Origin of the sequence: Cellulomonas dongxiuzhuiae, assembly GCF_018623035.1 — a bacterium.
Lineage (GTDB): Bacteria > Actinomycetota > Actinomycetes > Actinomycetales > Cellulomonadaceae > Cellulomonas > Cellulomonas dongxiuzhuiae.
Genome location: NZ_CP076023.1, coordinates 2,805,070 through 2,862,740 on the forward strand (window position 1 = coordinate 2,805,070; position 57,671 = coordinate 2,862,740).

Sequence of the window (57,671 nt, forward strand, 5' to 3'; positions counted from 1 at the left end):
GCCCGGTACATGCAGATCCTGTCGGACGACCTGTGCCGCAGGCTGCAGGGCCAGGTCATCAACATCCACCACTCGTTCCTGCCGTCCTTCAAGGGCGCACGTCCGTACGCGCAGGCGCACCAGCGCGGCGTCAAGCTCATCGGTGCGACGGCGCACTACGTGACGGGCGACCTCGACGAGGGCCCGATCATCGAGCAGGACGTCGAGCGCGTGGACCACACGCACGCGGTGGAGGACCTCGTCGCGCTGGGGCAGGACGTCGAGCGGCGGGCGCTGGCACGTGCCGTGCGCTGGCACGCCGAGCACCGGGTGCTGCTCGACGGGAACCGCACCATCGTCTTCCGCTGACCGGCGCGGTGCGGCGGCGTCCTCCCGCCGCACCGGCGCGGGTGGTCGTCGCCGTGCGAAGCGTTTCGCGCCGTGCGGTCCCGGACGGCGCGCGCCATGCTCGCGTGACGGCCCGGCAAACGTTCCCGCCGCGTCGAGGAGTGCCGGCGCACCGCCGCGTCCGGCAGGGCGAGGAGGACACGCGATGAGACTGTTCCGTTCCGGCGCACGCCGGCGCACGGCCGTGCGGGCCGGGCTGCTGGGCACCGCGCTGGCCCTCGCGCTGGCGGGTGCCGCGCAGCTCGCCTCGGCTCCCCCCGCGCAGGCGGCGTCGCTCGTCGAGGTGACGGGCTTCGGCACGAACCCCGGCGGCCTGCGGATGTACCAGTTCGTGCCCGACCGCCTCGCGGCCAGCCCCGGCATCGTGGTGGTCGTGCACTACTGCACCGGCAGCGCGCAGGCGATGTTCAGCGGGCAGCAGTTCGACGAGCTCGCCTCGCAGCTGGGGTACATCGTCATCTACCCGAGCACCAACCGCCCCGGCAGCTGCTTCGACGTCTCCTCGACGGCCGCGATGACGCGCGACGGCGGCTCCGACCCGCAGAGCATCGTGCAGATGGTCCGGCACGTGCAGCAGCGGTACACCACCGACACGTCCCGCGTCTTCATCACCGGCACGTCGTCGGGCGCCATGACGACCCAGCTCGTGCTGGCCGAGTACCCGGACGTCTTCGCCGCCGGCAGCGCGTTCGCCGGCGTGCCCGCCACGTGCTTCTCGACCGGCGGTGCCAAGCCGGGCACGTCGGCGCAGGCCGGCTGGAACAGTGACTGCGCGCAGGGTCGACGGATCCTCACCGCCCAGCAGTGGGGTGACCTGGCCCGCGCCACCTACCCGGGCTACACCGGGAAGCGGCCGCGCGTGCAGCTGTGGCACGGCAGCAACGACGAGACGCTGAGCTCGCAGAACCACACCGAGGCCGTCAAGCAGTGGACGAACGTGATGGGCATCAGCTCGACGCCCGCCTCGACCGAGACCATCGGCAACCGCACGCGCGCCCGCTACGGCGGCACGGGCACGCAGGCGCCGCTGGAGGCCAACCTGCTGCAGGGCGTGACGCACAACCTGCCGGTCGACGCGGCGGCGGCGATCGCCTTCTTCGGCCTGGACCAGGCGAACCCGACGCCCACCCCCACGCCGACGCCGACGCCGACGCCCACGCCCAGCGTGACGCCCACCCCCACACCGAGCGTGACGCCGACGCCGAGCGTGACGCCCACACCGAGCGTGACTCCCACGCCGACGCCGACCCCCAGCCCGACACCCACGTCCGGCACGACGGGCGCCTGCTCGGTCGCGTACTCCGTCAACCAGTGGAACACCGGGTTCACGGCCAACCTGACGATCACCAACACGTCGTCGCGGGCGGTCTCCGGGTGGACGTTGACCTGGGCGTTCCCGTCGGGTCAGCAGGTGACCCAGGCCTGGAGCAGCACGGTCGCGCAGTCCGGCAGCCAGGTGACCGCGACCAACGCGGCCTGGAACGGCAGCATCCCGGCCGGCGGATCGGTGCAGATCGGCTTCAACGGCTCGCACGGCGGGACCAACACGGCGCCGTCGTCCTTCGCCCTCAACGGGGCCACCTGCAGCAACGGCTGATCCCACGCAGCCGCCCACGGGGCGGCGGCTCCCGCACCACGGGAGCCGCCGCCCCACCGGGGGTGCACCACGGCCGCGATCGCGTCACACCGACGTGGCCACTATGACCCAGGTCACACAAATCGTTTTGTTAGGTATCTCCTTGAGAATTCACCCACGACGGTGGGGGCACCGGAGCCGCCGAGGCGCCGGTGCCGTCCGACCAAAGGGGAACCCATGTCCGCCGATGTCGCACCCGTCTCCGCACCCGTCAGCACCGCGTCCGGCGCGCCCCGCGCGCGCCGTGCCCATCTGCTCGGCACGCTTCTGGCCGCTCTCGGCGTGCTCATGGCCCTCGCGGGCGTCGGCACCTGGGCCGGCATCGCCCAAGGACTGGCGCAGGAGGAGATCACCGTCTCCGACAACGCCCCCGCCCTCGCGGGCCAGCCCGTCGTGACCCCGTGGGCCGCCTGGGCGCAGGCAGAGACCATCCGCGCCGACCTGGCCGAGATGACCGGTGGCCGCACCTTCGCGGAGCTGGAGCGTGACGACCCGCAGCGCCCCGCGGTCGCGACCGGGACCTTCCTGCGCGCCTCGCTCATCACGTCGGTCATCGCGTTCGGCGTCGCGCTCACGCTCGTGGGCATCGGCACCGGCTTCGTGCTCGGGGGCCTGGGCCTGCGCAACGCCGCCCGCTGAGGACGCACGTCGCACCCGCGACGTGGAAGCGCGCCCAGGCCCCCGCCCCCTCCCCGGGGGCCTGGGACGGCGCCTCCGTCAGCCGGCGGGCGCGCAGCCGTCGCCGAGCCCGACGGTGCCACCGTCAGGACGCGGACGAACAGCCGCCGTCAGGAGGCGGCGTGCGCCGACGGCCGCGGGGCGTCGGCACGGACCGCGCCCGTGATGGCCCCGATGATCTGCTCGTAGGCGGTCGTCCGCGCGTCGAACGACCCGTTGTTGCGACCGTGCCGCAGCACCTCGATGCGGTCCGCCACCGCACGCACGTCGATCATGTTGTGGCTGATGAGCACCACCCCGAGCCCCAGGTCGCGCAGGCCCTCGATGTGCACGAGGATCTCCGCCGTCTGCGCCACCGACAACGACGCCGTCGGCTCGTCGAGGACCACGATGCGGGGATCGCCGATGAGCGTGCGCGCGATCGCGACCGACTGCCGCTGACCCTTCGACAGCGCCGACAGCGGCACCCGGACCGACGGGATCCTGCTCGTCAGGTCCCGCAGGATCTGGCGCGCCTCCTCCTCCATGCGCTCGTCGTCACGCATGCCGTGCGCGTCGCGCAGCTCGCGGCCGAGGAACAGGTTCGACGTCACGTCGAGGTTGTCGCACAGCGCCAGGTCCTGGAAGACCGTCGCGACGCCCAGGGCGCGCGCAGCCGCGGGCGAGGAGATGCTCACCGGGACGCCGTCGATCTCGACGAGCCCCGTGTCCGGGCTCAGGACGCCCGCGACCATCTTCGCGAGCGTCGACTTGCCGGCGCCGTTGTCGCCCACCAGCGCGACGACCTCGTGCCGGTGCACGTCGAGGTCGACGCCCGCGAGCGCCTCGACGGCGCCGAACCGCTTGCTGATGCCTCGCATCGACAGCAACGGCACCCGTGTCGCGTCAGTCATGCCTCGATCCACCTGCTCCCGTCGCGCACGTGTCACGTGCAGTGAAGCCCCCCGTCCTCTCCCGGTCAACCCTCCTCCTGCTCCGTCGGCCCGTCGTCGTCGGGATCCGCGCTGCCCTCCCCGCGCACCGCGACGTCGGCCGACCGCAGCGCGAGCACGAGCGCGCCCATCACCTCGGCGCGCTGACCGAGCGCCGCGGGGACCACCTCGAGCGGTGCGATCCGGTTGCGCAGCATCCGCCGGCGCACCGCGTCGCGCATCGGGCCCAGCAGCACCTCGCCCGTCTCGGACAGCTCCCCGCCCACGACCACGCACTGCGGGTTGACCGCCGTGCCCAGCCCTGCCACGACCGCACCGATCACCGCGCCCGCGTCGGCCACGACACGCGCGAACCCCGGGTCCCCGTCGCGCGTGCGCGCGATCACGTCCCGCAGGGCGAGGGACCCGTGGGTCGCGCGCAGCGGCTCCACCAGCGCGCTCGCCCCGACGACCGTGTCGAGGCAGCCGCGCGACCCGCACCGGCAGATGTGGCCCGTCGGGTCGACCTGCACGTGCCCGATCTCGCCCGCCGTCCCCGCGAACCCGCGGTGCACCTGCCCGTTGATGACGATGCCCGCGCCCGTGCCGTACGACGCGCGCACGTACACGGCGTCCCGGTACCCGCGCGCCGCACCCAGCGTGGACTCGGCGAGCGCCCCGAGGTTCGCGTCGTTGTCGACGTGCACCGGGCGGCCGAGGCGCTTGGCGAGCACCTGCCCCAGGTGCTCACCCTCCCAACCGCGCAGCAGCCCGGGCACCGACACCATGCCGGTGTCGGCGTCGACGGGCGCGGGGATGCCGACGCCGACGCCCACGACCTCATCGAGGCCGGACCCGATGCGCTCGAGGAGGTCCAGGACGAGGAGTGCGGCCCGGTCCAGGGTGGTGTCCGACGGGTGCTCGTACGGCAGCGGCAGCACCTGCTCGGCCACGACCTCGTGCGCGAAGTCGCCCAGCGCGACGCGCAGGTGACGGTGCCCGACCTGCACGCCCACCGCCAGCCCCACCCGCCGGGCCAGCGTGACCAGCTGGGCGCGTCGGCCGCTGCGGGTGGTGACGGCGGTGTCGACGAGCCCGGCCGCGAGCAGCTCGCGGACGATCGTCGACACCGTCGCCTGGGACAGGCCGGTGGCGGCGGCGAGCTCGACCTGCGTCAGGCCGCCGTACCGCTGGACCGTCCCGACCACCAGCGCCTTGTTGGCCTCCCGCAGGGACGTCTGCGAGCCCGCTGCTGCCGCTCGCCTGCTCACGGAGGCAACCTACCTGCGTGCACGCGCCGAACCGCGCTACCGCGGTCCTACTGCGTGCCCGCGCGCCGCTTGTTGAGCAGGTCGAACGCGACCGCGAGCAGCAGCACCATGCCCTTGATGGCCATCTGCCACGACGGGTCGACGGACAGGATCGACAGGCCCATGTTGAGCACGCCCATGATGAGAGCACCGACGATGGCGCCGGCGATCCGGCCGATGCCGCCGGTGACCGCTGCGCCGCCGATGAAGCAGGCGGCGATCGCGTCGAGCTCGTAGTTCTGGCCGGCCGACGCGATGGCCGCGCCGGCGCGTGCCGTGGTGAAGACCGCGGCGACCCCGGCGAGCAGGCCCATGTTGACGAAGATCCAGAAGTCGACCTTGCGGGTGTTCACGCCGGACAGCGCCGCCGCGGCCCGATTGCCGCCGATCGCGTAGATGTGCCGGCCGAAGACGGTGCGGCCCATGAGGAACGAGTAGGCGACGACGAGGACGCCGACGATGACCAGGACGATGGGCGTGCCCCCGGCCGAGAACGACAGGATGACGGTGAGGATCCCGATGCCCAGCGCGATCATCGCGATCTTCGCGACGAACAGGCCACGCGCCTCGACGTGCAGGTCGTGCTTGCGCAGCGCGCCGCGCGCCCGCAGCTGGCTCAGGACGATCGCACCGACCGCCAGGACACCGATCACGAGCGTGACGACGTCCATGTTGCTGACGTAGTTGAACCAGGGGGGCAGCGAGCCCTTGGAGATCCGGATGAACGAGGAGGGCAGCCCTGCGAGCGTCTCGCCGACGACCACGAGCGCGAGGCCGCGGAACACGAGCATGCCGGCGAGCGTCACGATGAACGCCGGGATCCCCACGTAGGCGACCCAGAACCCCTGCCATGCGCCGACGAGGGCACCGAGCGCCAGACCGACGAGCACCGCCACGATCCACGGTGCGTCGAAGTCGCGCATGGTCGTCGCCACGACACCGCCGACGAACGCGACGACGGAGCCGACCGACAGGTCGATGTGGCCGGCGACGATCACCATCAGCATGCCGATGGCGAGCACCATGATGTGCGCGTTCTGCTGGAACAGGGCCGCGACGTTGTTGGCGAGCAGCAGCTTGCCGTCGGTGAGGACCTGGAACAGCAGCACGATGACGATGAGCGCGCCGAAGATGCCGTACTGGCGCGCGTTGCCGCCCAGGCCCTGCAGGCGCTGCCCGAGGGAGACGCGCGGCACGCCGGGCGGGTTCGGGGCGGGGAGGTTGACGTCGGTCGTGGTGCTCATCGGGCGATCCCGTCCTTGTCCATCGTCATGAAGTGCATGAGGTGCTCCTGGGTCGCGTCGGCCCGGGCCACCTCGCCGGTGACGCGGCCCTGGCTGAGCGCGTAGATGCGGTCGCAGACGCCCAGGAGCTCGGGCAGCTCGGAGGAGATGACGAGCACGCCCTTCCCCGCGTCGGCGAGCTTGTTGATGATCGTGTAGATCTCGTACTTCGCACCGACGTCGATGCCGCGCGTCGGCTCGTCGAGGATCAGCACGTCCGGGTCGGCGTAGAGCCACTTGGCCAGCACGACCTTCTGCTGGTTGCCCCCGGACAGCTTGCCGACCAGCGCCATGACGGTCGGCGTGCGGATGTTGAGGTCCTTGCGGAACCGCTCGGCGATGGTGGACTCGGCCTCGCGGTCCACGACGCCCGCTCGCGAGAGCTTGTCGAGCGACGCGGCGGAGATGTTGTGCTGCACGGTGTCGATGAGGTTGAGACCGAACCGCTTGCGGTCCTCGGTCGCGTACGCGATGCCGTGCCGGATCGCCTCCTGCACGGTGCCGGCCGTCACCTCGACGCCGTCCCGGAAGAGGCGTCCGGAGATCCGGGTGCCGTACGAGCGGCCGAAGACGCTCATCGCGAGCTCGGTGCGACCAGCACCCATCAGGCCGGCGAGGCCGACGATCTCACCGCGCCGCACCGTCACGCTCGCGCCGTCGACGACCTTGCGCGCCTGGTCGACGGGGTGGTGCACGGTCCAGTCCTCGATGCGCAGCACCTCCTCGCCGATGTCGGGGGTGTGCTCGGGGAACCGGTGGTCGAGCGGGCGCCCCACCATGCCGCGGATGATCCGCTCCTCGGTGACGTGCACGTCGCCGCGCATGTCGAGGGACTCGATCGTCTCGCCGTCGCGGATGATCGTCGTGGTGTCCGCGATCGCCTCGATCTCGTTCAGCTTGTGGCTGATGATGATCGACGTGATGCCCTCGGCGCGCAGCCCCTCGATGAGCGTGAGCAGGTGGGCGCTGTCCTCGTCGTTGAGCGCGGCGGTCGGCTCGTCGAGGATGAGCAGACGCACCTCCTTGGACAGCGCCTTGGCGATCTCCACCAGCTGCTGCTTGCCGACGCCGATGTCGGTGACCCTGGTGTCGGGGCGCTCGGAGAGCCCCACGCGGTCGAGCAGGCGGGCGGCCTCGGAGTTGGTGCGGTTCCAGTCGACGACGCCGCGTGCCGCGCGCTCGTTGCCGAGGAAGATGTTCTCGGCGATCGACAGGTAGGGCGAGAGCGCGAGCTCCTGGTGGATGATGACGACGCCCTGGCGCTCGGAGTCGCGGATGCCGCGGAACTCCTGCACCTCGCCGTCGAGGACGATCTCGCCCTCGTAGGTGCCGTGCGGGTAGATGCCCGACAGGACCTTCATCAGCGTCGACTTGCCCGCGCCGTTCTCACCGCAGATGGCGTGGATCTCGCCGCGGCGCACCGCGAGCGTGACGTCGGAGAGCGCCTTGACGCCGGGGAAGGTCTTGGTGATGCCGCGCATCTCGAGGATGTGCTCGGTGTCCATGTGTCCTCGCTGGATGGTCCGGACCGGCCGGCGGGGTCCTCAGAGGCCGAGGTCGTCGGCCGAGTAGAACTCCGAGTCGACGAGCACCTCGACCGTGTCCGGCGTGATCACCTGCGGCTGCAGCAGGTAGGTCGGGACGGTCTTCTCCCCGTTGTCGTAGGTCTCCTCGTCGTTGACCTCGACGTCCTCGCCGGCGACGATCTGCTCGATCATCGTGGCGACCTGGTCACCCAGCGCGCGGGTGTCCTTCCAGACGGACATGGACTGCTTGCCCGCGATCATGTTGAGCACGTTCGCCTGGTCGGCGTCCTGGCCCGTCAGGACCGGGTAGCCGTCGCCCGGCGCGTAGCCGTTGCCCTCGAGGGCCTGCGCGATGCCCAGCGCCAGCGAGTCGTTGGGCGACAGGACCACGTCGACCTTGGCGCCCCCGGCGTAGAACGAGTTGAGCCGGTTCTCCATCTCGGACTGGGCCGTGTCGGAGCTCCAGCCCTGGATCCCGATGGACTGCCAGTCGTCGTTCGTCGCCGGCTGCTTGCCCGACGGGACGACGAGCTTGCCGCTCTCGACGTACGGGGACAGGACGTCCCACGCGCCGGCGAAGAAGAACTTCGCGTTGTTGTCGTCGGGCGACCCGGCGAACGGCTCGAGGTTGAACGGGCCGGCGGCGTTCTCGAGGTCGAGCGCCTCGACGATGAACTCGCCCTGCATCGTCCCGACGCCGTAGTTGTCGAACGTCGCGTAGTAGTCGACGTTCGGGGTGCCGAGCAGGAGACGGTCGTATGCGATGACCGTGATGTCCGCGTCGGCCGCCTGCTGGAGGGTCGGCGCGAGGGCCGTGTCGTCGATGGGGGCGATGACGAGGACGTCGGCGCCCTGGTTGATCATGTTCTCGAGCTGGGTGATCTGCTGGTCGACCTTGTTGTCGGCGTACTGCAGGCTCGTCTCGTAGCCGGCGTCCTGCAGCAGACCCTCGAGGTGCGCCCCGTCGCGGTTCCACCGCTCCAGGCTCTTGGTCGGCATCGCGATGCCGACCACGGTGTCCTCGGCGGCCGCCGCGCCGCCCGTGCTCTCGGGCTCGGCCTCACGCTCGGTGCTGCAGGCCGCCATGGACCCCACGAGCACACCTGCGGCGACCATCGCGATCGCGCTCTTCTTCCACGCCAGTGACATCGTTGTCCGCTCCCTTGAGTTCGCCGCTCGATCGGTCGGGACGTCCGTCGTCGCGACCACCCGGGTCCGGCAGCAGTGCCGGGGAGCCAGGTACGGCTTCGCGTTGCATTCAAGACCTGAAGGCATCGCCGGGGCAAGTGCCGTGACCATTCCGTGTCCTGACACCCGTCCGCCACGACGGCGCGCCACTCGGGCGGTTGGCGGCGCGTGCAGCGGGACGATGACGGACAAAGGTCCCGCGGTGTCTTCGACGGATGAAGGCACCGCCCGAGCCGGCCGCGCGCCCGGTCAGCCGCACACGCCGGGCCACCAGCGCTCGAGCAGCCCGCACACGTGCCGCCACGCGCCGGTGGCACCGTGGCCGCGCGACGCCTGCTCCTGCAGGACGGCCACCGTCCGGGCCGGGACGGTCACCGCACCGGTCGAGCGGTCGTACACGGTCGTCCGCACCACCGGGTCGGCGCCGCCGGCCTGGACCGGGGACAGCGCGTAGGCCCGGCCCGCGAGCGCGGGCACGCGCTGCGTCGTGGGCTCGTCGGACGCGTTGACGACCACGAGCAGGCCGTCGAGCCGGTGGTCGACGTCGGTGCGCCAGCGGCGCGCGGACGCGTCCCAGCCCGCCCGGTCCTCGACGTGCATGACGACGACACCGGGTGCGGCGTCCGGACCCGCGCCGGGGAACGTGACCTTCTGCTCGATCAGCCGGGCGTCCCCCAGCCGGAAGAGGCGGGTCGAGGACCGCAGCTCGAGGAGCTCGGCGGCCGCGGTGCCCGCCGTCGCGATGTCCTGCGGCGTCGGCACGAGCGCGGGGTCCGCCAGCAGCGGCTGCTGGTACGGCCACTTCGCGGCGTTGTCGGCCGCGGGGGGCAGCCCGCGTGCGAAGCCGTTGGTCCGCCCCGACCAGTCGAGCACGTTGAACCAGTCCCCCGAGTCGTAGGAGTTGCGGTCGAGGGACTTGCTGCGCAGCAGGTCGGCACCGGCGTGCCAGAAGGACGGCGTCTGCGCGAGCGTCGTCGTCGCGAGCGACACGGTGTTCATCCGCACGCGGTCGGCCATGGGAGTGCCCTGCGGCAGCTTGAGGTACAGGTTGTCGAAGAGCGTCTCGTTGTCGTGCGCGTCGACGTACGTGACGACCTCCTCCGGGGACTCGGCGTAGCCCGCCGGCTGCCCGTTGTAGTCGATCTCGTCGCCCCGCCGGACCGTCCCGTCGCTCGTCGGCAGCCGGTAGGCCCGCAGGTTGCCGGCCATGCCGAGGCGCACGAGGTCCGTCTGGTGCCGCAGGCGCGCGAGCTGCTCGTCCGGCGTGCCGTTGACGGGCGCACCGTTCGGGTCGGTGAAGGCACCGGACCCGAAGCCCTGCACGCGCGGGTCCTCGTCGAAGGGCCCGCCGCCGCGCACGGCGTCGCGCAGCCGGTCGGAGAACGTCCCGATCCCCGTGCCGCCGAGCTGACCCTGCGTGGCCTGCTCGAAGAGCCGGTCGTCCGCGACCTCACCGAAGTTCCAGCCCTCGCCGTAGAGGTAGACCCGGCGGCCGTCGACGCCGTCCTCGCGGGGCGTCAGCCGGTCGAGCGCGGCGCGCACGGCCTCCATCGTCTGCCGCGAGTGGTGCCCCATGAGGTCGAACCGGAAGCCGTCGACCTTGTGGTCCCGCGCCCACGTCACCACCGAGTCGACCATCATCTTCTCGGCCATCGCGTGCTCGGTGGCGACGTTCTGGCAGCACGTCGACGTCTCGACCTGGCCCGTGGCGTTCAGGCGGTGGTAGTACCCGGGCACGACGCGGTCGAGCACGCTCTTCGCGTCCTGGCCGCTGGCCGCCGTGTGGTTGAACACCTGGTCGAGCACGACCTGCAGGCCGTCGGCGTGCAGCGCGCCGACCATCGAGCGGAGCTCCGCGATGCGCGCGCCCCCGTGGGCGTCGACCGCGTACGAGCCCTCGGGCGCGCTCCAGTGCCACGGGTCGTAGCCCCAGTTGAACGCGTCCTGTCCCGCCACGGCCGTCACGCACTCCTGCTGGCGCGGCGAGTCGGGCGGCAGCGACGCGAGGTCGCACGCGGGGGTGGCCTGCGCGGACCGGTCCTCCTCGATCGACGCGATGTCGAACGTCGGCAGCAGGTGCACGGTCGTCAGGCCCGCGTCGGCCAGTGCGCGCAGGTGGTCGCGCCCGTCGCTGCTGCGCACCGCGAACGCGCCGTAGGTGCCGCGCAGCCGCTCCGGCACCGTGGCGTCGGAGATCGAGAAGTCCCGCACGTGCAGCTCGTAGATCGTCTGGTCGACGGGGCGGACGACCGGCTGGGCCGTGCGCTCCCACTGCCGGGGCCGGTACCGGGAGTCGTCCAGGTCGACCAGCACGCCGTGCGTGGAGTTGAGCGTCAGCGCGACGGCGTACGGGTCGGTGACGCGGTTGACCTCGACCCGGCCCGTGGTGGGCGCGTAGACCGTCACCTCCCACAGGTACGCGGCACCGTCCCAGCCCTGGGGGCCCGAGGCCGTCCACGACCCGTCGGGCTGCCGCTGCCCCGCCACGCGCACGGGCTCCGCGGACGTGTCGACGGCGCCGCGCCGGTCGGCCGGCCACACCAGCAGGTCGACGCCCTGCGCCGTGGGGGCCCACAGCGCGAGGGACGGCCTGCCCTTGGCCCACGTCGTGCCCAGCGCGCGCTTCGCCGCGCGGCCGCTGTAGAGGTCGTCGAGGACACCCGGCACCTGCACGCCGGTCACGGCCTGGCCGACGTCGTCGGCGTCGGCCTGCCGCACGAGGACCTGCCCGGTGAGCAGGCGCTCGACCGTGCGCCGGTCGGCGTCCACGCGCAGCGCGACGTACCCGTCGAGCGTCGGGAACCGCGCGAGCTGCGCGTCGGTGAGCCCGCCCGGCACGACCGCGAGCGCAAGCTCCTCACCCCCCGTGACCTGCCCGTCGACGACCTCGAGCGACGCGTCGGCCGCCGCGTGCAGCGAGAACCGCAGCGTCGCCGGGTCGGTGCCGCTCGCGACGAACGACGCCGGCCAGGCGAGCGTCCGCGCGTCGACCCAGTGCGCCGCGAGCTGCCCGGTGCCGGGCAGCGGCGCATCGGTGACCTGCACGGTCAGGACGTGCGTCGTCAGGTCGTAGACGAACGACACGGGCCTGCCGCCCGGCGCGGTGAACGCGATGTTCGCACCGTCCCGGACGCCGTCGGCGCCGTAGTTCTCCGCCCACGACAGGCCGTGCGCGACCTTGAGCTCGTAGGTGCCCGCCGCCAGGTCGGGCAGCGTGAGCGTCGCGGTGCCGTCGCCGTCGCCGTCGACCAGGGCCGTGGCCAGGCATGCCGGGTCCCAGTCGGCCGCGCAGCCCGCCTCGCTCTGGAACGAGCCCGGCAGGGTCAGCAGGGGGCCCTGCGCCGAGGTCGTCACCTGGTGCGTCGTCGCGTCGTAGACGAACGTCACCTCCTGCGGGCCGTCACCCGTGACCGTGTAGGTGAGGTTCGCGCCGCCGGGCGCACCGCCCGCGCCGTAGTTCTCGTCCCACGTGCCGCCGACGGCGACCTTGTACTCGTACGACCCGGGCGGGATCGAGAACGTGCCGTGGAACACCACGCCGTTGGTGGACGTGAGGCGCGCGGCCTCGCAGCCGGGCTGCCAGTCCCCCGGGCAGCCCATGGCGGCGTTGTGGCTGCCGGGCACGGTGACGGGGGTCTCGCCCGGGTCCGGCGGCGGCTCGACGCCGTCGACCGCGACCCCGACGCTCGCGTACGTCGAGGCGGCGCTGCGGTGGCCCGTCACGTCCTGGCGCACCGCGCGGTACTCGACGAGCGTCCCTGCCGCGAGCCCGCGGACGTCGTGGAAGACGCGCGGTGCCGTCGTCTCGGCCGTGCCGAGCGCCGTCCACGCGTCGTCGCCCACCACGCGGTAGGCGAACGACGTGGCGGCGGCGGCGTCGTCGACGTCGGCGGCCACCGGCGCGAGGCCCGCGAGCGCGGCACCGGCGCCGGGCGCCTCGAGCGTGATCACGTCGTCCCCGGCCGCCACGGTGGCGCCGGCCCGCAGGACGAGGGAGCCGAACGCGGGCACGCTCAGCGCGACCGTCCCGTCCGCGCCGGCCACCACGGGCGCGCCGGGCACGACGTCCGTGCCGGACGTCGCGAGCAGCGGCGTGAACGTGGCACCGGGCGTCAGCGTGTCGACGGTGACGCTCGCGGGGTCCGCCGCGTTGTTGAGCGCGACGAGGTGCTCGACGTCGTCGTCACCGAACCGCGAGAACGCGTACACCGGCCCGGCGGCGTACCGCTCGACCTGCGCGCCCGTCGTCAGCGCGGGCGTGGTCGCGCGCAGCGCCCCGAGCGCGGCGACGTGCGCGTACAGGGGCGCGTCCGTGTCGTACCGGTCGACCGACCCCGCCGGGGTGCCGTCGAGCAGCGCCTGGTCGGCGTACTCCTCGACCTGCGTCGCGAACAGCGACTGGCGGGCGTCCTTGTCGGTGCCCCCGAGGGAGCCGTCGCCGACGAAGCCCTGCTCGTCGCCGTAGTACACGACCGGCTGACCGCGCGTGAGGTACATCAGCGCGTGCGCGAGCCCGGACCGCGCCTGCCCGTCACCCGCGTCCTTGACCGCGTGGCCGATGCGGCCCATGTCGTGGTTGCCGAGGAACGTCGGCAGCGCCTGCGCGCTGCTCGTGGGCGTCGTGTACAGGTCGTCGCTCGCGAACAGCGACTGCAGGCCGGCCGCCGGCAGGCCCTTGGCGTAGCTCGCCGCGGCCGCCTGGAAGGAGAAGTCGAGCACGGCGTTCATGTCGGTCTCGCGCACGTAGGGCGCGGTCAGCGCGGCGTCGGCGTCGTACACCTCGCCGAACATGAAGAAGTCCGGGTTGCCGACCGCGGCCGCGTGCTGCGCGATCGCGCTGGTGAACACGTCCCAGAACTCGCGGTTCACGTGCTTGACGGTGTCGATCCGGAAACCGTCGACCCCCAGGTCCACCCACGCCTCGTAGACGTCGACGAAGCCCTGCACGACGTCGGGGTGCTCGGTCATGAGGTCGTCGAGGCCGGTGAAGTCGCCGTAGGTGACCGACTCCCCCGTCCACGTCGAGTCGCCGCGGTTGTGGTAGAGCGTCGGGTCGTTGAGCCACGCCGGGACCTTGACGTCGGCGTCCGCGGGGTCGACGACCGGCGTGTACGGGAACGACGTCGCGGCGTCGAGGTCCGGGAAGTCGGCGCTGCCGGCGACGTCGGCCGGGTCGAACGGCTCGCCCGCGGCGTCGCGGTACGGCCGGGTCGCCTGGTCGACGTACGCGTGCTCGCCCTCGGCGTAGTCGATGACGTCGGCCGTGTGGTTGGTGATGATGTCGAAGTACACCTTCATGCCGCGCGCGTGCGCGTCGGCGATGAGGGCCTCGAGCTCGGCGTTGGTGCCCAGGTGCGGGTCGATGCGTGTGAAGTCCGTGATCCAGTACCCGTGGTAGCCCGCCGAGGCGTCGGCCCCGGCGCCCTGGACGGGGCGGTTGAGGAACGACGGCGTCAGCCAGATCGCCGTGGTGCCCAGGCCCTCGATGTAGTCGAGCCGGCCCCGCAGTCCCGCGAGGTCGCCGCCGTGGTAAAAGCCCTTGTCGGTCGGGTCGAGGCCGGTGACCGTGCGGTCGCCCTCGAGCCCGCCGGTGTCGTTGGACGGGTCGCCGTCGGCGAACCGGTCGGTGAGCACGAAGTAGAGCTGCTCGCCCGCGCCGGGGTCGCGCGCGGGCTCGGCGACGATGCCGGCGTCGGCCTCGGTGTACCCGCCGGCGAGGTCGTCGACGACGACGGAGGTGCGGCGGGTCGCGTCGTCGTAGGTGAACGTCAGGTCAGCGGGGCCCGCGAGCACGAGCGGGGTGTTCGCCTCGCCGCCGTCGGCACCGGCGGACCCCTCCCACGTGCCGTCGAGCGCGACCTTCCACTCGTGCGCGCCACCGGGCACCTCGAACGTCGCGGAGAACCGGCCGGGGACGCCGGTCGGGGCGAGCGCGGTCGCCGCGCAGGTGGGGTCCCAGTCGGCCGGGCACCCGAGCTCGTCCTGCAGGCTCCCGACGAGCGTGACGGCAGCGGCCGCGGCGGCGGCGGGCGTCGCGGGCAGCGCCGCGACGGCGCCGGTCGCGGCGATCGCTGCGGCGGCGAGGCCCGCGAGCGCACGCCGTGCGGTCCGGGGAGCGGGGGGACGTGGCGAGGCGGCGCCGACCATCGGGACTCCTTCGTCGCGGCACGTCGTCGTGCCGTCGGTGGCTGTCCCCGCGACCGTAACCCGTTGCAAGAAGTTGCAGCAAGGGTTTCGGTCATCACGTGCGTTCCGGACCATCGCGGCAGGTCCCAGGACGGCCAGGTCCGCCCGGTGCCAGGGGCGCACGGGGACCGTCGACGACCACCTCGCCGGGCTCGACCCGGGCGGCGCCGCCGTGGTGGCGCACGTGTACGACCTGGCCCGCGAGGTCGTCCCCGACGCCCAGCAGGGCACGGGCTACGGCATGCCGGGCCTCGTGCACCGCGGCAAGCCGCTGCTCTCGGTCATGCGCTGAGCGGCCCGTCCCGCTGCGGCACCGCGTCGCGCGTCCGGCAGGGCCACGAGCGCGTGCGCGACACGCCGCGGACGCACCCGGATCGCGACGCGCACGCGCGGCGGCTCAGACCAGCCCGAGCGCCCGGACGGCCTCGCGCTCCTCGACCAGCTCGGCGACCGACGCGTCGATGCGCTCGCGCGAGAACTCGTCGACGTCGAGGCCGGGCACGATCGTGTACACGCCGCCGGCGGCCGTGACCGGGAACGACGAGATGAGCCCCTCGGGCACGCCGTACGAGCCGTCGGACACCACACCCGCCGACGTCCAGTCGTCCGCGGGCGTGCCGCGCACCCACGTGTGCACGTGGTCGATCGCCGCGTTCGCCGCCGACGCCGCCGACGACGCACCGCGCGCCTCGATGATCGCCGCACCCCGCTTGGCGACCGTCGGGATGAACGTGTCGCGCACCCACGCGTCGTCGCCGACGACCTCGAGCGCCGGGCGTCCGCCGATCGTCGCGTGCGTCAGGTCCGGGTACTGCGTCGCGGAGTGGTTGCCCCAGATCGCGAGACGGGCGATGTCGTCGATCGCCGCGCCGGTGCGCTGCCGCAGCTGCGCGAGTGCGCGGTTGTGGTCGAGCCGCGTCATCGCCGTGAACCGGTCGGCCGGCACGTCAGGCGCGTGCGAGGACGCGATGTACGCGTTGGTGTTCGCCGGGTTGCCCACCACGAGCACGCGCACGTCGTCCGCGGCACCCGCGTTGATCGCGGCGCCCTGCGGGCCGAAGATGCCGCCGTTGGCGCTCAGCAGGTCCCCGCGCTCCATGCCCTTGGTACGCGGCCGCGCACCGACCAGCAGCGCGACGTTCACGCCGTCGAAGGCCGCGGCCGCGTCGTCGGTGATGTCGATGCCGTCCAGCAGCGGGAACGCGCAGTCGTCGAGCTCCATCGCGACGCCCTCGGCGGCCTTCACGGCCGGCGGGATCTCCAGCATCCGCAGCCGCACGGGCGTGTCGGGGCCGAGCAGCTGGCCGGACGCGATGCGGAAGGCCAGGGCGTACCCGATCTGACCGGCAGCACCGGTGACGGTGACGACAGCGGGCGTGGTGAGCGACACGGGCGGGCTCCTTCGGTCGGCCGACGATCGGCGCGACGTCTCGACGTCCTCGCCTGCGTCGCAACCTACCGGAGCCGTGGCGGCGGCGCGCCGACGCCGTGCCGCCCGTGCACGAGCGCTCGTCACCCCCCGACGCCACGACGGCGCCCCCCTGCGGGAGGCGCCGTCGTGGCGTGCGTCGTACCGGGGTGCTGCAGGTCAGCCCAGGCGCGCGGCGAGGTTCTCGTCGAGGGCCGCGAGGAACTCCTCGGTCGTCATCCACGCCTGGTCGGGGCCGACGAGGGACGCGAGGTCCTTCGTCATCTTGCCGCTCTCGACCGTCTTGATGACCACGTCCTCGAGCGTCTCGGCGAACTGCGTCACCTCGGGCGTGCCGTCCAGCTTGCCGCGGTGCTTCAGGCCACCGGTCCACGCGAAGATCGACGCGATCGGGTTGGTCGACGTCGGCTTGCCCGCCTGGTGCTGGCGGTAGTGCCGCGTGACGGTGCCGTGCGCCGCCTCCGCCTCGACCGTCTTGCCGTCGGGCGTCATGAGGACCGAGGTCATGAGGCCCAGCGAGCCGAAGCCCTGCGCGACGGTGTCGGACTGGACGTCGCCGTCGTAGTTCTTGCACGCCCAGACGTAGCCGCCCTCCCACTTCATCGCGGCGGCGACCATGTCGTCGATCAGGCGGTGCTCGTACGTCAGGCCGGCCGCGTCGAAGTCGGCCTTGAACTCGGCCTCGAACACCTCGGCGAAGATGTCCTTGAAGGCACCGTCGTACGCCTTGAGGATCGTGTTCTTCGTCGACAGGTACACCGGGTACCCGCGCTGCAGGCCGTACGCGAACGAGGCGCGCGCGAAGTCGCGGATCGACTCGTTGAAGTTGTACATGCCCATCGCGACGCCGCCCGCCTCGGGCATCGTCACGACCTCGAACTGCTGCGGCTCGGAGCCGTCGGCCGGCTCGAACGTCATCGTGATCTTGCCGGCGCCGGGCACCTTGAAGTTCGTCGACTTGTACTGGTCGCCGTGGGCGTGACGGCCGATGATGATCGGCTTGTTCCAGCCCGGGACCAGCCGCGGGATGTTGGAGATGATGATCGGCTCGCGGAAGACGACGCCACCGAGGATGTTGCGGATCGTGCCGTTGGGCGAGACCCACATCTTCTTGAGGCCGAACTCCTCGACGCGCGCCTCGTCCGGCGTGATCGTCGCGCACTTGACGCCGACGCCGTGCTCCTTGATGGCGTGGGCGGCGTCGATGGTCACCTGGTCGTCGGTCGCGTCCCGGTTCTGGATCGACAGGTCGTAGTAGCGCAGGTCGACGTCGAGGTACGGGTGGATCAGGCGGTCCTTGATGAACTGCCAGATGATGCGCGTCATCTCGTCGCCGTCGAGCTCGACGACCGGACCGACGACCTTGATCTTCGCCATGCGGGGGCCTGCCTCCTGTGCCGTGGGGTGTGGCGCCCAGGTTACTCGACGTCGAGAGACCCAGGAGGAACCGCCCGGTGCGCGTGCACCGCCCCTCCTGCCTGTGCGCGCACAGGCAGGCCTGGCATGCTGGGCTCTGCGCAGTTCGCCCCGATGTCGTCCACGCCGCGCCCGCCCACGGGCAGGCCTGACGGCTCGGCACCGACCGGTGGCTCACCCACCTCACACGACAGGACCGACATGTCCCAGCAGAACCCGCAGACCCCCGAGGGCGCCCCGGTGCCCGAGGAGACCTCGCCGGCCCCGACCACCCCGGCCGCGACGACGCCGTCCGACGCCGCCGCGTCCGACGCCGCCGCGCCCGACCGCGCGTCGGCCGACGCCGCGCCGGCCGACGCCGTCGAGGAGGTCGTCGTCGAGGAGGTCGTCGTCGACACCCCCGTGACGCCCGCGCCCGTGACGCCCGCCGCCGACGACGACGACGACACGTACGTCCTGCCGGCCGGCACCGTGGTCGCCGCGGGACCCGGCCTGGTCGCACGTCTCGGAGCCGAGGCCTTCGGCACGTTCTTCCTCGTGCTCGTCGGCGTCGGCATCGCGCTGTACGCATCGTTCAGCAACGTCGGCGGCGGACTCGGCGTCGGCCTCGGCTTCGGCGTCGCGGTGCTGGCCGGCATCATCGCGGTCGGCCACGTCTCGGGCGGGCACTTCAACCCCGCCGTGACGCTCGGCGCGTGCCTCGCGGGGCGCACGCCGTTCCGCGACCTGCTCCCCTACTGGCTCGCGCAGGTGGTGGGCGGTGCGCTCGCCGCGGCCGTGCTGTTCCTCACCGTGCCGACGTCCCTGCCGGGCCTCGTCAGCCAGGGTGCCGACACGAGCGTCCGATCGTTCTTCAGCAGCACCGCCAACGGCTTCGCCGAGCACTCGCCCCTGGCCGCGCTCTCGAACGGCGGGGCCGAGTTCAGCCTGGTCGCGGCGCTCCTCGTCGAGGTCATCGGCACGGCCGTGTTCGTCGGCGTCATCCTCGGCGCCACCGACCGCCGTGCGAACAAGCAGCACGTGCCGTTCGCCGTTGGGCTGACCTTCACGGTCGTGCTCCTGCTCGCCACGCCCGTGACCAACGGCTCGATCAACCCGGCGCGCTCGCTCGCCGCCGCGATCTTCTCCGACTCGTGGGCGCTGCAGCAGGTCTGGCTCTTCTGGGTCGCGCCGCTGCTCGGTGCCGCGATCGCGGCGCTGATCTACCGCGCGTTCGCGGCCGAGCCCGCCGAGGACTCGCTGTTCGCCGAGGACGAGCTGTACGTGGCCGAGGACGACGTGGTCGTCGTCAACCGCTGACAGCAGCACCCACGAGGCCCCGGGAGCACCGCTCCCGGGGCCTCGTCACGTCAGGAGCGACCTGCACCTCGACGGACGGACGACGGGTCAGGCCGGGGGCAGCAAGGACGCCAGCACCGCGAGCGCGAGGGCGCCGGTCGCGAGCACCGCGACGTCCAGCGGCTTCGAGCGCACGGACACCGCCACCGGGCCCGGGGCCGGCGTGACGGCGCGCACGACCGCGGAGGCGAGCAGCAGCAGGGCGAGCACGTACGAGCCGACCACCGCGTCCGTCACGAAGGCGACCGCCACGGACGCGACGATCCCGGACATGGTCCACCACAGCGACCGGTTGCGTCCGGCGGCGAGGGAGGCGCGGGCGATGCTGCGCGGGTCGAGCGGGATCTCCTCCGCGGGGACCTCCGCAGCGGGCTCCGACGGCGCGACCTCGGGCGGCGGCACCACGCGCGGTGCGGCCTCGACGGGCGCGGCGGGCCTGGCGGGCACCGGCGGCGCGGCCGCGCGGGCACGGGGCCGCACGTCCTGCTGCTCGGTGCGCTCGGCCTGGCCGGGTGCCGTCGGCGGCACCGGGCGTGAAGGCCACACGGGGCGCGGCAGCCCGGCGGCCGGAGTGCGCGCAGGCGTCGACATGCGTGCGCTCCCTCCGTCCGGCTCGGGTACCGCGGGGACGGACCCGGCCACGCTCCTGCCCCGTGGACGTCGCCACGGACGTGCGCGGTCGCCCCAGCCTACCGCCGCCGTCCCCCCGTTACGGTGATCCCGTGACCGACCCGTCCCGCGCCGTCGTCCCCCCGCCCGACGTGCTGGTCGTCGGGGGTGGGCTCGCCGCGCTGCGCACCGTCGCCGCCCTGCGGGACCACGGCTACGACGGGCCGGTGCGCGTGCTGGGCGCCGAGGGGGTCGCGCCGTACGACCGTCCGCCGCTCTCGAAGCACCTCCTGGACCGCACGTCACCCGCGTGGCTCGCCGACGACCTCGGCCACGACCTGCACGCGCTCGCCGACGAGGTGCACCTCGCACGGCCGGCCCGCGGGCTGGAGCCCCGCCCCGGCGGGGGTGCGGTGGTGCGCACGGACGACGGTGCGCTGACGTCGTCGTGCGTGGTGCTGGCGACGGGCGCACGCGCGGTGACCGTGCCGGGCTGGCGCGCCGCGACCCTGCACACGGCCGCCGACGCCGACGCCCTGCGTGCGGTGCTCGGCGGCGAGCGACGCCGCCTGGTCGTCGTCGGTGCCGGCTGGATCGGCGCCGAGGTGGCGGGCGTCTCGGCCGCGGCCGGGCACGACGTCACGGTCGTCGAGGCCCGGTCCGCACCCCTGGCGACCGCGCTCGGCGAGCAGGTCGGCGGGCTCACGCGGCCCTGGTACGCGACGGCCGGGGTCGACCTGCGGACGTCGGCACCCGTGGCGGGCGTCGCGGGCACGGCGGTGGACCTCGCGGACGGCACCCGCCTGGCCGCCGACGTCGTGCTCGTCGCGGTCGGCGCCCGCCCGGCGACCGGGTGGCTCGCGGACGTGCTGCCGCTGCGCGGCGGGGCGGTGGCGGTCGACGAGTCCTACCGCGTGCTCGGGGCGACCGGCCCCCTCACCGGCCTGCTGGCCGTCGGGGACGTCGCCGTGCGCCGGTCGGCGCGCCACGGCTGGGTGCCCGGGGGGCACTGGGACGAGGCGCTGCACGGACCCGACGTGCTGGTCCGGCGGCTGCTGGGGCTGCCGGTCGACGGCCCGGAGGCCACGCCGTACGTCTTCTCCACGCAGCTCGGCCACGACCTGACGATGTTCGGCCTGCCCGCGGTCGACGACCGGACGACCCTGCTGGGCGACCCCGCAGCCGGCGGGTGGACCACGCTGTGGAGCCGCGGCGACGTCGTCACGGGTGCCCTGGTGGTGGACCGGCCCCGCGACGTCGGCGCGGCGCGGCGCCTGTTCGCGCGCGACGACCTGCCGCGCGTGGCGCTGCCCGGCGCCGACCTGCCCGACGACCTGCGGACGCTCCTGCGCACGTCACCGGCGACCTGAGCCCGGGCCTGACCGCCCCTCGCGCGAGGGGCGGTCCGGGCTCCGGCCCGCGTCAGTGGGCGAAGTGGCGCGTGCCCGTCAGGTACAGCGTGACGCCCGCGGCGGCCGCCGCGGCGACGACCTCCTCGTCGCGCACGGACCCGCCGGGCTGCACGACCGCGCGCACGCCGGCGTCGAGCAGCACCTGCAGGCCGTCGGCGAACGGGAAGAACGCGTCGGACGCCGCGACGGCGCCGCGCGCACGCTCGACGTCGCCGCTGTTCGCGCGCTCGACCGCCAGCCGGCACGAGTCGACGCGGTTGACCTGCCCCATCCCGACACCGACGGACGCTCCCCGGTCGGCCAGCAGGATCGCGTTGGACTTCACGGCCCGCACGGCCCGCCACGCGAACGCCAGGTCCGCCAGGGTGGCGTCGTCGGCGGCGTCGCCGGCCGCGAGCGTCCACGCCGCCGGGTCGTCCCCGGGCGCGTCGATCCGGTCGACGGACTGCACGAGCAGGCCGCCGGACACCGGCCGCGTCTCCACGAGGGCGGCGGGCGGTGCGTCGACGACGAGCAGGCGGATGTTCTTCTTCTGCGAGAGCAGCGCGAGCGCGTCGTCGTCGAAGGCGGGGGCGACGACGACCTCCGTGAACACCGGCGCGATCTGCTCCGCCGCCGCGAGCGACAGGCGGCGGTTGGTGGCGATCACGCCGCCGAACGCCGACACGGGGTCGCACGCGTGGGCCCGCGCGTGCGCCTGCGCGACGTCCTGGCCGACGGCGATGCCGCACGGGTTGGCGTGCTTGACGATCGCGACGGTCGCCGCGTCACCGTGGTCGTGCGCGGCGCGCCACGCGGCGTCCGCGTCGACGTAGTTGTTGTAGCTCATGGCCTTGCCGTGCAGCTGGCGCGCCTGGGCCAGCCCGGCCGGTCCGTGCCCCGTGGTGTAGAGCGCCGCGCGCTGGTGGGGGTTCTCGCCGTACCGCAGGACGTCCGACCGCTCCCACGTCGCGCCGATCCACGCGGGGAACCCGGTCGCCACCCCGTCGACCTCGTCCGTCGTCGTCGCGACGCTGCCCATCCAGGACGCGACGGCGACGTCGTAGGACGCGGTGTGGACGAACGCGTCGGCCGCGAGCCGGGTGCGCTCGGCGAGCGTGAATCCGCCGGCGGTGACCGCGGCCACGACGTCGTCGTAACGCGCCGGGTCGACGACGACCGCAACGCTGGGGTGGTTCTTGGCGGCGGCACGCACCATGGACGGGCCGCCGATGTCGATCTGCTCGACGCACTCGTCGACGCCCGCACCCGACGCCACCGTCTGCGTGAACGGGTACAGGTTGACGACGACGAGCTCGAACGGTGCGACACCCAGCTCCTCGAGCTGGGCGACGTGCTCGGGACGACGGGTGTCCGCGAGGATCCCGGCGTGCACCCGCGGGTGCAGCGTCTTGACGCGCCCGTCGAGGCACTCGGGGAACCCGGTGACGTCCTCGACGCGCGTCACGGGGACGCCTGCGGCGGCCACGGTCGCGGCGGTGGACCCCGTCGAGACGAGCTCGACGCCCGCAGCGTGCAGCGCGGTCGCGAGCTCGACCAGACCGGTCTTGTCGTAGACCGACAGCAGCGCGCGGCGCACGGGGCGGCGCGTGGCGTCGGACGTGGGGTCCGCGACGGGGGCGAGAGGGGGCAGGTCGTGCGACATGGCACACCTTCCTGGGTCGGTCGGCGGTCCGGACGGACCTCGGCAAGGACCCAGGCACCCAGGCGGGCGGTGCACGGACAGGGGTGGTGCTCGATCGCTCCCCGGTGGTCCTCCACCTGCGCCAGTCACGACCGGGGCCGAGTCTAGCGGTCGGTCGCCTCGCGCGGAGGTGCTCAGCCCAGGCGCGCGCGGCGGCCCTCGACGCTCAGGCCCTCACGCGCGATCCGCCCGACGACGTCGACGAGCAGCCGCCGCTCGACGACCTTGATGCGCTCGTGCAGCGTCTCCTCCGAGTCGTCGTCCGCGACCGGCACGGCCTCCTGCGCGATGATCGGCCCCGCGTCGACCCCCTCGTCGACGACGATCACCGAGCACCCGCTGACCTTGACGCCGTAGGCGAGCGCGTCGCGCACGCCGTGCGCACCCGGGAACGACGGCAGCAGCGCGGGGTGCGTGTTGACGGTCCGGCCGCCGAACCGGTCGAGGAACGCCGCACCCACCAGCTTCATGAACCCGGCGGCGACGACCGTGTCGGGCGAGAAGACCCCGACCGCCTCGGTGAGCGCGCGGTCCCACGTCGCGCGGTCCGGGAAGTCCCGCAGCGCCACGACGGCGGTGGGGACACCGGCCTCGCGGGCGCGGTCGAGCGCCGCGACGCCCGGCCGGTCCGACACCACGCCGACGACGCGCGCGCCGTACGCCGGGTCGACGTGCGCGTCGAGCAGGGCCGCGAGGTTCGACCCGCCACCGGAGACGAGCACGACCAGGCGGTGGCTGCGGGCCACGGCGTGGGCGGGCGGGACCGGACCGGGCTGCGCGGAGGACGTCACGCGGCGCAACCTACCCGCCCGGCACGCGCCGGGCCCGCGCAGGTCCACCCTCCGACGTGCGCGAGAATGACGGCATGGGCAACCCGTGGGCACCGCCGGACAACTCGCCGTCACCCGGCGGGCCGGCATCCGAGCAGCAGGCACCCCCGGCGCCCGGCGCCCCGGCTCCGGCGCCGCAGGACGCCCCGCCGCCCGCGCCGCACGGCGCGGGCCGTCCGCCGGCCGGCCCGGTGCCGCACCCGGCACCTGGCGCACCCGGGCCGCACCCGGTCCGCCCGCCGGACCCCGCCGGGGTGGCGAGCGCGAGCCGCACGGCCGCCTGGACGGCCGCCACGCTGCTCGTGTCGGTCCTGCTGGTCAGCGCGCCGTGGCCGGCCATGCTCGTGGCGCCTGCCGCCGCGGTCGCGGGCCTCGTGCTCGGGATCGTCGCGGTGGTCCGCGCGGCGCGCGCCCACGGACGCGGGTCGGTCATCGCGCTGCCGGTCGTGCTGGTCGTGGCGTCCCTGGTGTGGGTCGGCATCAGCGCCCAGACGCTGCTGTACGTCGACGCCACCCGCGACTACGCGCGGTGCGAGTCCGCCGCGCTCACGCAGCAGGCGCAGCGCGGGTGCGCGGTGCAGCTCGAGGACGACATGCGCGAGCGGCTCGAGAGCCTGCTCGGACGCGTCGGCGTCCCCAGCCCGTCCTGACGCACCCCGGCACCGGTCGACGGCGGGTCGACCGTCGCCGGCCCGCCGGGCGGCGCGTCAGGGTGCGGCGGGCCCGTCCGCCGCAGGCACGTCCGCGGCGACGCGCGGCGCCCCGGCACGACGCCGCGCGCGCCGGGCGCGCAGCGCGTCGCGGACAGCCGGGTCGAACGGCACCGTCGCGCCGGCCGCGCCCAGCCCGCAGCCGGCGGCGACCAGCAGCCCGACCCAGAGCGGGCTCGCTCCCACGTGCGCCATGCGACCCGGTCCCGCGGCACCGCCCGCGGCGGCGACGAGCAGCCCCACCACCACGCCGGCGGTGACGGCGAGCACCCCCACGGCGACCACGACGTCCCGTGCCCGCACCGGCGCGAGCCACCGCCGCACGGCGAGGCCCGCCAGCACGCCGACGCCGACGAGCAGCAGCGGTGCGACGAGCACGATGCCGCCGTGCGCGCCGGGCAGCGCCCCGAGCAGCGGCACCGCCGGCATCGGGCCGGCGACGACCTCGGCGGGTGCGAAGCGCGTCCCCGCACCGACCGCGAACCCGGGGCCGGCGATCCACGCGAGCGCCCACACGACGAGGTTGGGGACGAACGCGAGCTCCGCGATCGCGAGCACCACGCCGCCGACCGCGTCGAGCGACAGGCGGCGCGCCACGTCGACGACCGTCGCGTGACCCGCCAGGACCCACAGCGTCGTCAGGAGCGCGGCGACGGCCAGGAGCGTCACGACCACCAGGAGGCCGCCGCGCAGGCCGAGCACCACGGGCGCCGGGAGCCGGTCGCGCACGGGCGCGACCACGCGCGACCACGAGGGCGCCTCGGGACGGCGCAGGAGCCCGGCACCGACGCCGAGCCCGCTCACGACCAGTCCACCGACGACGGCGCGCAGGGTCCCCTGGAGCCCTGCGCCGACGACCAGTGCGACGAGCCCGGTGAGCAGCGCGTAGCCGCCGATCGACGCCACCGCACCGCTGCGCGTCGCGTGCCCGGACCGGCGGGCCGACGCGTAGCAGGTGAACACCGCGAGCAGGGTGAGGCCGAGCGGGACGACGGAGACGACCGCACCGCCGAGCGCCGCCGGCACGCCGTGGGCGAGCAGCCACAGGTTGGCCGCCACCACGACGGCCCGCGTCCACGCGACGTCGGTGTTGGCGGGGTCGGACGACGTCGCGACGAACACCGCGACGGCCGGCACCGCGAGCGTCAGCAGCGACAGCGCAGCGGCCTGCACGGCCGTCAGCAGCCCCACCGTCCAGCGCGGGGCACCGTCGATGGCCGACGCGAAGAACGTCGGCTGCGGGTCGTCCTGCAGGACGCGACGCGCGCGCCCCGCGAGGGGGACGGGACCGGTCGACGTGGGCACGTGCCCATGGTCGCCGGTGCCCCCGGCGCGTCGCCGGACCCGGCCCCGGCGCGTCGCGGACCGCCCGGATCGCCCGACGTGGCTCTGCTCGCGCGACGCACCGCGGCCCCGGTCCGTGGGGACCGGGGCCGCGGGGCGCGCTGGACGGTGCGTCAGGCGCTGAGGATGTCGCGCGCGAGCTGGGCGGTCTCGGACGGCGTCTTGCCGACCTTGACGCCGGCGGCCTCGAGGGCCTCCTTCTTCGCCTGGGCGGTGCCCGACGAGCCGGAGACGATGGCGCCGGCGTGGCCCATCGTCTTGCCCTCGGGCGCGGTGAAGCCCGCGACGTAGCCGACGACCGGCTTGGTCACGTGCTCGGCGATGTAGGCCGCCGCGCGCTCCTCGGCGTCACCGCCGATCTCACCGATCATGACGATGACCTCGGTGTCGGGGTCCTGCTCGAACGCGGCGAGCGCGTCGATGTGCGTCGTGCCGATGATCGGGTCGCCGCCGATGCCGATGGCCGTGGAGAACCCGAAGTCCCGCAGCTCGTACATCATCTGGTAGGTCAGCGTGCCCGACTTCGACACCAGGCCGACCTTGCCGGGGCCCGTGATGTCGGCGGGGATGATGCCGACGTTCGACTTGCCGGGGCTGATGAGGCCGGGGCAGTTGGGGCCGATGAGCCGCACGCCCTTCTCCTGCGCGTAGGAGAAGAACTCCGCGGTGTCGGCCACCGGGACGCCCTCGGTGATGATGACGGCCAGCGGGATGCCGGCGTCGACGGCCTCGATCACGGCGCCCTTGGTGTGCGCCGGGGGGACGAAGATCACGGAGACGTCGGCCCCGGTCTTCTCGATGGCCTCGGCCACCGAGCCGAAGACGGGGACGTCGACGTCACCGAAGGAGACGGTCGTGCCGGCCTTGCGGGGGTTCACGCCCCCGACCACGTTGGTGCCGGACGCGAGCATGCGGTTCGTGTGCTTCTGGCCCTCGGAACCCGTCATGCCCTGGACGATGACCTTGGAGGCCTCGGTCAGGAAGATCGCCATGTGGAGTCTGCTTCTCTCTGCGTCGGGTCGGGTTCTCAGGCGGCGCTGTGCGCCAGGCGGGCAGCCGTGTCGGCGCCGCCGTCCATCGTCTCGGCGAGCGTGACGAGCGGGTGGCCGGCGTCGGCGAGGATCTGGCGACCCTCCACGACGTTGTTGCCGTCGAGCCGGACGACCAGCGGCTTGGACGCCTCGTCGCCGAGGATCTCGAGCGCCGCCACGATGCCGTTGGCGACCGCGTCGCACGCGGTGATGCCGCCGAACACGTTGACGAAGACCGACTTGACCTGCGGGTCCGTCAGGATGATGTCGAGGCCCGCGGCCATGACCTCGGCCGAGGCGCCGCCACCGATGTCGAGGAAGTTCGCGGGCTTGACGCCGCCGTGCGCCTCGCCGGCGTACGCGACCACGTCGAGCGTGCTCATGACGAGGCCCGCACCGTTGCCGATGATGCCGACCTCGCCGTCGAGCTTGACGTAGTTGAGGTCCTTCTCCTTGGCGCGCGCCTCGAGCGGGTCGGCGGCGGCCTTGTCCTCGAGCGCCGCGTGGTCCGGGTGGCGGAAGCCGGCGTTCTCGTCGAGCGTGACCTTGCCGTCGAGGGCGACGATCTCGCCCTCCTCGGTGAGCACCAGCGGGTTCACCTCGACGAGCGTCGCGTCCTCGTCGCGGTAGACGAGCCACAGCTTCTGCAGCACGTCGGCGACCTGGGCCGCGATCTCGGGCGCGAAGCCCGCGGCGGCGACGATCTCGTCGGCCTTGGCCTGGTCGATGCCGGTCTGCGGGTCGACCGCGACCTTGGCGAGCGCCTCGGGGCGCTCCACCGCGAGCTGCTCGATCTCCATGCCGCCCTCGACCGAGGCCATCGCGAGGTAGCGACGCTCGGCGCGGTCCAGCAGGAGGGAGAAGTAGAACTCCTGGGCGATCTTGGCACCGGCCGCGATCATGACGCGGTGCACGGTGTGGCCCTTGATGTCCATGCCGAGGATCTCGCCGGCCTTCTCGGCGGCCTCGTCGGCGGACCGGGCGATCTTGACGCCGCCCGCCTTGCCGCGGCCACCGGTCTTCACCTGCGCCTTGACCACGACGACGCCGCCCTCGGGCGGGAGCAGCTGCTCGGCCGCCGCGCGCGCCTCCTCGGGCGTCGTGGCGACGATGCCGCCGAGCACGGGCACGCCGTGCTTCTCGAAGATGTCACGTGCCTGGTACTCGAACAGATCCACCTGGTCCGGTTTCCTCTCGTCGAGGTGCGTGCAGCGGCCCGGTGCGGCCGCATCGCCCGGACGATCGTATCGTCGGGACCCAGGTCCCTCGACATCGAGAGACTGTGTCTGCGCTCACCTCGTCGCGACCGCCGTTCCCGCCGGGCCCGTCGACCGCTACCGTCGAGGCGTGACCGAGGCCCGCACGGTGGTGCTGCGCGCGGTGGCGGCGGTGCTCCCCGACCCGCGCGTCCTCGGGCGTCCCGTGCGCGTGGCGGTCGACGGCGTCGACGGCGCGGGCAAGACGACCTTCGCGGACGAGCTCGCCGAGGTGCTCCGGGCCGACGGGCGGAGCGTGCTGCGCGCGTCCGTCGACGGGTTCCACCGGCCGGCCGCGCAGCGGTACCGGCGCGGGCGCGCGAGCCCGGAGGGGTTCTTCCTCGACTCGTACGACCTCGACGCGCTGCGGCGGGTGCTCCTCGACCCGCTGCGCGCCGACCGCGGCCGGCCGCGCCGGGTGCGGACCGCGGTGCACGACGTCGTGACGGACGCGGACCCCGGCACGCCGTGGGTCGACGTCGACGACGCCACGATCGCGGTCGTCGACGGGATCTTCCTGCACCGGGACGAGCTCGTCGACGTCTGGGACCTCTCGATCTGGCTCGAGGTGCCCTTCGAGGTCACCTACCGGCGGATGGCGGTGCGCGACGGCTGCCCGCCGGACCCGGACCACGACGCCAACACGCGGTACCGCGAGGGCCAGCGGCTGTACCTGGCAGCGTGCGGGCCGGCGGAGCGCGCGCACGTCGTCGTCGACAACTCGGACACCACCCGCCCCCGGGTCCTCCGCAGCCCCTGACCCGCGCCAAGCGCGGTACGGCACCGGCGAGCACGGCACTCGTGTCACCCGCGCTCGGTGGGTGAGTACCGCGCTCGGCGGGTCGTACCCGGCTAGAGCTTGGTGACCGGCGAGTAGCGCAGCAGCAGGCGCTTCTCGCCCGTGGTGCCGAAGTCGATCTTGGCCACGGCGTTCTGCCCCGCGCCCTCGAGAGCGGTCACCGTGCCGAGTCCGTAGGCGTCGTGCGTGACCTTGTCGCCGACGGACAGGTCCGGGACCGACCCGCGGGGCGTCGCTGAACCGAACGACGCACCCGTGCGGGGCAGCGGCTCGCGCTTCTCGCTGCGCACGGGGCCGCTGCTCGAGCCGGAGCCGCCGCGCTCGCCCCACGACGTGCCGCCGCGCGTGCCGCCCCCGGCACCGAAGCCCGAGCCCCAGCCGCCGCGCAGCCGCGACGTCGAGGACTCCCGGCGCCGCCAGTCGACGAGCTCGTCGGGGAGGTCGTCCAGGAACCGGCTGGGCGGGAACTCGTTGGGCACGCCCCACGCCGTCCGCACGGCCGCGCGCGAGACGTACAGGCGCTGCCGCGCGCGCGTCAGGCCGACGTAGGCGAGGCGCCGCTCCTCGGCGAGCTGGTCCGGGTCGGCCAGCGAGCGCATGTGCGGGAAGGTGCCGTCCTCCATGCCCGTGAGGAAGACGACCGGGAACTCCAGGCCCTTGGCCGTGTGCAGGGTCATGAGGGTGACCACGCCCGCGTCGCGTGCCGCGGCGGCGGTCTCGCCGTCGTCGGCGCCGTCGGGCACGGGGATCTGGTCGGAGTCCGCGACGAGCGACACACGCTCGAGGAAGTCGGTGAGCGTCCCCTCGGGGTCGGCCTGCTCGAACTCGGCCGCCACGGCGTGCAGCTCCGCGAGGTTCTCGACGCGCGAGCCGTCCTGCGGGTCCTCGCTGGCCCGCAGCTCGGCGAGGTAGCCGCTGCGGTCGAGCACCGCACCGAGCACCTGGGCCGGCCCGGCACCCGACGCGGCGAGGTCGCGCAGCCCGTCGAGCATCGCGGCGAACGCGCGCAGCCCGGTCAGCGCCCGGGTCCCCAGGCCCGGGACCTCGTCGACGCGGGCCAGCGCCGCGCCGAAGGACACGCGCTCGCGCTCGGCGTACGCCGCGACCATGGACTCCGAGCGGTCCCCCAGCCCTCGCTTGGGGACGTTGAGGATGCGGCGCGTGCTCACGTCGTCGTCCGGGTTGGCGATGGCCCGCAGGTAGGCGACCGCGTCCTTGATCTCCTTGCGCTCGTAGAAGCGCGTGCCGCCGACGACCTTGTAGGGCAGCCCGACGCGGACGAGCACCTCCTCGAGCGCACGCGACTGCGCGTTGGCGCGGTAGAAGATCGCGACGTCACCGGGGCGCACGCCCTCGGCGTCGCCGAGCCGGTCGATCTCCTCGGCGACGAAGCGCGCCTCCTCGTGCTCGGTGTCCGCGACGTACGCGACGATCTGCGGGCCCGCGCCCGAGTCGGTCCACAGCCGCTTGGCCTGACGTCCCGAGTTCCTGCTGATGACGGCGTTGGCGGCCGACAGGATCGTCTGCGTGGAGCGGTAGTTCTGCTCGAGCAGGATCGTCGTGGCGTCCGGGTAGTCGGCCTCGAACTCCATGATGTTGCGGATCGACGCGCCGCGGAACGCGTAGATCGACTGGTCGGCGTCACCGACGACCGTCAGCTCGCCGCGCCCGACGCCGTCGTCGTCCTGCGCGCCGACGCCCGCGAGCTCGCGCACGAGCACGTACTGCGCGTGGTTGGTGTCCTGGTACTCGTCGACCAGGATGTGCCGGAACCGGCGCCGGTAGTGCTCGGCCACCTGCGGGAACGCCTGCAGCAGGTGCACGGTGCGCATGATGAGGTCGTCGAAGTCCAGCGCGTTGGCCTGCTGCAGGCGCTGCTGGTAGCGCGTGTAGACCTGCGCCAGGACGGTGTCGAACTCGTCGGCCCGGCCTCCCCCGTTGCTGGCGGCGAACGCGTCGGGGTCGACCAGCTCGTCCTTGAGCGCGGAGATCTTGTGGCCCAGCGCCTTGGCGGGGTAGCGCTTGGGGTCGAGCTCGAGCTCGCGCGCCACGAGCGTCAGCAGCCGCTGCGAGTCGGCCTGGTCGTAGATCGAGAAGCTGGTGCGCAGCCCGAGCGTCGCGGCCTCGCGGCGCAGGATCCGCACGCACGCGGAGTGGAAGGTCGAGACCCACATGCGCTGCGCCGACGGCCCGACGAGGTGCTCGACCCGCTCGCGCATCTCGGCGGCGGCCTTGTTGGTGAAGGTGATCGCGAGGATCTCCCCCGCCCGCGCGCGGTGGGTCGCGAGCAGGTACGCGATGCGGTGGGTCAGGACGCGCGTCTTGCCCGAACCGGCGCCGGCCACGATGAGCAGCGGACCGCCCGTGTGCAGCACGGCCGCGCGCTGCTGGGGGTTGAGCCCGTCGAGCAGCGCGGCGGCGCGGCTCTCGTCGGCCGCGGCACGCTCGGCGGCCCGCGCCGCGGCGTCGGCGGCGGCGGGACCCGCGTCGTCGTCGCGCGGCGGGACGACCAGCGGCAGGCCGGAGGACTCCCCCGCGTGCGAGCGCGCGACGGCGGCGCGCGCGTCGGGCGCTCCGGTAGGGGGCAGACCGGGGACGGGCAGGGCGAGGCTCTCGAACAACGACGTCATGGCACCACCCAGCCTAGGCGCCGCCACCGACATCCCCGTGCGCCACGGGCTCAGCGCGCGAGGAGCGCCACGACCCACACGCCGACGACGAGCATGGCGGTCGCGAGCTCGACGAGGATCGTCAGCCCGGTGGCCTGCAGCGCGCGCAGGGTCGCGCGCCACGCCGTCGCGACGTCCCGCGCCCGGAGCCACTCGACGAGGAAGACCGCGGCGACGAAGAACAGGAACAGCCCGACGACGGGCACGACGAAGAACCCGACGACGCCCGCGACCCCGCCCCACGCGAGCGTGCTGCTGCGCACGCCCGTGCGCTGCAGGTGGCGTCCCGCGACCAGGTACTTCACGACCTGGCCGGCCGCGGTCAGCACGACGGCCGCGACCGCGACGGCCCACCCGGCCCCCGTGCCCTGCAGCGCGCCCCACAGGGTCACGGCACCGCCCACGAGGAACGCGCCGGGCAGCACCTGCACGACGACGCCGACCAGCCCGACGACGACCAGGACCGTCACGAGCAGGTCGAGCTCGGCGGCCCAGTCGATCGTCACGGACGTGAGGCTAACCGCTCACGTCCGCCGCACCGCATCAGCGCCAGAGGACGGCGATCGCGACGTTGAGGACGACGAGCCCCGCGACCGCACCGAGGAACCCGCGCGTCACCTTCTCGGGGCGGCGGCGGCCGACCACGACGAGCGCCGTGACGACGAGCGCGACGACGAGCTTGACACCGATCTTCACGTGGTTCGCGTCCGCGCCGAGCAGACCGGTCAGCACGATGCCCGTGACCAGCGCCGTCAGGATGCCGTGGAAGGCCCCGTCGGTGAGCTTGGTCCCCTTCATGCCCGCGAGCGCACCCCCGAAGACCATCGCCCAGCCGAGGAGGTGGAGAACGACGAGGATTCCCTGAAGCGTGTCCATGGCGCCCATGGTAGGTGAGATGACGCCGCGTCAGATCCGTCCTCCCGGTGAGCGCACCACGCCGGCGCGACCGGACCGGTAGCCTCCACGGACGCAGCCGCACGAGACGGGCAGGACGGCAGACCCATGACCGGCACGGACCACCCCACGGACGCGACGCTCGACGTCGCCGCACTCGTCGCGCGGGCGCGCGCCGCTGCCGGCCCCGACGGGCGGGCCGCCGTCGGCGGCATCGCGGACTGGGAGACCTTCCCCTTCGAGCGGGAGGGGCTGCGGCTGCGCGCGCTGGAGGACCCGGTGGTCCCCGAGCCGCCGCGTCGCGACGAGGACGCCGCGACCTGCTCGCGCTGCGCCCTGCCCGACGAGGTCTTCGCCTGGACGGACGGCACGTGGCGGCTCAGCGGGCGGGGTCCGGTCAGCGTCCCGACGTTCGTCCTGGACCCGCGCACGCACGTCGACCTCGGCGACCTCGACGACGACGCGGCCGGTGACCTGGGCCGCATGATCGTCCGCGTGGAGCGCGCCCTGGCGGCCGTGCCCGGCGTGGGACGCGTGCACGTCCACCGCTGGGGCGACGGCAACGGGCACCTGCACGTCTTCTTCTTCGCGCGGCCCGACGGCATGGTGCAGCTGCGCGGGCTCGTCATGCCCCTGTGGACGCACCACCTGCCGGCGCTGCCCGACGACGAGTGGGACGCGATCGTCGCGTCCGTCGTCGCGGCGCTGGAAGCGGGCCCCGCGCGGGCCTGACCCCCGGCCGACGAGCCCGACGGCTCACAGCAGCCGACGCGCCGCCGCCCACCGGGTCAGCTCGTTGCGGTTCGACAGCTGCAGCTTGCGCAGCACCGCCGAGACGTGGGTCTCGACCGTCTTCACCGAGATGAACAGCTCGGCCGCCACCTCGCGGTAGGTGTAGCCGCGCGCGATGAGCCGCATGACCTCGCGCTCGCGCGCCGACAGGCGGTCCAGCTCGTCGTCGCCCGTCGCGACGTCGCCCGCGGCCGCGCCGAACGCGTCGAGCACGAACCCCGCGAGCCGCGGCGAGAACACGGCGTCGCCGCCCGCGACCCGCAGCACCGCGTCGGACAGCGCCTGCGGGTCGATGTTCTTGGTGACGTAGCCGCGCGCGCCGACGCGGATGACCGCGACGACGTCCTCGGCCGCGTCCGACACCGACAGCGCGAGGAACCGGGTGCCCGGCACGTCGACGCACCGCCGCACGACCTCGGCCCCGCCACCGCCGTCGCCCCCGGGCAGGTGCACGTCCAGGAGCACGACCGGCGGCTTCAGCTCGTGCACCACCTGGACGGCCTCGTCGACGGTCGCGGCCTCCCCGACCACGCGCACCCGCCCGTCGAGGGACGCCTTCACGCCCGCCCGGAACATGTGGTGGTCGTCGACCAGCACCACGTCGACCTGCTCGCTCACGCGTCGCGCTCCTCGTCCTCGTCCGCCGACCTGCCCGACCCGCCGCCGCCGACCGGCATGCACAGGTGGACCTCGGCGCCCCGCTCGGGGCTGCTCGTCACGCGTGCGGTGCCACCGCGGCGCCGCACGCGCCCCATGATCGACTCCCGGACCCCGAAGCGGTCGGGGCCCACGCCGTCGAGGTCGAACCCGTCGCCCCGGTCACGCACGAAGACCTCGACCGACTGCGGCCCGACCTCCAGGTACAGCGACACCGGGGGCCGCCCGTGCACGACCGCGTTCACGAGCGCCTCGCGCGTGGCCTGCAGCAGCGCGAGGGTGTCGGGCTCGGGCACGCGGTCCCCCACGACGACGAGGTCCACCGCCACCGGCTCCCCGCCGGGCCCCGAGCGCGAGTCCTCGACCTCGGCGACGACGGCCCGCAGCGCCGCCACGAGCGACGTGCCCGGCTCGTGCCGGTCGTCGTAGAGCCACTCGCGCAGCTCGCGCTCCTGCGCCCTGGCCATCCGCGCGACCTCGGCCGGCTCGTCGGCCCGCGCCCGGATGAGCGCGAGGGTCTGCAGCACCGAGTCGTGCAGGTGCGCCGCGATGTCGGCGCGCTCCGCCTCCCGCGCGCGCGCCGCGCGCTCGTCGCCGAGCGCGCGCACGAGCCGCACCCACCACGGCGCCATGACCAGCCCCACGCCGAGCAGCACGGCGAGCGCGGCGATGCCGGACTGCACCAGCAGCATCGGCTCGACGCCCTGGCCGACGACCTGCCCGGCGACCAGCAGCACACCGGCCGCGGCGAGCAGCCCGCCACCGATGAGACGCAGCACGCTGATGCGCCGCCCGTCCTGGCGACCGTGCTGCAGCGCGTCGAGCTGGCTCCACGCGAGCGCGACACCGACGAGCACGACCAGGACCGGCAGGGACCAGGCGGCGTCGATGCGGGCTCCCAGGCGCACGGCGACCAGCACCACGGCCGTCAGGACGAGCAGCGCACCCAGCGCGAGCTCCGCCCACGGCACGCGTCGCCCGTCGGCGCGCAGGGTCTGCCGCCGGGCCAGACGCTGCAGGGCGCTCGGCCGTCCCGCGGCCGCGGCGGCCGCCGGGTCCCCCACCGGCACGACGAGCCACCAGAACAGGTAGAGCGCGACACCGACCCCCGCCACGGGGACGAGGCCGACGAAGATGACGCGCACGAGCGCGACGGGCAGGTCGAGGTGCGCGGCCAGCCCGGTCGCCACGCCGGCGAACCAGCGGCCGCGCTCGGGTCGACGCAGCGGCAGCCGGGTGCGCGGGGGCGCGCCGGGACGCGCCGGGGCGCCGTACGGGGCGGTGGTCACGCACCGATCGTCACACGCCCGCCGAGGTCGCAGGCGCACCCGGCCCGCAGTTCAGGGGTCCGGGACGCGAGATGGGGGTGCCACCCAGGGTCGGGTCAGGGGTGGTCCCCGATGTGCCGGCGCTGCCGGGCGGGTCAGGATCGAGCCATGGACACGCAGACTCCCTCCGGCGCAGACGCCGGCACGTCCGGGCACACGCCCGGCACGGGGCCCGGGCCCCTCCCGGGTCCCACGCCCCCGCCCGCACCGCACGCCTTCTGGGCCGGTGTGCGGCGCACGGGGCTGTACCGCTCCGACGACCGCTGGGTCGGCGGCGTCGCCGGCGGCCTGGCCGAGCGCGTCGGCGTCGACCCGCTCCTCGTGCGGGGACTCCTCGCCGTCACGTTCCTGGTCGGCGGGCTCGGCCTCGTGCTCTACGGCATCGCCTGGGCGCTGCTGCCCGACGCCCGGGACAACCGCATCCTCCTCGAGCGCCTCGGGGCGGGCGACGCGAACGGCGCGCTCCTGGGCGCGCTGGCGTTCGTCGTCGTCGGCCTCGCGCGGGGCGACGGCTGGTGGTGGTTCTGGGACGGCGGCAGCGCGCTGGGCGGCGTGCTGTGGCTCGCCTGCGTGGCCGGGATCGTCGCGCTCGTGGTGACCGCCGTGCAGCGCCGCGACCGGGGCACGTGGCCCCCGCCCCCGGGCTGGGCACCCCCGGGTGCCGGCCCTACGGCGCCCGCGAGCACGACGGCGCCGGGTGCGTGGGCACAGGCGCCGACGGCTCCGCTGCCGACGAGCGCGCCGGCACCGGCCGCGGGTCCCGCCGCACCGCCGCCGTACGCGTACGCCGTCCCGTACGGCAGCGCATCGGTCCCGCCGGCTCCGCCCGCACCCCCGCGCCCGCCGCGGCGCAGCGCGGACGGCGCGACCATCGGCGCCGTCGTCGGCCTCAGCGTCGTCGCGCTCGGCGTGCTCCTGCTGGCCGAACGGGCGGGCGTCTACGACGGCCCGTTGGCGCTCACGGCCGGTGGCATCGCCCTGACGCTGGCGGGCCTGGGCATCGTGACGCTCGGGCTCCGCGGCCGCAGCAGCGGGTTCGTCGGGTTCCTGGCCGTCGTCGGTGCGCTGGTCTGGGTCCCGGCCGCGCTGGTGCACCAGACCGACTGGGTGGACGACGTGCGGGGCGGGGAGGGCCAGGCGCGGGACGTCGTGGTCACGAGCCGCGACGACGCCGCCGCCGGGTTCGACCTGGGCGCCGGCAGGTCCCGCATCGACCTCACGGGCGTCCCGATCGACGACGACGTGCTGCGGGTCCCGATCTCGATCGGCGCCGGGTCGCTCACGGTCGTCGTGCCGCAGGAGGCGGCCGTCGCGGCCAACGTCACGGCCGGCGTCGGCTCCGTGAGCTTCGAGGTCGACGACGACCGGCACGAGCAGAGCGGTGTCGGCCTGGGCGAACTGAGGTACCAGGACGACGCCGCCGCCGCCGGCTCGCCCGACCTCGTGCTCGACATCAGCTCGGGCGTCGGCGAGGTCCGCATCATCGAGGAGGTCGCACCGTGAGCACCGACGACAGCACGCAGGACGACAGCACCCTGCACGACAGCACGCAGGACGACAGCACCCCGCACGACAGCACGCAGGACGACAGCACCCCGCACGACACCGCCCGGTACGACGCCCTCCCGCACGACGCCCCGACGCCGGCGGCGGACGCGACCGCGTCCCCGCCGCGCGCCGGGATCAGGGTCGGGACCGTGGTGTGGGGCCTGATCGTGGCCCTCGTCGGCGTGGGCGTCCTGCTCGTCGCCGCCGGGTACACGATCGACGTGCAGCTCGCCGCGATCGTGCTGCTCATCGCCGGCGGCCTCGGCCTGATCCTCGGGCCGCTGCTGCAGGGCCTGCGCCGCAGCCGCACCGGCGGCCCGTGAGCCCGTCGCCCCGTCGGAGGGACGGGGCGACGCACGACCGAGGGCCGGTACCCGTGACGGGTACCGGCCCTCGGTCGTGCTCCGTGCGGTCCGTTCACCGGACCGCGGGTCGACCCGAGCGGGTGGCTCAGACGGTCTGGGCGACGGGGGCGGCGCCGATCGGCGTCTCCAGCCGCACGGCGATGCGGCGCAGGGCCTCACCGGTGACGATGAAGACGACGCCGAGGCCGAAGACGAGGAGACCGACGCCGAAGGCGACGACCGAGGTGAACAGCGAGGCCCGCAGGAACGACCCGTTCATGACGGTCGCGCGGACCGGGTCCTCCTTGTCGAGCTCGGCGTACGTCTTGCCGCCCGACGAGTCGAGCGCGTGCTTGTTGATGATGTCGGCCTGCGCCCACGCCTCCCACGGCGTGTCGACGACCGCGCCGCCGAACGCCGCAGCGTCGTCGGAGACGGTGATCTGCTCGGCGCGCAGGTTGCTGGACACCGCGATCCAGGTGCCGGCCCCTGCAACCGCGAAGATGGCGCCGAAGACGAGGACGATGGTCGCCAGCACCTTGATGTGGGCCGGCTTGGTCTGGACTGCTGCGTTCGACATCTCGATCTCCCCGATCGGTTAGGACTGACCTCCGCAAGACCGGAGGTCCGGCCCGGTGAGCGATGTGCTCACGTGAACAGCGTCGCCGCAGGTCGAGCCTACGGAGTGGGACCCTGGTCCCGTCGGCGTACAGCGCCCTCACCCGTACGGGTGAATCAACCACGGTACCCCGGACCAAGGGCCCGGTACCGGACCCCTTCCTGCGGCGGCGCCCAGGGTGTGCAGCGCGGCCCCGGGCGGGTGCACCCGCCGTCGGCAGGCGCTCGGCCGCGTGCGGCTCAGCGGACGACGAGGGTGCGCGCCCGCGCGTACTGCGCGTCGGCGGCGGCCAGCACGTGCGCCCAGTCGAACGGGGGCGGCACCGCGGCCGCGTGCCGCCGCAGCCGGGCCAGCAGGTCCCGGTCGGCCGCGAGGCGCACGATCGCGTCGGACATCTCGGCGTCGTCGGCCACGAGGTAGCCGTCGACGCCGTCGGTGACGAACTCCCCGACGCCGGTACCGGCGTGCGCGAGCACCGCCAGCCCGGCGGTGCGCGCCTCCAGCGCCGCGATGCCGAACGCCTCGAGCCGGGCCGATGCCAGGAAGACGTCGGCGTCGGCGTAGGCCGCCCGCACGGCGTCGCGCGGGAGGCGTCCTCGCAGGTCGACGACGTCGCGCAGGCCGGCCGACGCGACGCGCGCGCGCACGGCGTCGCGCGCCGGTCCGTCGCCGACGAGCGTCAGACGCAGCGCCCCCGCGGGCAGCCGCGCCGCCGCGGCGGCGACGACGTCGACCAGGGGGACGGCGCGCTTGCGCGGCGCCAGGCGCATCGTGGCGACCAGGTGCAGGGGCGCCTGCGGCGTCCCGGACGTCCAGGACGCCGCCGCGCCGGGTGGCGGGGCCCACGCCGCGACGTCGATCCCGTTGGGCACGACGTCGACGCGCGTGCCGAACAGGTCGCGCACGCGCGTCGCCGCGGCACCGCTCACGGCGCTGAGCGCGGCGGGCACGTGCCGCCAGCGCGTGCGGCGCACGACCTGCCGCCCGACGCCCAGCGTGCCGTCGAGCATGCAGTGCCAGGTGATCGCCGTCGGCAGGTGCAGCGCGGTCGCGACGCGCACGCCGTCGAACGCGAACGGCGACAGGACGCCCGCGTGCACGTGCACCGCATCGGGCCGCACGTCGCGGAGCGCCGAGCGCAGCAGCCGCGGACCCGCCACCGGGTTGACGGGCAGGTCGAACGGCAGCCGTGCGCCGACCCGGTGCACGTGGACGCCGCCCTCGACGTCCACCACGCCCCCCCGCTCACCGCCCTCGCCGAGCGTGGCCGTCAGGACGTGGACCTCGTGCCCCGCGGCGACCTGGTGCCGGGCGAGGTCGCCGACCTGCGTCTCGATCCCGCCCGTGCGGGGCGCGAAGCAGTCGGAGACGTGGACGATCCGCATGCGCCCGGCGCCCGGCGTCAGGCCGAGGTCCGGGCGGCCGCGGCGATGCGCGTGTCCGCGTCGGCGTGCACGCGGCGCTCCAGGACGAACGACATCACGGGGACGACACCCGCGGCGGCCATCGTGACGAGGCGCCCCAGCGGCCAGCGCAGCGTCGACCACAGCTGGAAGACGGTCGCGAGGTACAGCACGTAGATCCACCCGTGGGCGTAGGCGATCCACGCGCCGAGGACGGGACGCAGCTCACCCTCGGCGTCGTACCCGCCCGCGTGCAGGACGTACTTGAGCACCATCTCGACCGTGAGCAGGAGCAGCATCACCCCGGTGATCCACGCCATCACGCGGTAGCGCGTCAGTGCCCCGCGGGCGGTGCGCACCCACGCGGCCGCGTCGGGCGCCGGGGAGGCCCCGGTCGGGGTGCCGGGCGAGGCCCCCGTGGGGGCGCTGGTCGGTTCGTTGCTCACGCTCGTCCTCTCGTCGTCCGTCGATTGTCGCTCACCGCGGCACGCGTCAGCGGGCGGCGAGGACCGCCATGGCGAACCACAGGGCCAGGCCCGCCAGCATCGCGCCCATGAGCAGCAGCAGCACGCCGCCCATGCTCGACGCGGCGGAGGCCGCCGCCAGGCGGACATCGCGCGGGTCGCGCGCGTCCGCCCACACCGTGATCCGGTCGCCCGGACGCGCCGTCCGGCCGTCGGCGGTCGTGACCGGCATCCCCTCGACCCGCGTCGCCCGCACCCAGCCCCCGGGCACCGGGTGGTCGAACGTGACGCGCGTCGGCCGGACGTGGGACGTCCGCTCGACGACGACCGCCTCGAGCGGGATCCGCGTGCGCGGCGTCCGCGCGCCGCGCCGCAGCAGCGCACCCCCACCGAGACCCAGGCCGACGCCGGCCAGGAACAGCACGCACGCGAACGTCAGCGGCACCACGGTCGCGACCGTCACGCGGCCGCCCCGCTCACTCCCACTCGATGGTGCCCGGCGGCTTGCTCGTGACGTCGAGCACCACGCGGTTGACCTCGGGGACCTCGTTGGTGATGCGCGTCGAGATCGTCGCGAGCACGTCGTACGGCAGGCGGGTCCAGTCGGCGGTCATGGCGTCCTCCGACGACACCGGGCGCAGGACGATCGGGTGGCCATAGGTGCGCCCGTCTCCCTGCACGCCGACGGACCGCACGTCGCCGAGCAGCACGACCGGGCACTGCCAGATCTCGCGGTCCAGCCCGGCGCGCGTGAGCTCCTCGCGGGCGATCGCGTCGGCGGCGCGCAGCGTCTCGAGCCGCCCGGCGGTGACCTCCCCGACGATCCGGATGCCCAGGCCGGGACCGGGGAACGGCTGGCGCCACACGATGGCCTCGGGCACGCCCAGCTCGAGGCCGACCGCGCGGACCTCGTCCTTGAACAGCGTGCGCAGCGGCTCGACGAGGTCGAACTGCAGGTCGTCCGGCAGGCCGCCGACGTTGTGGTGCGACTTGATGTTGGCCGCGCCCTCGCCGCCGCCGGACTCCACGACGTCGGGGTACAGGGTGCCCTGGACGAGGAACTTCACGGTGTCGCCGTGCGCACCGGCGTCCTCGACGACCTCGCGCGCCGCGTCCTCGAAGACGCGGATGAACTCCCGGCCGATGATCTTGCGCTTCGTCTCCGGGTCGGACACCCCGGCGAGCGCGGTGAGGAACCGCTCGCGCGCGTCGACGACCTTGAGCTGCACGCCCGTCGCGGCGACGAAGTCCTTCTCGACCTGCTCGGCCTCGCCGGCACGCAGGAGGCCGTGGTCGACGAAGACGCACGTGAGCTGGTCCCCGACGGCGCGCTGCACGAGCGCCGCCGCGACCGAGGAGTCCACGCCGCCCGACAGCCCGCAGATGACGCGCGCGTCGCCGACCTGCGCGCGGATGCGCTCGACCTGCTCGGCGATGACGTTGCCCGGGTTCCAGTCGGGCGCGAGCCCGGCACCGCGGTACAGGAAGTTCTCGATGGCCGCCTGGCCCAGCGGCGAGTGCTTCACCTCAGGGTGCCACTGCATGCCGTACAGGTGCCGCTCGCGGTCCTCGAAGGCCGCGACGGGGCTGCCGGCGCTCGTCGCGAGCACCTCGAAGCCCTCGGGCGCCGCGTGCACGGCGTCGCCGTGGCTCATCCACACCGTCTGGGCGTCCGGGCTGCCCTCGAGCACCATGCCCGGCGCCGTGATCTCGACGGCCGTCCCGCCGTACTCGCGCTGACCCGTCTGGGCGACCTTGCCGCCGAGCGCCTGCGCCATCGCCTGGAAGCCGTAGCAGATGCCCAGCACGGGCACGCCGGCCTCGAAGAGCTCCGGGCCGACGAACGGCGCTCCGGTCGCGTACACCGACGACGGACCGCCGGACAGGATGATCGCCGCCGGGTCCTTCGCGAGCATCTGCTCCACCGTCGCCGTGTGCGGCACGATCTCGGAGTAGACGTTCGCCTCGCGCACGCGGCGCGCGATCAGCTGCGCGTACTGGGCGCCGAAGTCCACGACGAGGACGGGCCGGTGCGTCGTCGGCTGGGGGGGCGTGGCGGGTTCGGGGCTCTGCGTCACGCGTCCCAGCCTAGTCCGCGTCGGAGGGGGGTCCGTGGCCCGTCCGCGAGCGCAGGACGAGCACCGTGACCACCGCCACGACGAGCACCGCGAGCGCCTGCACGACGGCGTCGAGCGCGCGATCGCCCGCCGGCGGGCCGCCGTGCTGCGCCGCGAGGACGGTCCCCCACCACGTGATGGCGGCCGCTGCGATCGCCGCCGGGCCCGCGACCAGCACACCCGCCCACGGGCGCGCACCACGACCGGCACGCGCCACCAGCGGCGCGAGGACGCCCGCGAGCAGCGGCGGGACCACCGTCAGCCACCCCATCGGTGGGAGCGCGCGCGTGGCGGCGGCAACCGCCCCGACGAGGACACCGCCCCCGACGAGGACGACGACGTAGGCGACGACACCGAGGGACGCACCGAGCACGACGCGGCGGCGCGTCATGCCGCCCCCACGGGGACCGTGACGCCGTGCGCGGCGGTGACGGCCACGCCGGGCCCCCGGTGGCGGGGGCCGGGCGCGGTCCTCATCCCTCGACGCGGACGGACCGCAGCACCTCGTCGGCCGTCGACCCGTCGAGCTCACCGGCGGCCGCCTCCGCCGAGACCGCGACGATCCGCGTCCCGTCGGCGTCGCGCGTCGTCACCATCGTCACGTCGCGCTCGTCACCCTCGAGGTCCAGCGTGCCGCGCAGCACGTGCGCGAGCCCGAAGCCCTCCCACGACGCGGTGGTCGTGCTCTCCTCGGCGAACGCGCCCGACCCGACGACCTGCGCACGCGCGGCCTGCGCCGACGCCGCGACGGCCGCGTCGTCGACGTCCTCGTCGGTCACCGTGAGCACGACCATCGCGCGCTCGGCACCGTCCTCGACGAGCGTGATCTGGCGCGTGGTCTCGGACAGCTCGCGCTCGACCGCCTCGACGCCCTGCGGGACCAGGAGCGAGACGCCGTCGAACGACGTCCGCTCGGCGCCCGCGAGCTCCGCGACGGGCTCGATCACCTCGTCCCCCTGCGGCGCGGCCGCCGTCGGCGTGGTGTCACCCCCGCCCGAGCCGCAGCCCACGAGCAGGAGCCCCGCCACGACCGCGGCACCGGCCAGCCGGCCCCGCCTCCTCGTCATGCTGCGCACGCCGCCCAGTCCTTCCATCCGCTGCTCCCCAGGTAGAACGCGTCGGTGCTCTTCGACGACGACGTCGACGCGCCGAGCTCGAAGCCTAGGCCACCGATCGCGGGCGCCTTGAGCGACAGCGCGGCGTCGACGAGGTTCTGGTTGCTCACGTCCAGCAGCTGGGCCGTGATGTCACCGCTGCGGCGTGCCTCCATGAGGATCGCCGGGATCGCGACCTGCGGGCTCACGGCGCCGCCGGTGGCCACCGACATGACGCCCAGCCCACCGAGCGCCGCGAGCACCTGCGAGCGGTTGGCGTCCGTGACGTCGAACGACGCCGACATCTGCACGCCCTTGCCGCCCGACCCGTCGAGCGGGAAGCCGGCCAGCTGCGTGAGCGCCATGGCACCCTCGGCCGTGGCCGCGCCGTCGAACGACACCCCGGTGACATTGCCGGACTTGTCGACGGTCGTGGAGACGACCATCTCGATGCCCGCGCTGCCCCCGGCGCCCTGGCCCCAGTTGCCGTCCGAGGAGGACAGGCCGAGCTGCACGGCCGCCTCCGCGTCCAGCGTGACCCGGTTGTAGACGGTCACGTCCTGCGTCTTGTGGTCGACCTCGAAGCCCATGGCGTTGCTGATGTCCACGGAACCCGAGCCGCCCGCGAGGATGCCCCCGGCCGACGCGCTCGCGTTGCCCGAGACGCCGCCCTCGTAGTAGGTCGAGTTGGGGCTGCTCGGCGGCTTGTAGTCGTAGCCGGTGACCTTGTCGATGAGCCACCCGCCGACGTCGACGCCGATCCCGATGGCCGGGTTGCTCGAGCCGAGGACGCCCTTGGCGCCGGACTTCACGAGCTCGCGGTGCACGTGGTTGACGAAGTCGTCGACGTCGCCCTTGCTGTCGAAGTCGTACTGCAGGCCCACGCCGGCGAACAGCCCCGCGGAGACGGACGCCGACAGCTCCAGGGAGCCGCCGTAGTCGCCGATCTGCAGACCGCCCTTGGCCTCGCCGGCCGAGAGCACGGCGTCGATGCCGCCCTCGCCGCTGACGGTGACCCGGTACGTGCCGTCGCTCATCTTCTCGACGACCATCGTGCCCTCGGTGCCGAGGTCGATGAACGCGATCGAGACCTTGCCGTTCACCTGCTCGGTGTCGGTGCGGACGGTGCAGGCGTCCTCCGGGATGCGGTCGCCGTCGGCGTCGACGGGGCCGGACGGGCCGCCGCAGGTGGAGCCGAACGCCTCGCACAGCCGCGCGGCGATCACCTGGCCGACCGGTGTGGCACCGACGACGATCGAGCTGATGATCGCGATCACCACCAGGACCACGCCGAGGTACTCGACGGTGGCTGCACCGTCATCCCCCGACGCGCCGCGGACGACCCGCGATCTCCATCTCGACATGTCCCCACCTCCGTACGATCGACCTGGACGTCACGCTAGGGCTCGCCCGCACGTGGGGGCGTGGGCCCGTGAACCTTGTCCGGACCTGCACCGGCAACCGGGTGAGGCCCTGGGGCCTACCGGCCCCGTCCCGAGCCGGACCGCCGTCACCCGCACGGGCGACGGCCGTCCGGGTGGGGTCACGACGTCGCCAGCCGGGTGTCCACGCGGAACACGCCGATGCCCGAGGGCGGCGCGAAGGGCGGGGGCGGCGGGGGCGGTGTCGGGCTGGGCGTCGGCTCCCCCGGCGACGGCGTCGGCTCGGGGGTGGGCGACGGCACGGGCGGCGGTGGCGGTGCGCTCGTGCGGCAGGTGCCGCCGACGAGGAACCCCAGCCTGCTGCCCGAACGGCACACGCCGCTGCGCAGCACGAGCTCGGCGGTCGCGACCGACTCCTTGCGGGTCGTCGTCTCGGGCACCGTGTCGAGGTGCCGGACCCGGACGGTCACGCGCGCGTTCGCGGGGTCGACGTCGAACGAGACGAGCTCGGCGTCGTTGGCCTGCGCGTACCGGTCGGCCGCCGACGTCATGCCGCCGGACGCCAGCGAGCCGAGGTCGGTACCCGCGAAGGCCCAGAAGTCGGCGGCGTCGGACGAGCCGGTCGCGGCGTCGAAGGCGGACCGCAGGTCGAGCCGCCAGCGGTCGACGGCCGCCAGCGCAGCCGCGTCGGCGGCCGTGCGCGCCTCGCGCTCGTCGTTCGCCGCCGAGCCGACCATCCCGATGAGCAGGAGCGCGCCGACGACCACCGCGACGACGGCCGGCACCAGCATGACGTTCACGGCGCCGCGGTCCGAGCCCAGCGCCTGGCGGAAGCGCAACGGCATGGTCTCGGCGGGCCCCGGCTGCACGAACAGCGTCGCGACGACCGCGAACCCGACCCACACCGCGAGGTCGCGCAGCATCGCCCACGACCCCGGGGCGACACCCACGATGACACTCGCCAGCACGCCGAGCAGCAGCTGGGCCGACCACGCCGTGACACCCGCGACGACGGCCGTCGGCAGCAGCTCGGAGCGGGCCTCGAACCCGTGCCGGCGGCGGTACGACCGCGCCACGACCACGCCGACGAGCACGAGACGCACCGCCGAGAGCACCCAGCCGATCGCGACGGACGTCGTGGGGTCCAGGGCGAGCAGGACCTCGGCGAACGCCGGCATGACGAGCCAGTAGAGCAGCGCGTACGTCAGCAGGTCGAGCAGGACGAACAGCACGACGGCGCGTCCGTCGACCCGGTGGCCGGTCCCGTTCATGGGTTCTCCTTGCTGGGCGCCCGTGGTGCGGGGCGCGGTGGTCAGTCCTCGACGGGGATGTCGGTGATGCGCAGGACGTCGGGGACGTCCAGGGACACGGTGTCCTGGCCGGTGTCGGGCCACACGACCGTGACGGCGAGGGACTGGCCCTGCTCGAGCCGGCCCTTGAGGAACTGGTCGGCGAGGATCGCGCGCTGGTCGGGCTTGCCGTCGGCGGCGGGCACCACGACGTAGTCCATGGGGTAGACGCGCATGCCCTCGCCCAGCAGCGTCGCGGCGTTGGCGCCGGCGACGGTCGAGTAGAGCGACAGGCCGCGCGCGGCGGCACGACCGGTCACGGCCGAGCCCAGGACCCCGTCGACACCGCCACCGCCGGCGGAGGTGCGCGTGAGGAGGATCGTCCCGACGAGGTGGCCGTCGCGACGCACGACGGACTCGACGGCGGCGTCGAACGTCACGTCACGCACGGTGACCGCGACGGCGTCGTGCCCGGTGCCCGTGGCGCCGGTCGGCTCCGGCGGCGGTGCCGTGGAGCCGGCACCGACCAGCGCGTCCGCCGGGGACGTCGCCGTGAAGCGGATCTCGACCCGCCGGTTCGCGGCCCGGGCCTCGGGGCTCGCGCCGGCCGCGATCGGCTCGGTCTCGCCTTTGCCCTCGGTGGCCATCGTGAAGCCCGCACCCAGCGCGGCGCCGAGCCGCTCGGCGACCGAGGTCGCGCGCTTCTGCGACAGGTCGAGGTTGTACGCGTCCGAGGCGGCGTCGTCGGTGTGGCCCACGACCCGCACCTCACCGGCCTGGGCGGCCTGGGCGATCTGCGCGGCCGCCGCGTCGACGCGGGCGGCGGCGTCGGGCGTGAGGACGAACTCGTCGGTGGCGAACAGGACGTCGGACGCGAGCGTGACCGTCGTCTCGGATCCCTCGACGGAGGTGGTGGCGCTGTCGTCGAAGGCGACGGTGAACGCGTCCAGCGTGTGCGTCGGGTAGTCGGCGCCGGCCGTCAGACCGACGTCCTGCGGCGTCGTCGCGTCCGGCGCGGCGTCCACCACCGGGACGTCGGTGACCAGGCCGAAGAACGGGAAGAGGACGTCGACGCTCTCGACACCCGGGTCGGCGAAGAACGACTCGGTGCGGTGCGTCGTCCCGGGCATGAGGACGGCGGGCTCGACGCGCGGGAACGCGCCGGCGTCGTTGCCCGACAGCCAGACCTTCGACCCGTCGAGGTCCACGAGCCGGATCCCGCCGACGTCCGAGATCCCGGCACCGCTCGACAGGAGCATGTTGAGCGTGACGTTGGCACCCGCGGGGGCGTCGTCGCGCATCGCGTAGTCGACCGTCAGGAGCGCGGTCCCGTCGGCGACCTGCAGCGGGTGCACCGTCAGCTCGACCGGTGCACCCGACACCTCGACCTCGCGGGTCACCGCACCGTCCGCCACGTCGCTCGACGCCGTGGGCGTCGCGCCCGTCCCCGTCGTCGAGGGGGCCGGACCGGGGTCGTCACCCGTGCAGCCGACGAGGAACAGTGCGAGGACGGCGGTGAGGGCCGGCAGGGTCACGCGGTGCACTCGGGCTCCTTCGGGTGGAGATGGGACCGGGCCGGGCGCTCTGGTGGCGCCCGGCCCGGTCACCGTGGTGTCGTCGTCCCCCGCGCTGCGGGGTGCGACGCCAGGTCAGATGGTGGAGATCGCGGTCTTGATGCGGTTGATCAGCGTGGTGCCGAGGTCCGAGGACGTCGCGGCGGCGATGACGAGGCCGACGATGATCACGACGGCGACGATGATACCGACGTACTCGACCGAGCCCTGGCCGCGGTCGTCGTTGCGGACCTTGTCGAACAGGCCGGTGACTGCGCCGGCGACAGCGATGCGGGCGGCAAGGGCGTGACGGGTGATGTTGTCCACGATGGCTCTCCTTGGGAGGAGGGGCTCTGCGCCCCGGCTGGTCGGCTTGACGTGGACAACGCTACGGACGGGGCACCTGCCCAGCGACCGGCCCAGGACCCATCCCGGTCCCAATCCTCGCTGGGCCCGCGGGCCCAGTGCCGAGCCACATGGCGATGGCCTGCGCGCGGTTGGTCACCCCCAGCTTCGAGAAGATCCGGTTGATGTGGTTCTTGACCGTCTTCTCGCTGAGGAACAGCTGGCGGGCGATCTGGGTGTTCGTGAGCCCCTGGCTGACGACGTCCATGATCTCCGCCTCGCGCTCCGACAGCCCGGAGCGGACGGCCGGACCGCCCGACATCGGCGCGGGCGAGGCGGGCACGGGTGCGGCCCACGGCTCGAAGCCCGACATCACCCGGCCCCCGGCGAGGCACGTGCGGATGGCTGCCCCGATGCCCTGCGGGTCGAGGGACCCGTGGACGATGTAGCCGGACGCGCCGTTGCGCATGGCCTCCGCGACGGAGCCCATGTCGTCGGTGTTGGTCAGCATCAGCACGATCGCGTGCGGGACGATGTCGACCAGGGCGCTGAGCCCGTCGCGCTCGGGCATCCGGACGTCGAGCAGGACGACGTCGACGTCGCCCTCCTGCACCCGCGCGACCGCGAGCGCGCCGTTCGCCGCCTCGACGACCTCCTCGACGTCGGGCAGCTCCTCGAGCGCGGCGCGGACCCCCAGCCGGATGAGACCGTTGTCGTCTGCCACCAGGACCCTCACGGCACCTCCACCTCTGCACCGACCGCCCCGTCCGGGGCGACCTCCTCCACGTCGAGGTCCGTGCGGAGCACGACCTCGGTCCGCAGCCCGCCGCCGGGCGGCGTGCTGCGTCGTACGGAACCCGCGCGCTCCTGCGCGCGCTCGTCGATGCCGCGCAGCCCGTAGTGGCCGGCGTCGTCCGCGGGGACGTGCTCGAGGTCCGGGATCCCCCGGCCGTCGTCGACGACGACGAGCCGGACGGTGTCGCCGGCCAGCTCGACGACGACGTCGACGCGCCGCGCCGCCGCGTGCCGGCGGACGTTCTCCAGCAGCTCGAGCAGGATCGCGCGCAGGTCGGACGACACGGGGGCGGGGATGTCCTCGACGGCCGGGGCCACCCGCACGGACGTGCGCACGCCCGTGCGCTCCGACCAGTCCACCACCGTCGCGGTCAGCTCCTCGACCGGGCTCATCTCGGCACGCCGCAGCTCGCCCAGGGCGACGCGGGTGTGCGTGTGCGCGGTGGCGCACGACTCCGCCAGGCGGCGGGCCAGGGTCAGCGTGCGCGGGTCGGCACCGTCGCGCACCAAGCGGTCGACGAGGGTGCGGCCGAGCATGGTGGCACCGGCCAGGTCGCCCGCGACCGTGTCGTGCAGCTCGCGGGCGATGCGCACCCGCTCGAGCGTGGCGGCGCGGCGCAGCTCGCCGGTCGCCGCACGACGTGCCGCCGCCTCCTGCGCCCGCAGGGCGGCGCCCAGGGCGTTGCCCGCCCACGCCATCGCGAGCACGCCGACGGCGCCCGTGGCGACGACCAGCCAGCTCAGGCCGTCCGACGACGTCCCCTGCGCCCCCAGCAGGGCCATCGCGATGGGCGTCGCCATGAACAGCGCCAGCCGGGTCCCGACGATCGCGGCGAACAGCGCGACGGTCGCCGCGGCGTAGATCATCATCAGCTCGCCGGGCAGCAGCACGAGCAGCACCACGGTGACGACCAGGTCGCAGGCGAGCAGGATGCCCGACCGCGAGAACAGCTCCCCGCGCTGCTCCCACGAGCGGGCGGGCATCACCGAGAACAGCATCGCCAGGACGGCGATCCCGGCACCGAGCAGGCCGATGCCGCCCTTGACGACGCCCGAGACGATGCACACGACGAGGACCGCGAGGCGGACCTCGCTCAGGAGCCGGACGACCCGCCCGATCGCCAGGTGGTCGGCACGGTCGGTGGTGGCCGCCGGCGAGCCGTCAGAGGATGTCACGGAAGGTGTCCATGTTCGCCAGGAGCACGGACGCGACGATGAGCAGCAGCGCGCCCGGCACGATGGTCATCGTCACGACCAGCGAGACCTTGGGTGCCGCCTTCGCCGCGGCCTGGCGGACGCGCTGCGCATGGTCCTTGCGGACGTCGGACGCGATGTCGTCGAGCGCGCTCGCGAGCGGCACGCCGAGCTCCTCGGCCTGCAGCAGCGCCGTGACGAACGCGGCCACACCCTCCGACCGCGTCCGCTCGCGCATGGCCACGAACGCCTGGCGACGGCTCACGCCGACGCTCATCTCCTGCAGCGACGTCCGCATCTCCTGCGCGAGGGGCCCGTCGTGGAACTCGCACACGCGCTCGACGGCCTGCCGGAAGCCGAGACCCGCCTTCACGGTCACGCCCAGCACGTCGAGGAAGTCCGGCAGCTCGGACTCGATCTGCGCCTGGCGGCGCGAGCCGGCCGTCGTCAGCCACAGCCGCATCCACCCCGCGAGCAGGCCGAACATCATGACCCCGATCAGCGGCTGCCCGAGGATCGCGAACAGCACCAGCACGGCGACGCCGATGACCACGAACGCCGCCTGGCGCCGCAGGTACACCGTGAGCGTCACACCGTCGGGCCGTCCGGCCCGCCGGATGGCCTCCTCGAGCCGGCGGAGCCGCACCGAGCCGTAGAGCCGCATCGTGAGGCCGAGGAACCGCGTGCCGAGCCGGTCGAGCAGCGGGCCGAGGCCCTTCTCGCGCTCGACCGCCACGGCGGTGCGCATCTGCTCCTCGACGTCCTCGAGCCCCGTCGTCCGGAGCATGCGCAGGCCGGAGATGCCCACCACCGTGAGCACGGCGGCCGCGAGGGCCAGCAGGAGGCCCATCAGAGCTTGACCTTCGTGATCTGCCGGATCAGGACGAAGCCGACGGCGAACATGATGGCGGCCAGCACGACCGTGATCTGCCCGGGCAGGGTGCGGAGCATGGTGTCCAGCGCCCCCGGCTGCAGCATGTTCATCACCACGACGGCGAACGCGCCGATGCCCGCCACCGCGTACCCGGAGAAGGTCGCGCCCGCGGTCGCGGTCGTGATCTCGCGCCGCAGCTGACGCCGCTCGTCCAGGGTCGTCGCGATGTTCTGCAGCGCCGAGACGAGCGCACCGCCGGCCTTGGCCTGGATGACGAGGGTCTGGACGAGGACGACCAGCTCGCGCGACGGCAGGCGCTCCGCGAGGTGGCCGAGGGCGCCCTGGAGGCTCTGCCCGATGGCCAGCTCGGAGGCGACCTGCTGCAGCTCGCTGCTCGCCGGCTCGTCCATCTCCCGCGCGGCGAGCTCGATCGAGCGGCGGACGCCCAGACCGGCCTGCGCGCCATTCGCGAGGAGCCGCGCCATCTCCGGCAGCTGCCCGATGAACTTCTCGACACGTGCCTGACGTCGCTGCTCGAGCCAGCGGCGGAACGCGACCACGACGAGCCCGCCGGCGAGCACGGCCGCGACGCGACCGGCGACCGGCAGCACGAGCAGCGCCGCGGCCAGCGCGGAGGCGCCCACGAGCAGCAGCACCAGCGACGGCGACCGCGCGCCCAGGCCCGAGCCCGCCAGCAGCGACGAGAAGCGCATGCCCGGTCTGGTCGTGCGCAGCGCGGCGTCGATCCGGTCGAACGGCCCGCTGCGCGTGGAGTCGGACGCCTCGACGGCCGACAGCAGCCGCCGGCGGTGCGCGGCGTCCTCCTGCAGGACCGACACCGTGACGACCAGCAGCACCAGCGTCACGAAGAGCAGCGCGGCGATGATGATCGGACTCATGGTGCGATGCCGCTCGGCTCGTGCGGGGCGAGGGTCTCGCCCGCGCGCTGCAGCCGCAGGCGCAGGTCCTCCGGCATGGGGTGGATGACGAAGCGCCCGGTGACCTTGCGGTCCGGGCCCACGGGGTCCGGCTCGAACGTCATCAGGGGTGCCAGCTGGTAGTCCTCGCGGCGCCGCGAGACGAGGGCCGCGACCTCGCGGACGCGCCGCGTGCCGTCGGCCCCGCGCTCGAGGTGCACGATCACGTCGATCGCCGAGTTGATCTGGTCGCGCAGCGTCGCGACCGGCAGCTCGAGCTCGCTCATCGTCGCCAGCGTCTCGAGACGACCCATGGCGTCCAGCGCGCTGTTCGCGTGCACGGTCGCGAGCGACCCCTCGTGGCCGGTGTTCATGGCCTGCAGCATGTCGAGCGTCTCACCGCCGCGGACCTCGCCGACGACGATGCGGTCGGGCCGCATGCGCAGCGAGTTGCGCACGAGGTCGCGGATCGTCACCTGGCCCTTGCCCTCGACGTTCGCGGGCCGCGACTCGAGGCGGACCACGTGCTCCTGCTGCAGCGACAGCTCGGCCGCGTCCTCGATCGTCACGATCCGCTCGTGCGCGGGGATGAGCCCCGACAGCGCGTTGAGGAAGGTCGTCTTCCCGGTGCCGGTACCGCCGGCGATCATCACGTTGAGCTTGCCGCGCACGCACGCACCCAGCAGGGTCGCCGCGCGCACGTCGAGGCTGCCCTTCTCGACGAGCTCGCCGAGGCGGTAGGGCCGCGGGAAGCGTCGGATCGTCAGCGACGGCCCGTCGAGCGCGAGCGGCGGGATGATGACGTTGACGCGCTCACCGGTGGGCAGGCGCGCGTCCACCATCGGCGACGACTCGTCGACGCGGCGGTTCACGGTCGAGACGATGCGGTCGATCGTCTGGTACAGCTGCTCCTCCGACGCGAAGGTCGTGGCGACGCGCTGCACGCGTCCGAGCCGCTCGACGAAGACGTCGCGCGGCCCGTTCACCATGATCTCGGTGACGGACTCGTCCGCGAGCAGCGGCTCCAGGACGCCGAGCCCGAGCGCGTCGTCGACGACGCGCTGGATCAGCACCGACCGGTCGCGCGAGGCGAGGACGGGGCCGTCGGCGGACAGCAGCGTCGACAGGATGCGCTCGAGGCGCGCGCGGCGCTGCGTGGGCTTGAGCCGCGAGAGCTCGTCGAGGTCGATCTCCTCGAGCAGCCGGTCACGGTAGTGGGAGACGAGGTCGGGCTCGTCGGACCGGGAGTCGGTCTGCTGGATGCGGTCGAGCAGTCCCATGGGTCAGCCCCTCGGCAGGATGGCGTCGCGCGTCACGACGAAGCTCGACGACGTGACCCCGCGCAGCAGCACCGGCACGCGGACCCGCACCTCCACGCGGTACGCGTCGGACGGCGTGGTGAGCGAGATCGACTCGACGGTGGCCCAGTGGGGCAGGGCGCGGCGCACCTCGTGGTCCACGTCGCGGCCGAGCGACGCGGCGCGCGCACCGTCACGGGCGGCCTGCTGCGCGGCGGAGGTGACCTGCGTGAGGAACACCCCCTGCACGCACACGAGCGCGATCATGGCGAGCACGAACACGTAGCTGACGAGCTCGATCGACGTCAGCCCCGCGTCCCGGGGGCGGGTGGTGACCTCGCGGGCGCCCATCAGCGTTCCCGCTGCACGGGAACGCTCACGGACGCGGACATGTCGAGGCCCGGCACGAGACTGGGCGTGCCGACGCTCACGCGCACGTCGTGCTCGCCGACGGCCACCACGGCACCGTCGCGCCACGGCGCGCCGAGGCGGTCGAAGCCGTCGTGACGCGCCTGGTCCTGCGCCGAGGGCCCCCACGGGAGCAGCCCGGCGGTCCGTGCCGCCTCGTGCGCGGCGTTGCGCGCCACCAGGTGCCCGGCACCCCACGCCAGGCCCTGGAAGCACGCGAGCAGCACGAGCAGCGCGACGGCGAACGCGATCGGGAGGTCGATGGCCGCCTGGCCCGCGTCCCCGCGGCGGGCACGACGCCCGCCGCTGCGCGCCTCGGCGAGGGCCTCGTCGACGGCCTCGTCAACCGTCCCGGCGTCGCCCGCACGCTCGAGCAGGCGGGCGCCCAGGCGCCCGGCGGCCACGTGCGCCGGCCCGGACGCCTGCGTGACGGTCGCCGTGTTCATGGCGGACTCGAACGCCGTCCCGCCGTCGGGGACGACCGCGTGGATGGGCGTCTCGACGATCTTGGCGGCGAGCTGCTCCGTCACCTCGTTGCGCCGGTTCTGGCGGTTGAGGACGACCTGGACGGCCGACCGCTGCCGGACGACCAGCCGCTCCCACATCGCGAGCGTGCGGCGCGCCGAGCGCAGCGCGGGCAGGTCGGGCGTCACGACGAGGAGCGTCGTGTCGGCCTCCTCGAGCACGGCGGCCGTGGCCTCGGTCAGGTGCGACCCGACGTCGATGACCGACACGTCGAACTGGAAGCGCAGCGCGTTGATGATGGCGCGCGCGGCGCGCGCGGTCATCTCCTCCTCGCGCTCGCCGTCGTTCGGGGCCGACAGGAGCCGGATCCCGCCCGGCACGTCGTACGACGTCTCGCGCAGGATGCGTCCCGTCATCTCCCCCGCGATGTCGACGAGGTCCACGACCGAGCGCCGCGTGTGCACGCCGAGGTAGGCAGCCAGGTCGCCGGACTGCAGGTCGAAGTCCAGGACCCCGACGGTGCGGGACCCGGCGTACGACTGCGCGAGCAGCAGGCTCAGGACGGACGTCCCCACGCCACCCTTGGCGCCCGCGACGGCGATGACGGTCCCGCCGCGTCCGCCGGTCGCGTCGGACGAGATCGCGCTGCGTGCCGCACCGACCCACTGCGCGACGGCCTCGAGGCGCGCCACGACCTCCGCGAGGCTGGACGCCCGCGAGATCACGGACCGCGCGCCCGAGTCCATCGCCGCGGCGAGCTGGTCGGGACCGGTCTGGTCCACGAGCATGACCAGCCCGAGCAGCGGGTTCGCCGCACCGGTCGAGCGCGCGACGACGAGCCCGCGCCCGCCGTCGAGCTGGTCGTCGATCACCAGCACGTCGACGTCGGGGAAGCGCAGCAGGGCGTCGGGGATCGCCGACGCGTCGCGGACGACCTGGGCGAGGGTGATGCCCTCGGCCTCGGCCAGGATCTGGGTGTAGCGCTCGAGGGTGCGTTCGTCCCCGGAGGCGAGCAGGACCTTCGTCGACATCGCCGTCACCCCACCTGGAAAACGAGCTGGTCGTCGGACAGGACGGCGTCGTCGCCGTCGCCGCGCAGGGCGAGCCGGAGCTTGACGGAGAAGCTCTCGACGTACGCGAGACGCAGCGCGTCCTGCGAGGTGAGCGCGAACGTCACGGGGACCCCCTGCGTGTTGCCGAAGTTGCCGTTCGCGTCGGAGGACTCCACCTCGCGCGGGAGGCCGACCTCGAGCACGAGGACGTTGGACACCCAGATCTCGGACCGCGCGGGCACGTCGTCGTCGCCGGCGATCGTGGCGACGATGTCGACGTGGTCACCGGGCGCGACCTTGCCGGCCACACCGGTCTCGGCGTCGACGACGATCGCGACCTCCCGGTAGCCCGGCTGCACGCCGGGGCGCGGCACCAGCATGCCCTCCTGGAGCATGACGCCCTCGGGCAGCGCCGCGGCCGCCACGAGCCCGCTGGTCTGCGCGACGTCGCCGACGGCGGTGCTCGGCAGCCAGCGCTGCGGCACCTCCACGACGTCGAACATGTCGGGCTCGACGGGCTCGAACGCGTCGACGGCCCGGTTGAGCTGCAGGGCCTGCGTCATCGGTCCGACGCGCGAGCTGACGTCACCGACGTACACGACGACCGCGAAGAACACCGCGATGGCACCGAGAGCCGTGATGACGAGCAGGAGAGCCCCTCGCCGCTGGCGCGGGTTCATACATGTCCTCCTGAGTGGACGGGAGCGGCGCCGGAGAGCACCGGGATCTGGCAGAAGACGCACAGGTCGCCGGCGACGTGCCGGCCGCACGAGGCGCAGCGGTGCGCGGCGGCGACGACGTCCGGACGGACGAGCGCGCCGACGGTCTCCTCGAGCGGGCGCAGCAGCACCGTGGCCTCGAACCACCGCTTGGCGCCCCAGAAGGCGCCGTCGGTGTCGAGCTGGATCTGCGTCGGGCCCCAGGCAGCGGCGTCGACGTCGCGCACCGGACGCTCGGAGGCGGTCGTGACCGCCGCGATGCCCACGGGCAGGTCGATCGCGTCGGAGCGCGTCACGGTCTGCGCGGTCCAGTCGACCCGGAACACCGAACCGGGCAGGCGGCTGGCGAGGTCGAGGGACATCGTCGGCCGGGGCTTGTCGAGCGCGGAGACGGACGAGACGAGCGCCGCGGTCCGCGAGTCGTGCGTGACGGCGGCGAGCAGCGCGGGCGCCAGGCCGAGCGCGACGGGCGGCAGCATCCGCAGCGCCGCCAGCGCGACGAACGACGCCGTCGGGGGCACCGGGTGGTGCAGCAGACCGAGGCGCTCACCACCGAGCACGAGCCGTGCGGCGCGGGCGGCCTCGAGACCGGGCCGGTCGGTGGCGACGACCAGCACGTTCTCGGCGTCACCCAGCTCCAGCAGGCGCGCCACGACGGACTCGGCGTCGGGTGCCGCGAGGACCGTCCCCTCGGGCACCTGACTCGCAGGGGCCAACGCCAGGACCGTCACGTGCACTCTCCTCGCTCTGCTCGATCGCCGTCTTCGGGGGTGCGGCACGTCGAGAGTGCCCCACGACCTCGTGCCGAGCACGTCGGGGTGGTCGCGCTCACCCGTCCGGACCCGTGCCCCGCCGGGACGACAGGGAGGAGTCCGGAGGATAACGTCCGGGTCATCCCGTGCGCGTGCCGCGTCCTGTGGCTGGACGGGCACACTGTGCCCGTGGGACGACTCCTGGTCGACGGTCGCGACGTCGCCAACCTGATGCTGGCCGACACCTGGGCGCGACGCGCGCGCGGCATGCTCGGCCGACGCCGCCTGCCCGAGGCCATGTGGTTCGTCGGCGAGGCCTCCGTGCACGGCATGGGGATGACGCAGGCGCTCGACGTCGCGCAGCTCGACGCCGACGGCATCGTGGTCGCGGTGCACGTGCTGCGGCCTTTCGGGCTCGTCCCCCCGCGCCGGGGCGCGGTCGACGTGCTCGAGGCGCCGCGGGGCAGCTTCGAGCGCTGGGGCGTGCGGACGGGCAGCCGTGTGGCGCGCGACGACGGGACCGGGTCCGGCCCGGGAGGCTGAGGCACCCCCCGATCGTGCCGGGCCGCGGCGCCCGGGTGCAGGGTCCACCGGCTCACGCCGGACCTGCTTGCACGGCCCCGTCCACCGGCGCATGGGCCCTCGGGCCCAGACCGGCCGAGTTCACCCGCACCGGTGCGCCGTGCACACCCCCGTCGTCCGTGCGGCGCGCGTTGCGACCGCCCCGGGGAAAACGTCTCGTCGGTGTCAGTACCGCCCCGTAACGTGGACCGACGTGCGCTCCCTCCCTCTCGCCGATCCCGGCACCCCGCCGCTGCGCGGTCCCGCCGCCTACCTGGGCTGGATCGCCCGACGGCAGTGGGGCATCCTGCTCGCCGCCGTGTCGTGCGGCGTCGTGCAGTTCGCCTGCCAGGCGTTCCTGCCGTTCCTCACCGGGCGCGCGATCGACGGCGGGCTGCAGCACGGCTTCGGCCCCGACCTCCTGCAGGCCGCCGGCGCGCTGCTGACCCTCGGCGTCGTCAGCGCCGCCGCGTCCGCGGTCGGCCACCGCTTCGACGTCGCCAACTGGCTGCGCGCCGCGTTCACGACGTCGCAGCTCGTCGGGCGCACCACAGCCCGTTCCGGGCACGCGGTCACGCGGGAGCTCCCGACGGGCGAGGTCGTCTCGGCCGTCGCGAACGACGCCCTGCGGGTGGGCGACCTGTTCGCCGTCACGGCCCGGTTCGTCGGCTCGCTGACCGCGTACGCGGCCGTCGCCGTCCTCATGCTCCAGGTGTCCGTACCCCTCGGACTCGTCGTGCTCCTCGGGCTGCCCACCGTCGCCGCGACGCTCGGCCTGCTGGTCAAGCCCCTGCAGCGACGCCAGTCGGCCCAGCGCGAGGCGTCGGGACGGCTGACGACGCTCGGCTCCGACACGGTGTCCGGGCTGCGCGTGCTGCGCGGCATCGGGGGCGAGTCGGTCTTCACGGGCCGGTACCGCCGGCAGTCGCAGCTGGTGCGGGAGCGCGGGGAGGACGTCGCGGTCACGCAGTCCTGGCTCGACGCGCTCCAGGTGCTGCTGCCGGGCCTGTTCGTCACCGCCCTCGTGTGGATGGGGGCCCACATGGCGATCGACGGCACGATCACCCCGGGCCAGCTCGTCACGACCTACGGGTACGCGGCCTTCCTCGGCTGGCCCGTGCAGAACGCGACCGAGTTCCTGCAGGCCACGACCCGCGCCGTCGTGGCGACGCGCA

The 57,671-nt window shown here is 74.2% G+C and carries 51 protein-coding genes and 1 riboswitch (2 of these 52 only partly in view); of the genes, 12 read left to right on the forward strand and 39 right to left on the reverse strand.

The annotated features are described in order from the left end of the window. The 3 genes from purU to KKR89_RS12530 all read left to right on the forward strand — a co-directional run. Positions 1–348: the 3' portion of a formyltetrahydrofolate deformylase gene (gene purU / locus KKR89_RS12520; protein WP_208195633.1), read on the forward strand. Its footprint begins 519 nt before the window's first position; 348 of the gene's 867 nt are visible here — the last part of the coding sequence; its start codon lies beyond the left edge, outside the window; the stop codon is at positions 346–348. 184 nt (positions 349–532) lie between these two features. Next, complete coding sequence (locus KKR89_RS18585; RefSeq protein ID WP_208195634.1) at positions 533–1,984, forward strand: extracellular catalytic domain type 1 short-chain-length polyhydroxyalkanoate depolymerase; 1,452 nt, start codon at positions 533–535, stop codon at positions 1,982–1,984. 216 nt (positions 1,985–2,200) lie between these two features. Next, complete coding sequence (locus KKR89_RS12530; protein WP_208195635.1) at positions 2,201–2,662, forward strand: aromatic ring-opening dioxygenase LigA; 462 nt, start codon at positions 2,201–2,203, stop codon at positions 2,660–2,662. A 149-nt stretch (positions 2,663–2,811) separates the two neighbouring features. Here KKR89_RS12530 and KKR89_RS12535 read toward each other — a convergent pair whose 3' ends face one another. The 8 genes from KKR89_RS12535 to KKR89_RS12570 all read right to left on the reverse strand — a co-directional run bounded on the left by KKR89_RS12535 (position 2,812) and on the right by KKR89_RS12570 (position 17,911). Continuing rightward, entirely contained in the window at positions 2,812–3,594 is a 783-nt protein-coding gene (locus KKR89_RS12535; protein ID WP_208195636.1) for an ATP-binding cassette domain-containing protein, read from the reverse strand. Positions 3,595–3,659: 65 nt separating this feature from the next. Next, on the reverse strand, positions 3,660–4,883 hold the full coding sequence (locus KKR89_RS12540) for an ROK family transcriptional regulator (protein WP_208195637.1): 1,224 nt from the start codon (positions 4,881–4,883) through the stop codon (positions 3,660–3,662). 47 nt (positions 4,884–4,930) lie between these two features. After that, positions 4,931–6,166, reverse strand: coding sequence for a multiple monosaccharide ABC transporter permease (gene mmsB / locus KKR89_RS12545; RefSeq protein WP_208195638.1), 1,236 nt, complete (start codon positions 6,164–6,166; stop codon positions 4,931–4,933). Beyond that, complete coding sequence (gene mmsA, locus KKR89_RS12550; protein ID WP_208195639.1) at positions 6,163–7,710, reverse strand: multiple monosaccharide ABC transporter ATP-binding protein; 1,548 nt, start codon at positions 7,708–7,710, stop codon at positions 6,163–6,165. Before mmsA ends, mmsB begins: the two co-directional genes overlap by 4 nt. A 39-nt stretch (positions 7,711–7,749) precedes the next feature. Then, positions 7,750–8,880 carry a multiple monosaccharide ABC transporter substrate-binding protein gene (chvE, locus tag KKR89_RS12555; RefSeq protein WP_208195640.1) on the reverse strand — a complete coding sequence of 377 codons (1,131 nt, stop codon included), beginning with the start codon at positions 8,878–8,880 and terminating at the stop codon, positions 7,750–7,752. Between the two features lie 288 nt (positions 8,881–9,168). Next, positions 9,169–15,066, reverse strand: a complete 5,898-nt coding sequence (pulA, locus tag KKR89_RS12560; protein ID WP_208195641.1) for a pullulanase-type alpha-1,6-glucosidase — start codon at positions 15,064–15,066, stop codon at positions 9,169–9,171. A gap of 436 nt (positions 15,067–15,502) precedes the next feature. Next, positions 15,503–16,495, reverse strand: coding sequence for a malate dehydrogenase (locus tag KKR89_RS12565; RefSeq protein ID WP_208195642.1), 993 nt, complete (start codon positions 16,493–16,495; stop codon positions 15,503–15,505). A 198-nt stretch (positions 16,496–16,693) separates the two neighbouring features. Then, a complete protein-coding gene (locus KKR89_RS12570) occupies positions 16,694–17,911 on the reverse strand; it encodes an NADP-dependent isocitrate dehydrogenase (protein WP_208195643.1) in 1,218 nt (405 codons plus the stop codon). A gap of 240 nt (positions 17,912–18,151) precedes the next feature. Here KKR89_RS12570 and KKR89_RS12575 point away from each other — a divergent pair, with 240 nt between their 5' ends. Next, on the forward strand, positions 18,152–19,249 hold the full coding sequence (locus KKR89_RS12575) for an aquaporin (protein WP_208195644.1): 1,098 nt from the start codon (positions 18,152–18,154) through the stop codon (positions 19,247–19,249). 87 nt (positions 19,250–19,336) lie between these two features. On the opposite strand, the gene KKR89_RS12580 is transcribed toward KKR89_RS12575, so the two are convergent. Then, complete coding sequence (locus tag KKR89_RS12580) at positions 19,337–19,879, reverse strand: DUF3017 domain-containing protein (RefSeq protein WP_243882245.1); 543 nt, start codon at positions 19,877–19,879, stop codon at positions 19,337–19,339. A gap of 131 nt (positions 19,880–20,010) precedes the next feature. Between KKR89_RS12580 and KKR89_RS12585 the strand changes: the two genes are divergently transcribed. Then, complete coding sequence (locus tag KKR89_RS12585; protein ID WP_208195645.1) at positions 20,011–21,267, forward strand: NAD(P)/FAD-dependent oxidoreductase; 1,257 nt, start codon at positions 20,011–20,013, stop codon at positions 21,265–21,267. Positions 21,268–21,319: 52 nt separating this feature from the next. On the opposite strand, the gene purH is transcribed toward KKR89_RS12585, so the two are convergent. Together purH and purN are read right to left on the reverse strand one after the other, a co-directional pair. Beyond that, the gene (gene purH, locus KKR89_RS12590) at positions 21,320–22,954 is read right to left on the reverse strand and encodes a bifunctional phosphoribosylaminoimidazolecarboxamide formyltransferase/IMP cyclohydrolase (RefSeq protein WP_208195646.1); all 1,635 of its coding nucleotides are present in this window, start codon (positions 22,952–22,954) and stop codon (positions 21,320–21,322) included. Between the two features lie 49 nt (positions 22,955–23,003). After that, a riboswitch (ZMP/ZTP riboswitch) is annotated at positions 23,004–23,093 on the reverse strand. A gap of 34 nt (positions 23,094–23,127) precedes the next feature. Beyond that, entirely contained in the window at positions 23,128–23,784 is a 657-nt protein-coding gene (gene purN / locus KKR89_RS12595) for a phosphoribosylglycinamide formyltransferase (RefSeq protein ID WP_208195647.1), read from the reverse strand. Positions 23,785–23,858: 74 nt separating this feature from the next. Between purN and KKR89_RS12600 the strand changes: the two genes are divergently transcribed. Continuing rightward, complete coding sequence (locus tag KKR89_RS12600; RefSeq protein WP_208195648.1) at positions 23,859–24,473, forward strand: hypothetical protein; 615 nt, start codon at positions 23,859–23,861, stop codon at positions 24,471–24,473. A 57-nt stretch (positions 24,474–24,530) separates the two neighbouring features. On the opposite strand, the gene KKR89_RS12605 is transcribed toward KKR89_RS12600, so the two are convergent. The 3 genes from KKR89_RS12605 to sucC all read right to left on the reverse strand — a co-directional run bounded on the left by KKR89_RS12605 (position 24,531) and on the right by sucC (position 28,086). After that, complete coding sequence (locus tag KKR89_RS12605; RefSeq protein ID WP_208195649.1) at positions 24,531–25,838, reverse strand: cell division protein PerM; 1,308 nt, start codon at positions 25,836–25,838, stop codon at positions 24,531–24,533. 152 nt (positions 25,839–25,990) lie between these two features. Next, a complete protein-coding gene (gene sucD, locus KKR89_RS12610; RefSeq protein ID WP_208195650.1) occupies positions 25,991–26,869 on the reverse strand; it encodes a succinate--CoA ligase subunit alpha in 879 nt (292 codons plus the stop codon). A 35-nt stretch (positions 26,870–26,904) separates the two neighbouring features. After that, a complete protein-coding gene (gene sucC / locus KKR89_RS12615; RefSeq protein WP_208195651.1) occupies positions 26,905–28,086 on the reverse strand; it encodes an ADP-forming succinate--CoA ligase subunit beta in 1,182 nt (393 codons plus the stop codon). Positions 28,087–28,255: 169 nt separating this feature from the next. Between sucC and KKR89_RS12620 the strand changes: the two genes are divergently transcribed. Beyond that, positions 28,256–28,924: a nucleoside/nucleotide kinase family protein gene (locus KKR89_RS12620; RefSeq protein WP_251140885.1), complete on the forward strand. Its 669-nt coding sequence runs from the start codon at positions 28,256–28,258 to the stop codon at positions 28,922–28,924. 92 nt (positions 28,925–29,016) lie between these two features. Here the strand turns inward: KKR89_RS12620 and pcrA are convergent, their stop codons facing one another. From pcrA to KKR89_RS12635, 3 genes are read right to left on the reverse strand one after another with little or no spacing between them, the layout of a single operon-like run. Next, positions 29,017–31,593, reverse strand: coding sequence for a DNA helicase PcrA (gene pcrA / locus KKR89_RS12625; RefSeq protein WP_208195653.1), 2,577 nt, complete (start codon positions 31,591–31,593; stop codon positions 29,017–29,019). Positions 31,594–31,643: 50 nt separating this feature from the next. Then, positions 31,644–32,138, reverse strand: a complete 495-nt coding sequence (locus KKR89_RS12630; RefSeq protein WP_208195654.1) for a DUF456 domain-containing protein — start codon at positions 32,136–32,138, stop codon at positions 31,644–31,646. Between the two features lie 37 nt (positions 32,139–32,175). Continuing rightward, a complete protein-coding gene (locus KKR89_RS12635) occupies positions 32,176–32,508 on the reverse strand; it encodes a hypothetical protein (RefSeq protein WP_208195655.1) in 333 nt (110 codons plus the stop codon). 126 nt (positions 32,509–32,634) lie between these two features. Between KKR89_RS12635 and KKR89_RS12640 the strand changes: the two genes are divergently transcribed. Next, positions 32,635–33,258 carry a hypothetical protein gene (locus tag KKR89_RS12640; protein ID WP_208195656.1) on the forward strand — a complete coding sequence of 208 codons (624 nt, stop codon included), beginning with the start codon at positions 32,635–32,637 and terminating at the stop codon, positions 33,256–33,258. A 24-nt stretch (positions 33,259–33,282) separates the two neighbouring features. Here KKR89_RS12640 and KKR89_RS12645 read toward each other — a convergent pair whose 3' ends face one another. Together KKR89_RS12645 and KKR89_RS12650 are read right to left on the reverse strand one after the other, a co-directional pair. Then, a complete protein-coding gene (locus KKR89_RS12645) occupies positions 33,283–33,936 on the reverse strand; it encodes a LuxR C-terminal-related transcriptional regulator (protein ID WP_208195657.1) in 654 nt (217 codons plus the stop codon). After that, complete coding sequence (locus KKR89_RS12650; protein ID WP_208195658.1) at positions 33,933–35,264, reverse strand: ATP-binding protein; 1,332 nt, start codon at positions 35,262–35,264, stop codon at positions 33,933–33,935. The genes KKR89_RS12645 and KKR89_RS12650 overlap by 4 nt, the downstream gene beginning before the upstream one ends. 147 nt (positions 35,265–35,411) lie before the next feature. Between KKR89_RS12650 and KKR89_RS12655 the strand changes: the two genes are divergently transcribed. Both KKR89_RS12655 and KKR89_RS12660 read left to right on the forward strand, forming a co-directional pair. After that, the gene (locus KKR89_RS12655) at positions 35,412–36,806 is read left to right on the forward strand and encodes a PspC domain-containing protein (RefSeq protein WP_208195659.1); all 1,395 of its coding nucleotides are present in this window, start codon (positions 35,412–35,414) and stop codon (positions 36,804–36,806) included. After that, positions 36,803–37,174, forward strand: coding sequence for a hypothetical protein (locus KKR89_RS12660; protein WP_208195660.1), 372 nt, complete (start codon positions 36,803–36,805; stop codon positions 37,172–37,174). The genes KKR89_RS12655 and KKR89_RS12660 overlap by 4 nt, the downstream gene beginning before the upstream one ends. 127 nt (positions 37,175–37,301) lie before the next feature. On the opposite strand, the gene KKR89_RS12665 is transcribed toward KKR89_RS12660, so the two are convergent. From KKR89_RS12665 to KKR89_RS12755, 20 genes are all read right to left on the reverse strand, one after another. Continuing rightward, positions 37,302–37,775: an aromatic ring-opening dioxygenase LigA gene (locus KKR89_RS12665; RefSeq protein ID WP_208195661.1), complete on the reverse strand. Its 474-nt coding sequence runs from the start codon at positions 37,773–37,775 to the stop codon at positions 37,302–37,304. A 278-nt stretch (positions 37,776–38,053) separates the two neighbouring features. Then, complete coding sequence (locus KKR89_RS12670; protein WP_208195662.1) at positions 38,054–39,199, reverse strand: glycosyltransferase family 4 protein; 1,146 nt, start codon at positions 39,197–39,199, stop codon at positions 38,054–38,056. A gap of 17 nt (positions 39,200–39,216) precedes the next feature. Then, entirely contained in the window at positions 39,217–39,663 is a 447-nt protein-coding gene (locus KKR89_RS12675) for a DUF3817 domain-containing protein (protein ID WP_251140886.1), read from the reverse strand. Positions 39,664–39,709: 46 nt separating this feature from the next. Next, positions 39,710–40,144 carry a DUF3592 domain-containing protein gene (locus KKR89_RS18365; protein ID WP_243882246.1) on the reverse strand — a complete coding sequence of 145 codons (435 nt, stop codon included), beginning with the start codon at positions 40,142–40,144 and terminating at the stop codon, positions 39,710–39,712. Positions 40,145–40,157: 13 nt separating this feature from the next. Then, a complete protein-coding gene (gene guaA, locus KKR89_RS12680; protein ID WP_208195664.1) occupies positions 40,158–41,759 on the reverse strand; it encodes a glutamine-hydrolyzing GMP synthase in 1,602 nt (533 codons plus the stop codon). 10 nt (positions 41,760–41,769) lie between these two features. After that, on the reverse strand, positions 41,770–42,189 hold the full coding sequence (locus tag KKR89_RS12685; RefSeq protein WP_208195665.1) for a hypothetical protein: 420 nt from the start codon (positions 42,187–42,189) through the stop codon (positions 41,770–41,772). 82 nt (positions 42,190–42,271) lie between these two features. Then, the gene (locus KKR89_RS12690; RefSeq protein WP_208195666.1) at positions 42,272–42,865 is read right to left on the reverse strand and encodes a hypothetical protein; all 594 of its coding nucleotides are present in this window, start codon (positions 42,863–42,865) and stop codon (positions 42,272–42,274) included. Next, positions 42,862–44,256 (reverse strand): hypothetical protein, encoded by a 1,395-nt coding sequence (locus tag KKR89_RS12695; protein WP_208195667.1) that lies wholly within the window; start codon positions 44,254–44,256, stop codon positions 42,862–42,864. Before KKR89_RS12695 ends, KKR89_RS12690 begins: the two co-directional genes overlap by 4 nt. Before the next feature lie 179 nt (positions 44,257–44,435). Then, complete coding sequence (locus KKR89_RS12700; RefSeq protein WP_208195668.1) at positions 44,436–45,545, reverse strand: hypothetical protein; 1,110 nt, start codon at positions 45,543–45,545, stop codon at positions 44,436–44,438. Between the two features lie 41 nt (positions 45,546–45,586). After that, positions 45,587–47,107, reverse strand: a complete 1,521-nt coding sequence (locus KKR89_RS12705) for an OmpA family protein (RefSeq protein ID WP_208195669.1) — start codon at positions 47,105–47,107, stop codon at positions 45,587–45,589. A 105-nt stretch (positions 47,108–47,212) separates the two neighbouring features. Continuing rightward, positions 47,213–47,443 (reverse strand): hypothetical protein, encoded by a 231-nt coding sequence (locus KKR89_RS12710; RefSeq protein WP_208195670.1) that lies wholly within the window; start codon positions 47,441–47,443, stop codon positions 47,213–47,215. A 61-nt stretch (positions 47,444–47,504) separates the two neighbouring features. Further along, positions 47,505–48,197: a response regulator transcription factor gene (locus tag KKR89_RS12715; RefSeq protein ID WP_208195671.1), complete on the reverse strand. Its 693-nt coding sequence runs from the start codon at positions 48,195–48,197 to the stop codon at positions 47,505–47,507. After that, a complete protein-coding gene (locus tag KKR89_RS12720) occupies positions 48,194–49,432 on the reverse strand; it encodes a sensor histidine kinase (RefSeq protein ID WP_208195672.1) in 1,239 nt (412 codons plus the stop codon). The genes KKR89_RS12715 and KKR89_RS12720 overlap by 4 nt, the downstream gene beginning before the upstream one ends. Continuing rightward, positions 49,419–50,300 carry a type II secretion system F family protein gene (locus tag KKR89_RS12725; RefSeq protein ID WP_208195673.1) on the reverse strand — a complete coding sequence of 294 codons (882 nt, stop codon included), beginning with the start codon at positions 50,298–50,300 and terminating at the stop codon, positions 49,419–49,421. The genes KKR89_RS12720 and KKR89_RS12725 overlap by 14 nt, the downstream gene beginning before the upstream one ends. Beyond that, on the reverse strand, positions 50,300–51,223 hold the full coding sequence (locus KKR89_RS12730) for a type II secretion system F family protein (protein WP_208195674.1): 924 nt from the start codon (positions 51,221–51,223) through the stop codon (positions 50,300–50,302). The genes KKR89_RS12725 and KKR89_RS12730 overlap by 1 nt, the downstream gene beginning before the upstream one ends. Further along, on the reverse strand, positions 51,220–52,521 hold the full coding sequence (locus KKR89_RS12735) for a CpaF family protein (RefSeq protein WP_208195675.1): 1,302 nt from the start codon (positions 52,519–52,521) through the stop codon (positions 51,220–51,222). The genes KKR89_RS12730 and KKR89_RS12735 overlap by 4 nt, the downstream gene beginning before the upstream one ends. A 3-nt stretch (positions 52,522–52,524) precedes the next feature. Further along, positions 52,525–52,890: a hypothetical protein gene (locus KKR89_RS12740; protein ID WP_208195676.1), complete on the reverse strand. Its 366-nt coding sequence runs from the start codon at positions 52,888–52,890 to the stop codon at positions 52,525–52,527. Next, the gene (locus tag KKR89_RS12745; protein ID WP_208195677.1) at positions 52,890–54,443 is read right to left on the reverse strand and encodes an AAA family ATPase; all 1,554 of its coding nucleotides are present in this window, start codon (positions 54,441–54,443) and stop codon (positions 52,890–52,892) included. The genes KKR89_RS12740 and KKR89_RS12745 overlap by 1 nt, the downstream gene beginning before the upstream one ends. Before the next feature lie 5 nt (positions 54,444–54,448). Continuing rightward, a complete protein-coding gene (gene cpaB, locus KKR89_RS12750) occupies positions 54,449–55,144 on the reverse strand; it encodes a Flp pilus assembly protein CpaB (protein WP_208195678.1) in 696 nt (231 codons plus the stop codon). Continuing rightward, the gene (locus tag KKR89_RS12755) at positions 55,141–55,899 is read right to left on the reverse strand and encodes a hypothetical protein (protein WP_208195679.1); all 759 of its coding nucleotides are present in this window, start codon (positions 55,897–55,899) and stop codon (positions 55,141–55,143) included. Before KKR89_RS12755 ends, cpaB begins: the two co-directional genes overlap by 4 nt. A gap of 225 nt (positions 55,900–56,124) precedes the next feature. Here KKR89_RS12755 and KKR89_RS12760 point away from each other — a divergent pair, with 225 nt between their 5' ends. Both KKR89_RS12760 and KKR89_RS12765 read left to right on the forward strand, forming a co-directional pair. Continuing rightward, complete coding sequence (locus KKR89_RS12760) at positions 56,125–56,478, forward strand: DUF192 domain-containing protein (RefSeq protein ID WP_208195680.1); 354 nt, start codon at positions 56,125–56,127, stop codon at positions 56,476–56,478. Between the two features lie 232 nt (positions 56,479–56,710). Then, a protein-coding gene (locus KKR89_RS12765; protein WP_251140887.1) for an ABC transporter ATP-binding protein crosses the window boundary here: on the forward strand, positions 56,711–57,671 show its 5' portion. Its footprint extends 872 nt past the window's final position; the window shows 961 of its 1,833 coding nt (coding positions 1–961); it begins with the start codon at positions 56,711–56,713; the stop codon falls past the right edge of the window.

Coding starts and splice junctions, on each gene's coding strand:
- KKR89_RS18585 (WP_208195634.1), top strand. CDS start 533: ATGAGACTGTTCCGTTCCGGCGCACGCCGGCGCACGGCCGTGCGGGCC.
- KKR89_RS12530 (WP_208195635.1), top strand. CDS start 2,201: ATGTCCGCCGATGTCGCACCCGTCTCCGCACCCGTCAGCACCGCGTCC.
- KKR89_RS12535 (WP_208195636.1), bottom strand. CDS start 3,594: ATGACTGACGCGACACGGGTGCCGTTGCTGTCGATGCGAGGCATCAGC.
- mmsB (WP_208195638.1), bottom strand. CDS start 6,166: ATGAGCACCACGACCGACGTCAACCTCCCCGCCCCGAACCCGCCCGGC.
- mmsA (WP_208195639.1), bottom strand. CDS start 7,710: ATGGACACCGAGCACATCCTCGAGATGCGCGGCATCACCAAGACCTTC.
- chvE (WP_208195640.1), bottom strand. CDS start 8,880: ATGTCACTGGCGTGGAAGAAGAGCGCGATCGCGATGGTCGCCGCAGGT.
- pulA (WP_208195641.1), bottom strand. CDS start 15,066: ATGGTCGGCGCCGCCTCGCCACGTCCCCCCGCTCCCCGGACCGCACGG.
- KKR89_RS12570 (WP_208195643.1), bottom strand. CDS start 17,911: ATGGCGAAGATCAAGGTCGTCGGTCCGGTCGTCGAGCTCGACGGCGAC.
- KKR89_RS12575 (WP_208195644.1), top strand. CDS start 18,152: ATGTCCCAGCAGAACCCGCAGACCCCCGAGGGCGCCCCGGTGCCCGAG.
- KKR89_RS12580 (WP_243882245.1), bottom strand. CDS start 19,879: ATGTCGACGCCTGCGCGCACTCCGGCCGCCGGGCTGCCGCGCCCCGTG.
- purH (WP_208195646.1), bottom strand. CDS start 22,954: ATGTCGCACGACCTGCCCCCTCTCGCCCCCGTCGCGGACCCCACGTCC.
- KKR89_RS12600 (WP_208195648.1), top strand. CDS start 23,859: ATGGGCAACCCGTGGGCACCGCCGGACAACTCGCCGTCACCCGGCGGG.
- sucD (WP_208195650.1), bottom strand. CDS start 26,869: ATGGCGATCTTCCTGACCGAGGCCTCCAAGGTCATCGTCCAGGGCATG.
- pcrA (WP_208195653.1), bottom strand. CDS start 31,593: ATGACGTCGTTGTTCGAGAGCCTCGCCCTGCCCGTCCCCGGTCTGCCC.
- KKR89_RS12635 (WP_208195655.1), bottom strand. CDS start 32,508: ATGGACACGCTTCAGGGAATCCTCGTCGTTCTCCACCTCCTCGGCTGG.
- KKR89_RS12640 (WP_208195656.1), top strand. CDS start 32,635: ATGACCGGCACGGACCACCCCACGGACGCGACGCTCGACGTCGCCGCA.
- KKR89_RS12655 (WP_208195659.1), top strand. CDS start 35,412: ATGGACACGCAGACTCCCTCCGGCGCAGACGCCGGCACGTCCGGGCAC.
- KKR89_RS12665 (WP_208195661.1), bottom strand. CDS start 37,775: ATGTCGAACGCAGCAGTCCAGACCAAGCCGGCCCACATCAAGGTGCTG.
- KKR89_RS12670 (WP_208195662.1), bottom strand. CDS start 39,199: ATGCGGATCGTCCACGTCTCCGACTGCTTCGCGCCCCGCACGGGCGGG.
- KKR89_RS12685 (WP_208195665.1), bottom strand. CDS start 42,189: ATGACGCGCCGCCGCGTCGTGCTCGGTGCGTCCCTCGGTGTCGTCGCC.
- KKR89_RS12690 (WP_208195666.1), bottom strand. CDS start 42,865: ATGACGAGGAGGCGGGGCCGGCTGGCCGGTGCCGCGGTCGTGGCGGGG.
- KKR89_RS12695 (WP_208195667.1), bottom strand. CDS start 44,256: ATGTCGAGATGGAGATCGCGGGTCGTCCGCGGCGCGTCGGGGGATGAC.
- KKR89_RS12700 (WP_208195668.1), bottom strand. CDS start 45,545: ATGAACGGGACCGGCCACCGGGTCGACGGACGCGCCGTCGTGCTGTTC.
- KKR89_RS12725 (WP_208195673.1), bottom strand. CDS start 50,300: ATGGGCCTCCTGCTGGCCCTCGCGGCCGCCGTGCTCACGGTGGTGGGC.
- KKR89_RS12730 (WP_208195674.1), bottom strand. CDS start 51,223: ATGAGTCCGATCATCATCGCCGCGCTGCTCTTCGTGACGCTGGTGCTG.
- KKR89_RS12735 (WP_208195675.1), bottom strand. CDS start 52,521: ATGGGACTGCTCGACCGCATCCAGCAGACCGACTCCCGGTCCGACGAG.
- KKR89_RS12740 (WP_208195676.1), bottom strand. CDS start 52,890: ATGGGCGCCCGCGAGGTCACCACCCGCCCCCGGGACGCGGGGCTGACG.
- KKR89_RS12745 (WP_208195677.1), bottom strand. CDS start 54,443: ATGTCGACGAAGGTCCTGCTCGCCTCCGGGGACGAACGCACCCTCGAG.
- cpaB (WP_208195678.1), bottom strand. CDS start 55,144: ATGAACCCGCGCCAGCGGCGAGGGGCTCTCCTGCTCGTCATCACGGCT.